The following is a 46309-nucleotide window of genomic DNA, read 5'->3' on the forward strand; positions in this document are numbered from 1 at the left end:
TCAATAAAAGTTTGTATCTTGACTCGCATCTCTCTTCATAACACTCGTTTAGTTTTCAAGGATCAATCTTTTTGCTCTTTCGCGTCGACCGCTCTCTCGCGGCGACAAGAGCTATCTTATCATGCATCCGAAGCAGATACAACCTGTCTTTCCTTCATTTGACCTGCTATTGGAACAAACTTCACGGTTAGCGATGATCAGATCGCTGTGCGTACGTTTTTTGTTCTCTGTCGCTTCGATTCTCGATCATACAAAAAGGTCGGGACGATGTCCCGACCTCATGCTGCTAAATCATCTCTAGCTCGATCGCATCTGCGAACGGAGCGAGCGGCAACTCGCTCGTTGGCTCTTCCTTCTCGGTGAAGGTCAAGCGCTCCACAAAAGACCCTTGGGAAAGCTCAGGACCAGCTGCTTCAAGGCGAATCGTGCACAGCTCGCCGAACAGTTCATCGCCGCCGTCAAACTGAACTTTGATGTAGTTGTCCGTATAGCCGACCAGTTGGCCCGTTTCATCGCGCTCTTCTGGGATCACTTCGAGCAACTGCCCGATAAACTTGGCCGAGTATTGCACCTGCAGCGAATTGGCCAGTTGAATCAAGCGGTTTACCCGCGCCTCTTTCTCGCGCTCCGGCACCTGATCTTTGTACTTCGCCGCCGGCGTAAAGTTGCGCTGCGAATAGGGGAAGACGTGAAGATCGGCAAAATGCTGATCTTTGATGAAATGGTAGGTGTCTTCAAAATCCTCTACGCTCTCACCGGGGAAGCCGACGATCACATCGGAGGTGACCGCAAGATCGGGAAGTGCGCGGCGCACCGCTTGCAGGCGCTCCGCAAACTCTTCTACCGTATATTTGCGATTCATCCGATCAAGCACCCGATTGGAGCCCGATTGAAGTGGGATATGCAGGTGTCGCACCACCTTTTTCGAACGCGTCAACACGTCGATCATCTTGTCATCCAATTCGGAAGCTTCGATCGAAGAGATGCGAATCCGACGCACTTCTGGCACTTCTCGCTCCAGATCGACCAACAGGTCAGCCAAGTTGTAATCATCGAGATCATCCCCGTAGCCACCGGTGTGAATGCCGGTCAGAACGATCTCATAATAGCCCGCTTCGACCAGCTTTTTCGCCTGTTTGATCACGTTTTCCGGCTGGCGAGAGCGAATGAACCCCCGCGAATACGGGATGATGCAGAAGGTGCAGAAATTGTTGCAACCCTCCTGAATCTTCAACGAAGCGCGGGTGCGGTCATGGAAAGACGGAACGTCAAGCTCTTCAAAATGGCGTTGTTTCCGGACGGAGGCAACCACTTTAAACGGGTTTTTCTCCGCCTGTGCCCGCTCCACATAATCGATGATCTGCTCGCGCCCCTGCGTCCCGATCACGAGGTCGACGCCGGGGATCTCCAAGATCTCATCTGGTGCCACCTGTGCATAACAGCCGGTGACCACGACGGTCGCCTCCGTGTTTTTCCGGATCGCTCGGCGGATCATCTGGCGTGACTTCTTGTCACCCGTGTGGGTGACCGTACAGGTATTGATCACATAGACATCGGCGATATCATCAAAATCTACTTGCGTATATCCTTTTTCCCGAAACAGATGCCAGATCGCTTCTGTATCATAGGAGTTTACTTTGCATCCAAGCGTATGAAAAGCAACTGTGCTCATCGCTCATCCTCCCATCTCGCCAAATTGATAGCAGATACAGGCGGCTGCCACTAGGCCTGCCGTCTCGGTTCGCAAGATGCGAGACCCGAGCGTGACTGGGATCGCGCCCATCGCCAGAGCAGTTGCAATCTCTTTTTCGGTGATGCCACCCTCAGGGCCGATCACCATGCAGATCTGCTCGACGTCAGGCCGCTCGCTCAACACCTCGCGCAACCCTCGCGCCTTTTCTCCCTCATAGGGGACGATCACCAGGTCAAAACCGTCTAGGCTGTTCATCAGCCGCTCGAATGTCATCCCGACTGCAACGGAGGGGACAAGCGTGCGATGCGCCTGTTCTGCCGCCTCTTTGGCGATCTTCTGCCAGCGTTCGCGACGCTTTTGCTCTTTCTTTTGATCGTACTGCACGATGCAGCGCGCCATCTCAAGCGGAATGAAGCGGGATATCCCGACCTCCGTTCCTTTTTGGACGATCATGTCCATTTTATCACCTTTGGGCAACCCTTGGGCCAAGGTAATTTTTACAGCCGTTTCCACCTGATCGGTCAGCTGTTCGACGATCTGTCCGAGCACCCGATCTTGACCGAGGTCGGTCAGCTCGACGCAAAATGCGTGGCCGATCCCATCGCAGACGATCACCCGCTCGCCCGCTTCCATGCGCAAGACGCGAACGATATGCTTCACATCATCGCCTGTGATCGTCACCGTCTGCCCTTGAATCGCTTCCGGTTCGACAAAATAGCGCTGCAAACTGCGTCAGCTCCTCTCAAGTTTGGCCACGAGCGCCACCCAATCCTCTTCGATGAGCGTATCGACGATCTGAAACCCGTGTTCCAGCAGGGCGGTGCGCACCAGCGTTTCCTTCTCTTTGATGATGCCCGAGGTGATCAGCGTCGCATGCTCCTTCATCACCCCGGCAGCGCTCGGAATCATCAACAGGATGATCTCCGCCAAGATGTTGGCGACCACCACGTCGAATCGCTCGGTCACACCGTTTAGCAAATCGTTCGCCCGAACGCTCACCTTTTCGCTCTCACCGTTCAGCTCGATGTTTTCAGTTGCCACTTGCACCGCTACCGGGTCGAGGTCGAGCGCCAACACAGACTCCGCACCAAGCTTGGCGCAGGCGATCGAGAGGATACCCGTTCCACAGCCCACGTCGACAACGCGATCTCCCCGCTTGACCACTCGCTCAAGCGTCCGCATGCACAGCGCGGTCGTCGGGTGCGTGCCCGTGCCGAACGCCATGCCCGGATCGAGCTCGATCACCACTTCGTCAGGGCGCTCCGGCATATAGTCTTCCCAGGTCGGCTTGATCGTCAAGCGATCGGTCACGCGCACCGGGTGGTAATATTTTTTCCACTCATCCGCCCACTCTTCCTCATCTGCGATGCGGACGCTGACAGCAGCGGGAGCAGGGTCGAGCCCTAGCGCTTTCAATCCATCAACTTCAGCCTTGATCGATTCGCACATCTCGTCCTTCCACGTTTCCAGCGAGACATACGCCTTCACGCGCACGCCCGATTCAGGGAAATCGGCAGGGTTCAGACCGTAGATCTCGCCATAGCGATCTTCCCACGTGCGGGTCAAGTCGTTGCTATCCTCGATCACGACACCTGTGGCTCCGTACCGCTCAAGGATCGCCGAAACGGCTTCCGTCGACTCTGATGTGGTCAAGACTTGCACTTCTGCCCACTGCATACTAGTTCCTCCTCATGTAGCTCTTGACATACAAAATAAAAAATACCACAGAACGAAAACAAAATCCACAGGTGATAGGATGCCCCAAACGGGAGCATTCCTGCACCTGTGGATCGACGATCAATCGCCTAAAAAGGCAGATTTCAAACGTTCAAACATCGAGCGTTCCTGCTCGTGCGTCTCTTCGCCCATCGAGGAGGCAAGCTCGCGCAACAGATCTTTTTGCTTCTCGGTCAGATTGGTCGGCGTGACCACGACGACGTGGATATGCTGATCCCCGCGCATGCTGCTGCGGTTCAGGTGTGGAATCCCATGTCCGCGCAGGCGGAACACTTTGCCCGACTGCGTGCCCGCAGGAATGCGCAGCTTCACCTTGCCATCGAGCGTCGGCACTTCGATCTCATCGCCGAGCGCCGCCTGCACGAACGTCAGCGGCACTTGGCAGTGCACATCCTCATGCTCGCGCTCGAAGAAATCATGCTCCTTGACGACAAACACGATGAAGAGATCGCCCTGTGGGCCGCCTTTGGTGCCCATCTCGCCCGCGCCGGAGACGCGAATGCGATTGCCTGTGTCGACACCGGCCGGGATGTTGACTTTGATCGTGCGGCGCTTGCGAACTTTCCCTTCGCCGTGGCAGCCGCCACAGCGCTGCTCGATCCGTTTTCCCGAGCCGTTACAAGTGCGGCAGGTCGTCCGGTTGACCATCCTGCCAAGCGGCGTGGAGACCACTTGTTCCTGTTGACCAGTCCCTTTACAGGTGGCACAGGTCGAGACGTCTGTGCCCGGCTTCGCACCGCTGCCATGACAGGTGTCGCACTCTTCCCAACGGGGAATCTCGACTTCCTTCTCGGCACCAAACACAGCTTCTTTAAACTCGATCTGCATCTGGTACTGCAAGTCTGCTCCCCGCTGCGGGCCGCCGCGCTGACGTCCACCACCGCCGAAGAACATGTCGAAAATATCGCCAAATCCGCCGAAACCTTCCGCACCGCCGGCGCCACCGAACTGGTTCGGGTCCTGATGCCCGAACCGGTCGTAGCGCGCGCGCTTTTCGCTGTCTGAAAGCACTTCATACGCTTCGGTGACTTCCTTGAACTTATCTGCCGCGCCGGGGTCTTCCTTGTTCACATCAGGATGGTACTGGCGCGCCAGCTTGCGGTATGCTTTTTTGATCGACTCGGGCGCAGCATCCTTCTCGATGCCGAGCACCTCATAAAAATCTCGTTTGCTCACGAGCACTCACTCATTTCTTATCTTCGTCAACGACAGTGTACTCTGCGTCTACCACGTTGTCGTCCTGTTTCTCGCCGCCTTGCTCACCCGCTTGCGCCGCCTGCTGAGCTTGTGCCGCTTGCTCGTACAGCTTGACAGACAGCTGTTGCACCACTTGGCTCAGCTCTTCAGAAGCAGCTTTGATCGCTTCGGTGTCGGTGCCTTCCAGCGCAGATTTGACCTTTTCTTTCGCCGCGTTCGCGTTGTCGATGTCCGCTTGATCCACTTTGCCTTCCAGATCTTTGAGCGTCTTTTCCGTCTGGTAGACGAGGGAGTCTGCGTTGTTGCGGATGTCCACCTCTTCACGACGCTTCTTGTCTTCATCAGCGTTCGCTTCCGCCTCTTTCACCATGCGGTCGATCTCATCGTCAGACAGGCCGGTGTTCGAAGTGATCGTGATCTTTTGGCTCTTGCCGGTGCCGAGATCTTTCGCGGAGACGTTGACGATGCCGTTTGCGTCGATGTCGAAGGAGACTTCGATCTGCGGAATGCCGCGCGGTGCTGGCGGGATGTCGCCTAAGATGAAGCGGCCGAGCGTCTTGTTGTCGCGAGCGAAATCGCGCTCCCCTTGCAGAACGTGAATCTCAACAGAAGTCTGGCTGTCTGCCGCCGTGGAGAACACTTGCGATTTGGAAGTCGGGATCGTCGTGTTGCGCTCGATCATGCGCGTGCAGATGCCACCTTGTGTCTCGATGCCGAGCGACAGCGGGGTGACGTCGAGCAGCACGACATCTTTCACTTCACCGGTCAGGACGCCGCCTTGGATCGCTGCGCCGATCGCGACCACTTCGTCCGGGTTGACGCCTTTGGACGGATCTTTGCCGATAAATTTCTTCACCGCTTCGACAACGGCCGGGATGCGGGTCGAACCGCCGACGAGCACCACCTTGTCGATCTGTGCGCCAGACAGGCCGGAATCTTTCAGCGCTTGACGGGTCGGAACCATCGTCGCTTCCACCAGGTCGGCAGTCAGCTCATCAAACTTCGCACGAGTCAGGTTGACCTCCAAGTGTTTCGGGCCGGTCGCATCTGCGGTGAGGAACGGCAGGGAGATCGTGGTCTGCATGACGCCAGACAGCTCTTTCTTCGCCTTTTCAGCCGCATCTTTCAGTCGTTGCAATGCCATCTTGTCTTTCGAGAGATCGATGCCGTTTTCCTTTTTGAAACCATCCACGAGGAAGTCGATGATCTTCTGGTCGAAATCATCGCCGCCCAGCTTGTTGTTGCCAGAGGTCGCTTTTACTTCGAAAACGCCATCGCCAAGTTCGAGGATCGAAACGTCAAACGTACCGCCGCCGAGGTCGTAGATCAGGATCGTCTGATCTTCTTCCTTATCCAAACCGTAAGCGAGCGCTGCTGCGGTCGGCTCGTTGACGATCCGCAGCACATCGAGACCGGCGATGCGGCCAGCATCTTTGGTCGCTTGGCGCTGTGCGTCGTTGAAGTAAGCCGGAACGGTGATGACCGCTTGGGAAACCTTTTCGCCGAGATACGCTTCTGCGTCAGCCTTCAGCTTTTGCAAGATCATCGCCGAGATCTCTTGCGGCGTGTACTCTGTTCCTTCTACCGTCTCCTTGTGACCAGTGCCCATGTAGCGCTTGATCGACATGACGGTGTCCGGATTGGTCACCGCTTGGCGTTTTGCCACGTCGCCGACCATGCGCTCCCCATTTTTCATCGCCAAAACGGACGGGGTGGTGCGGTTGCCTTCTGCGTTCGGGATGACGACAGGCTCGCCGCCCTCCATCACGGAAACGCAAGAGTTGGTGGTTCCAAGGTCGATACCGATTACTTTGCTCATTGTTTGAAGACCTCCTGTGTTGGTTCGGTTTAGTTTATGAAAATTTGAATTGGTTCGCTTGTTGTTGGAATCAAAAAATTACTGGCTGACCTGCACCATCGACGGGCGCACCACTTTATCCTTCACCCTGTATCCCTTGCGCAGTTCCATGACCACCGTGTTGGATGGATGCTCATCCGACTGCACCTGCATGACGCCTTCATGGAAGTTCGGGTCGAACGGTTGACCGACCGCCTCGATCGGTGCCAGACCGTTTTTCTCAAGCGCGGTGGTCAGTTGGCGAAACACCATCTCCACCCCGGACAGCAGCGTTTTGATATCGCTCTCTTCGCTCGTTTTCAATGCCATCTCAAACGTGTCGAGGACGGGAAGCAGCTCCTCGATCAGCGAGACGTTCGCGTATGCCGCAAACTCTTCTTTTTCCTGGCGGCTTCTGCGTCTGAAGTTATCAAAATCAGCCTGGGCGCGCAGATAGCGAGTCTTATGATCTTCCGCCTCCGCTGCCAGGCGCTCAATTTCGGCGAGCAGTTCCTCGCGGCTGCGCGGATCGGTCGTCTCTTCAGCTTGCACCTCTTGCCCTTCGGTTGCTGTTTCTGTCACATCGTCTTGCAGGTTTTGATTTTCTTGCTCCATGTTCATCCTCCTTCACGTGGTAAACGCGGTGCTCATGCTTCGTCAGGCGACAGCTCTTTCATGCGGATGATCGTGTGGATGCGCATGATCGCAACTGTCACTTCGCCCGCCGCTTGCAAGGCGTGAAGTTTGACAGACGTCGGATCGAAGATGCAGCGCTCCATCATGTCCACAACCTGTCCGTCGTCACAGTCGACCGCCAGCGCATCAGACCCTCGTTCGATCTGCGCGACGTTAACCTCCTCCACCTTTTCCAGCGGATTGAAGCCGGCGTTTTGCACGATCTGCGTCATCGGGCGGCGCAGCGCTCTCGCCACCGCCTCCACGCCAAATCCGGTCATGCCGCGCACCGTCTCACGCATCTTTTCCACCTCGCGCGATGCCCAGAGCTCGATCGCACCACCGCCAGGGACGATGCCGCCGCGCACCGCCGCCTGCACAGAGGAAGCCGCATCTTTGGCGATGCGCAAGCGCTCGCCGACCACCTCTTCGGTCGAGGCGCCGACCAGGATGGTCGCCATCGGCTTCCCTTGCCCTCCTACGATGCGGATGTTCTCCATCCGCTCATCTTCATAGATAACTTCTGCCAAGCCTAAAAACTTATGTAATTCCTCTGCCCCTTTGGTCAGTCCGGTGCGCTTGATCGGCCGCGCGCCCGTGTGCTCCGCAATCTTGCGCAAATCTTTGGAAGTGACGCGCTGAACGATCAGCACGCCCGCTTCCCCCAGCACTTCCTCGGCGACCGGGGAGACGCCTCGATCGGTGAACACCGCCGCGACGCCCGAGCTGAGCAACCGCTCCAGATTGGCGCGGAACTGCTCTTTATATTGTCGGTAGAGCAGGAAGCCCGCCTCGGTGCCGAGCGCTTCGCTGTCCAGCTCTTCCGCCTCCAGCTCATCATCGACGATCAAGACCCGAGCGTCGGTGACCCGCATCGGCATCTGCGGCGACATCCGCTGCTTGTCGATCACCAAGCCTTGAAACACTTCCGACTCCGCTCCGACCGCCGCCATCACGCAATCGGCGAGGCGAAACTCGCGGCTTCTCAGCTTCTCATCTCCGGTCAGGTGTGCAGCCTCGGTGACCAGCTCTGCGATGTCACGGTGCTCTCGCCCTGCGACCATCGCCACCTGATACAGCACCTCGCGATCGAGTCCGTCCAGCGCACGGGCTCTGCTCTTGATCCGCTCCAGCGCATATTTCACACCCTGCTGAACGCCTTCGATCACCCGGGTCACCGGCACGCCGCGCTCCACTTGCCCCACACCTTCTTGCAAAAGTGCGGCCGCAAGCAGCGTCGCCGTCGTCGTCCCATCCCCGATCTCCTCCTGCTGTGCGGAGGCCACGTTGATCAGCATCTTCGCGGCGGGGTGCACCACTTCCATCCGATGCAAGATGGTCACACCATCGTTTGTGATGATCACGTTGCCCGCCGCATCGACAAGCATCGTATCGAGACCTTTGGGACCGATCGTGCCCTCGACTGCAGAGGCGATCGCTCGCACCGCAGTCGTGTTCGAGTAGAGCGCGGACAATCGCTCGTCATGCTCGCTTGCTTTCGAACCGATTGGGGTCTGGCTCATCCGAACATCTCCTTCTCGCTATGTAAAGGAAGGAAAGCGATCCGCCTTCCCTATTGAATTGCAACTGCTAGCATCAGACTGCTCGTTTCAAGTATGGACGCGCGGCACCTATTTATTCAGGTGTGTGAGCAGGGAGGAGAGATTGTTCGCCAACCCTCGAATCACTGCGATCGTGCGCCCATAATCCATTCGCGTCGGCCCCAAGACTCCGATCGTGCCCACCGGCTTACCATCGATCGAGTAGGAAGCGGTGATCAGCGAGCAGTTGTGGATGGTCTCATGCTCATTTTCCTGCCCGATCCGTATCTGGATCCCCGGCTTCAAGCCGAACGGATCGACCAAGCGGACAAGATCTTCCGTATGTTCGAACAGATCGAGCAACGGCTTCAGCTTTTCCACATTGCGAAACTCCGGTTGGTTCAAGATCTTCGTCGTGCCGCCCAGATAGACTTTGGACAGGTCGCTTTCCTGACCTTCGACCATCTGATCAAACAGCGTCATCGCCGACTCGAACTGCTCCGAATAGCGCTTGAGCTCTGTGGCGATCTCGCGGTGCAGACGCATTTTCAGCTCGGGCATCGACACGCCGACCAGCTTGCGGTTTAAAAGCTCGATGTAGTGCTGAACCGACTCGACCGCGATGCCTTCTGGAATGGTGACCATGCGATTTTCCACATGGCCGTTATCCATGACGATGATCGCCACCGCTTTGCGATCTTGCAGCGGCACCAGTTGAATCTGCCGCAGCTTGGCGGTCGACACCTTCGGCCCCAGCACGATCGATGTATAGTTGGTCAGAGATGACAAGATGGTCGCCGCCTGTTGCACGACCTGTTCCATCTGGTCGATTCTCTGCAGAAATTCAACCCGAAGGCCGTGCGGATCATCATCGGGCGCCGAAGCCAAATTCAGCAGATGATCCACATAAAACCGGTAGCCCTTTTGCGAGGGAACGCGACCGGCAGACGTGTGCGGTTGTTCCAAATATCCAAGCTCCTCCAGATCTGACATCTCATTGCGGATCGTCGCAGGCGAGATCGACATGTCGGGGCGCTTGGAAATCGCACGGGAGCCGACCGGTTCAGCCGTGAGAATGTAATCATCGATGAGAACTTGTAAAATGATCTTTTGGCGATCTGTCAACATGATGTCCCATTCCCTTCCGTTGTTAGCACTCAGGGTGACTGAGTGCTAATTGCTATTATGAATGTAGCAAAAACGCCCTTCCGTTGTCAACGGAGAGCGCCTATTTTTTTGCAAAATCAGGATAAAGATTTGAAAATTCCTTCAAGAAATCGGTCGAACTGACCTTAATTTCGACTTGTCCCCTCTCCGCTAGCGATGCTGAACCGTGCAGATCGCTCGGAAGTTGCAGAAGCGGCAGCTGCGCGCATCGAGCGCTGGGCGAAACTCCTCCTCTGGGCGCGGTCTGTTCGCCTCTGGATCGAGCAACATCAGATCCATCTCCGCCGCACTGTCCAGGATCTTCTGCTCGATCGCCTCCAGCCCCTGAAAGCTGATCTCTTCCTTGTGACAGCTCCCTTTTAGCAGATATTCGGTGCGTATCTCGATCTTTTCGAGCGGAGCGCCCAGCGCGTTGTGCAGATAGTACGCGTACAGCTGCATCTGCTCCTCATTTCGGTCATCTTCCAACCCGCTCTTCCAATCGATGATCACATACTTGCCAGCCTCATGCCGATACAGCGCATCCAACTTGACATACACTTTGATCCCCTGCAGGTAAAACGAGTTCAGCTTTTCCACTTCGACCAAGCGATACTCCGGATTGCGGATCACCTCGTGCAAGCTCTCACTCTGGATCAGATGATCCACACAGGCTCCCATCCGGCTCTTGATCTCTGCGACCGCCCGATCGGCTAGGCGCTTCTCTTGAGAATAGTAAAGCTCAGCCAGCATCTTCCGCCGCTTGGGCGCCTGCCACCACGCGTCCGCATCGAGCGATTCGCGATACGCCTGATTGAGCAGGTTGCGAACGCGCTGGAACAGCTCATCCCGCAGAAAGCCGACCCCTTTTTGCTCCCAGCGGTTGATGTACATCTCTGCCGCATCGTGCAGGGTCTCGCCCAAGTACAGGTACAGGTTGAGCAATTGCTTGAGCCGGTACAGCGCTTGTGCCCGCTCTGGCGCATCTGCCCGCCAGCCGTTGTGCGAGCCATAATACTGATAGTAATATTTGCGCGGACACTCTTGAAAGAACTGATCGCGCGAATGAGACCATGACTTTTCTGGGTGAGGATGGAACGACACCCGCTTCCCCTCCTGAAAAAAGAGCACCCGCCCGATCGGCCAAGTGCTCTTCTCTTTATTCTAAAAACGCAGCGTACACTTCGTTTGCCAAGAAAATGCCTTGTGCGGTCAGCCGCACCCCGACATCGTCCACCGCGAGCAAGCCCAGCGCTTCAAAGCGAGCGACGATCTCGCCAAACACGTCGAGCATGTCCACGCCGTGGCGTTCCCGAAAGCGCTGAAACGACACACCTTCGATCAGCCGCAGCCCCAAGATCATCGTGTCCTCCTGCTGCATTCGAACCTCGATCTGCTCCTGCTCGACCACCGGGCGCGTTCCCTGCAGGGTCGTTTCGATATAGTCGGGGACGTTTTTCTGATTGATGTAACGCACCCCATCGACATAGCCGTGCGCACCGGAGCCGACCGCCAGATACGGCTCATTGCGCCAGTACACCTGATTGTGGCGAGAACGATGCCCGCGCTTGGCCCAGTTGGAAATCTCGTACATCTCGTAGCCCGCCGCTCTCAGTCGGTCGATCACCATCTGGTACATCTGGATCTCGTCCTCCTCAGGCGGCAAGATCAGCTGTCCCCGGTTGTGCCACGTATAAAACGGGGTGCCCTCCTCCACCTTGAGCGAGTAGGCGGACACATGCTCCGGCCCCAAATCGATCAGCGCCTGCAGCGTGTGCTGCAACGCCGCTAGCGACTGTCCAGGCAATCCGAACATCAGATCGAGGTTGATCGAATCAAACCCAGCCAGACGTGCCAACTCCCATGACTGGTAGACGGCGTCGCGGTCATGCAACCGTCCGAGCTTCTGCAGCAGGTCGTTCTCAAAGCTCTGAACCCCAAAGCTCAACCGGGTCGCCCCACCGTCCTTCAAGACGCGCAGCTTCTCCAGATCGACCGTCCCCGGATTGGCTTCGACAGAGATCTCCACACCGTCCGCCATGCGAAAGTGGCGATGCAGCATCTCCATCATCCGCTCCGTCTGGCGGCTGTCAAACATCGTCGGCGTGCCGCCGCCAAAGAACACCGTCTTCAACAGATCGTGATCATAGTCGGCCGCCACCCGCTCCAGCTCAAGATCCAAGCCGTTCAGATAGCGCTCCATCACATCTGACGTCGACACGTAGGAGTTAAAATCGCAATAATAGCATTTTGACGCACAAAACGGAATGTGGACATACAAGGAAGAAACACTCATCCTGCCGTCCTCTACACGAACATGCGCAGCGATTGCACTGGCGACTCGATCTGGAAGCCTAAGCGCGGCTGGTTGATGTTGTCACCGACCTTCAGCAGATGCGCCCGTTCCTGATAGTATTCGATCACGCGGTCGACCTCTTCTCGGCTCACCGCTTCCAAGCGGCCGAGGATCAACTGCGCGATCTCCTCTGGCGTCTCGGTCATCGCCGGACGGTGCTGTCGCTCTCCAGTTTCGGTTACCTGGACCGTCTCTTCCCACGGCATGCGGTTCGCCTGATCGAGATAGCCGACCATCTCCGGGCACAGGGCTGCCTGTTGGGTGAAGCCGAGGGCAAAGGAGAACAGCGTGATGTTCGGGTTGTGGGCGATCCGGTTGGCAAAATTGTCGACCTCATTGCTCCACGTGGTGACGATCAGCCCTTTTAAATCAGATTCGATCGCTTGCGGGCTGGCGAGCGGTACGTCGATCATCTTCGACAGCGCAAAAGCGAGCGGAGCCGCCTTGATGCTGGTTGGGATGATGTAGTCGAACTTGGTAAATCCGGGCACCTCTTCGACCATGCGGCGGAACGTCTCCAGGACGATCGCCAGGTTCAAAAACCCGTAGTTGATGAACACATAGCGTCCGTTCAGCTCCGACTCCTTCTCCAGATCTTCTGTAGAGGTGCGAAGCAGCGGCGTGCCGTACTGAACAAAATGCCAGTCGCGCAGGTTGTTGTCGCGCGGCGGGAACGCTTCATAGCGCTCGATCATCGCCTTGAGGATGTTCAGCGTCACCGGCTCCTGCTCGCTCTTTTCATACTCTTGCGCGATAAACGGAACGACCGACTTCGCCGTCTCCAAGTCTTTGAGCATCAGGCTGATATAGCCCACGTAAAACGCGGTGTTCGGCGACGGTGCCATCTCGTGCGCATGTTTAAAATGGTCGAGCGACTCTTCGAGATGAAACTCTTTCATCATGCAGTATCCGAGCTCAAACACCGCGTTGGACGCCATCGGCACCAGCTCGATCACCCGGAACAGCGGGTTGATCGCCGGGCCGAACAGCTTCTCGCCCATCAGCGTATGTGCGACGCGATAAAACGCTTCCGGGTCGCCCGGGTTCATCACACAGCTCTCGAACACTTCAGCACCCTTGTCCAGTTCGAGCATCCGCAAAATAAATGCGTAGCGCTGATAGATGCGAATATCAAAAAATCGCGAACGAAGTGCGGTGTTCAGCAGATCTTGCGCTTTGTCATACTCCTCGTTCGCCATCAAATCTTCTATGTGTTGCAACATCTCATCAACCTGTTGCAGTTCTCTCAAACGCTCTTCCTGTTCGGACATCGTAGAATCCCCTTTCCCTGACCGATCCGGTCAAACGCTATTGTACCATGAAAAAAAGACGCCCCGCAAAAGGACGTCTTTATTTTTCTGTTAAAAGATCGCAGTTCCCTGCAGAAGGAACGACTTCAGCTATTCGATCTTGAGCACAGCCATGAACGCTTCTTGCGGCACTTCGACAGAGCCGACTTGCTTCATGCGCTTCTTCCCTTCTTTCTGCTTCTCCAGCAGCTTCCGCTTCCGCGAGATGTCACCGCCGTAACATTTGGCCAAGACGTTTTTGCGAATCGCCTTGATCGTCTCCCGGGAGATCACCTTCTGGCCGATCGCCGCTTGGATCGGCACTTCGAACATCTGGCGGGGGATCAGCTCTTTCAGCTTCTCGCACAGCGAGCGCCCGCGTCCGTACGCTTTGTCCTTGTGCACGATGATCGACAGCGCATCGATCGCTTCGCCGTTTAGCAAGACATCCATCTTGACCAGTTGCGAAGCGCGGTAGCCGATCAGCTCATAGTCGAACGACGCGTATCCTTTCGTGCTCGACTTCAAGCGATCGAAGAAATCGTAGACGATCTCCGTCAAAGGAATCTCGTAGGTCAGGGTGACCCGGGTCTGATCGAGGTAGGTCATGTCGCTAAACACGCCGCGCTTTTCTTGGCAAAGCTCCATCACCGTGCCCACAAAGTCTTTTGGCACGATGATCGACGCTTTGACATACGGCTCTTCGATCCGTTCGATCTTCGTCTGCTCAGGCATTTTCGACGGGTTGTCGATCTCCACGCGCTCGCCGCTCGTCGTGTACACATGATAGACGACAGAGGGCGCGGTCGTGATCAGCGTCAGATCGAACTCCCGCTCCAAGCGCTCCTGAATGACCTCCATGTGCAAAAGCCCCAAGAAGCCACAGCGGAATCCGAAGCCGAGCGCAGACGATGTCTCCGGCTCATACTTGAGGGCAGCATCGTTGAGCTCCATCTTCTCCAGCGCATCGCGCAGGTCGTTATAATCGGCCGTATCGACAGGATACAGACCGCAGAACACCATCGGGTTGATGCCGCGATAGCCTGGCAGCGGTTCGGCTGCAGGCGCATCGGCCAGCGTCACCGTATCCCCGACGCGAGTGTCGCGAACGTTTTTGATCGACGCGTGAAAATAGCCGACATCGCCGACCATCAGCGAATCGACAGGCGTGGCTTTGGGCGAGAGCATCCCGCACTCCACGATCTCATACTCGGCGCCAGTTGCCATCATGCGAACTTTCATGCCCGCCTTCAGCGTGCCGTTCATGATTCTGATCTGCACGATAACGCCTTTGTATGGGTCAAAGTGCGAGTCGAAGATCAGCGCTTGCAACGGTTGATCCGGGTCACCGGTCGGAGCTGGCACTTTTTGCACGATCTGCTCCAAGATCTCCCCGATGCCGATGCCCGACTTGGCGGAGGCGAGCACCGCGTCCGATGCGTCCAGCCCGATCACATCTTCGATCTCCTGCTTCACGCGCTCCGGCTCAGCAGAGGGCAGATCGATCTTGTTGACGACAGGCACGATCTCCAGATCGTTGTCCAGCGCCAGATAGACGTTCGCCAGCGTCTGCGCCTCGATGCCCTGCGCCGCATCGACGACGAGCAGCGCGCCTTCGCAAGCGGCGAGCGAGCGGGATACTTCATAGGTGAAGTCGACATGCCCTGGCGTGTCGATCAGGTGCAGGATGTACTCCTCACCATCGTTCGCCTTGTAGTTTAAGCGAACCGACTGCAGTTTGATCGTGATCCCGCGCTCCCGCTCGATGTCCATGTTGTCGAGCAGTTGGTCTTGCTTCTCACGCGAGGTGATCGCGCCCGTATATTCCAAAATCCGGTCAGCCAATGTGGACTTCCCGTGGTCAATATGTGCGATAATCGAGAAATTGCGGATCTTCTCCTGACGTTTTCTAGCGTCCATCGAGTGCACTCCTTCGTTCGTAAAGCATCGCCCATCATTATACCATCAACTGGATTCGGACAGCAACGAAAGAAAAAGCCTCGCACTGAGCGCGAGACTTCTCGCCATCTATTGAGGAAACACCCACTCTTGCAACTTGCCGAGCACGCTCTTCGCCCCCGTCTGCATCCAAGAGCCGATCGTGAGCGAGACCTGATCGAGCGTGTCTGCCACCACGCTCTCCCCGCCTTCTAACGCATCGCTCAGCTGATCGCCCCAGGGCACTTTGGTGCCGGTGACCTGCTTGCCCAAGATCTTCAGATCCACCTCGCCGTTCGTCGTGCTCTGGATCGCCAACGCTTGCGGGTCATCCGCACCGACCAGCGAGTTCACGCCTTTTTCTGCCGTCACGATGCCGAACAGGATCATCGTGGCGAGCAGCACCAAGAGCACACCGTACAGCGCCGCTCCTTCGATCGCACGTCTCATCTCAGCCGTCCCCCCATCCTCCTGTGATCAGTATCGCCGCACCGAACACCTCGCTAAACCTGATTCGACCGATCTGCGCTTTGGCCGTCCGGCCGCTTTACCGATCACTTCGCTTCCGCTTTCAAATACGCTTCGACCACTTTGGCGATCGCCTTGGAGGTGCGCTCCACCTCCGCCAGCGTGTTGTACGGCCCGCCGATCTCGATCAGCACCATGTTCGGGCTGAGATCCTGGTTGTAGCGCGTGTCGAAGTTCGCATTGTACGGGCGCAACCACACGCCGCGCGAGAGGCCTGGATACAGGCTGTTCATCTGCTCGTTCAGCTTCGTCGCCAGCGCTCCATTTTTTTCTTGGTCCTTGTTGCCGCCGCCCACAATCCAGTAGACAGCCGCATACTCTTCACCATGTACCGTCCTTGTCGTCACATTTCGTGCGCCCGAATCGCGGTGGATGTCGAAGATCAGCTTCAGCTCTTTTTGTTCAGCCAACACTTTCTCCACCGTCTTCCGCGAATGGTCATAGGCGTCATCAAAGGGAAACTGCCAATAGTCTTCTGTCGTCTGCATCCCGGCGATTCCCGACTGCTTCAGATCGCCTAAGATCCACTTGCCCGACTGCTCAATATTTTGAGTGGCGTCATAAGCGCGGTTGGGATCGGTTTGCCCGATCTCCGACAAAAAAGATTCCCGATTGTGCGAATGGTAAATGTACACCTGCGGTTTGTCGCTCTTGACCGGCTCGACCTTTTCCCGCGGCTTCGGGTTCAGGTTGGGCGGCAACTCGCCAAAATCGTGATCGGTCGGCGGCGTGTTGTACTGCGGGTCAGGAGTCAACAGTTTAAAGTCGGCGACCGCCATGCCCGGAATTTGATAGCCGAGCAAGGTCAGCGGGTTGCTCGTGTCGATGTCGGTAAACACATAGAGAAGCATGCTGGCGATCCCTTTCGGATAGCCGCCCACCTCTGCCGTCTTGCCTGCCGGAGCGAGCGCCGCATACATCGGGATCTCCTGTGCGAGCATCGTTCCGAGCGACTGTCCAGACAGGCTGTGCAAGATGCGTCCGGCCAGCCCCTTTTGACCTTCGCCTGCGATCAGCTGCACAGACACGATGCCCAAGATGATCGCAAGCGCTGCCAGCGCAAGCGTCATCGTCACGATCGTCATCCGCGCTTTTTGGCCTGTGAAGTTTAGCGTATAATAGCGAAACCGTTTTTTCCGCTCCTCATCCCGTTTCACTGCGAACGACCTCCTCCATCCGTCTCTCTTGTCCCTACTCTATGAACTGCTGTTGCTAGATATGACAACAAAAAAGAGAGCTCCAATGCATCGAACGATTTGCCTTGAGGCTGATCGACCACAGCCTGCTGCAAGTTCGAAACATGGAACTCCCTTTCAAACGATAGGATCTTACAAACGATAGGATCTCAAATCATCTGCCACACCGATCGGTCGACCGGCTCAGCAATTCACAGTCGAATTACACCTGTACCACAATGCTGTCATACAGCGTCTGCGCCTGTTCCCCCACAAAGATGTCTAAGCGCCAGATTCCTTTTTCCGGCAGTTTGACCAGTGAGGGCGCATGTGCGACCGCACCGTTCAACTCGCCGCCGAGCGGCCCCTCGAACACGTTCAACTGCTCATGCGTCTCCTTTTTCAGCGCCACCACTTTAAACTTGCCGTGCAACTCTTTTGCGTCGCCCCAAAAATGCCACATCAACTTCTGGCCTTCTGAGGTAAGCGTCGCGTCTTGGAACGCGACCTTGCCCTCGACGCCTCGCATTCTATGATCTCCTACCATAAAGGTAGGGCTCTCCTTCCACATATCGCTGTCACTGACCGACTCCTGTGGCGGCTGAATGCCTAACTCTTCGTCATAGCACCCACTCAAGACAACCGCTAATGCTACCGCCACCACCATTTTTCTCATCGCTTTCCACCTCCTGCCTTATCTGACGCACAGCAGAAAGCGACGGTTACAACTTTTTTCAAACGATCGCTCCTAGTGGGTGAACAGGCTCGCATCCTCCATCTTGATCGCGTCGTGCAGCGCCACGTTCAATCCGTTTGCCAACACGACCGCCAGATCCTCCACAAACGTGTCCACCTCTTTGGGCGTGACCATCAAATTCTGTCCGAGCGGCTGTAACAGCTCAAAGATCAGCTGCTTCTTCTCCCCTTCATCAAAGCTGGAAAACAGCTTCGTCATCCCGTTGCCGGGCACATCCTGCTCCAAGCGCTGGACGATCAGATCCATTGCGTCTGACGAGATCGTGACCGCATCGACCACCGTCGGCACCCCGATCGCCACCACCGGCACCCCGAGCGTCTTTTTGTTCAGCCCTTTGCGCTTGTTGCCTACGCCTGCGCCTGGTGAAATGCCGACATCTGCCACCTGAATGGTGGTGTTCACCCGCTCCAGCGACCGTGCGGCCAGCGCATCGACGGCGATGACAAGGTCTGGCTTGATCTTTTTGACGATCCCGTGCACGATTTCGCTCGTCTCGACGCCTGTGATGCCGAGCACGCCGGGCGCGACCGCGGCGACCGGACGATATCCGCCCTGCTCCACCAGCTCGGGCATGTGATCGAACAGATGGCGCGTCACAAACAGGTTGTCACAGACCAACGGCCCCAGCGAATCGGGCGTCACCTTGCGATTCCCAAGCCCGATCACCAGCACGGTCGCCTGCTCGGGCAAGCTGACAAACCGCTTCAGCTCCTCGGCCAACTTTTCGGCTACCCGCTTTTGCAGATCAGGATCTTTATATCGCAAACCGGGCACCTCAAACGTCAAATAGTTGCCCTCCATCTTGCCCATGATCTTCGACCCGACCGCATCTTCGATCACCAGTCGGGTGACGGTGATCCCGTCCAGCTCCTCGCTGGACGTTTTGACCCCCGGAATCGCTCCGCCATGTTCAGGAGAAAAGATCTGATGCGCTTCGAGCGCCAGATCGGTGCTCACACTGTACGAATTCCAATCGATCTGCTCCGCCTGCGCTGCTGGTTGTTGGCGACCGCTCCACCGAAGCTCTCTGCCCACTCTGATCCACCTCGCTTATCCTCATTTCATCGAAACGCCACTCTTTGTCAGTAGCGTTACAAATTGGTCGAGAAAGTATGCAAAAAAGGCGATCCCTTGCTTTTTCACAAGCTCCATGATAGAATATCCATTGTCCTTTTTGTGTGGATATTGCACTCGATATGGAGGTGAAATAGATGCCGAACATTAAGTCCGCGATCAAACGCGTAAAGACTACGAACACCCGCACCCTGCGCAACGCTGCTGCTAAGTCTGCTCTCCGCACTTCCATCAAGAAGTTCGAAGTGGCACTGGCTTCCAACGATGCGAACACGGCTGCTTTCTTGAAGCAAGCTCTTCGTTCTCTCGACAAGGCTGTTACCAAAGGCCTGGTTCATAAGAACACTGCAGCTCGCAAAAAGTCCCGCCTGACCAAGAAGTTCAACAAAACGAACATCGCGTAAGGCAATAGATAGTAGGCTTTAACGCTTTGGCGCCAAAGCAGTGAGGCTTCTACTTAACAAAAACGACCCTTTCCATCGCGGAAGGGTCGTTTTTATCGTTCAGTGCGGTTCTGTTCCTGCTGATTCATCATCTGCATCTGGGCGAGCGCGATCATCTTCTTGACCATCTGCCCGCCGATCGGGCCGCCCACCTTGCCTGCTTCGCGCGCGGTCAGCTCCCCGTTGTCACCCGCTTGGTTCAGCCGTATCCCCTGACGCTGTGCGGAGCGGGCGACCGCCTCATCCCCCGTCATCGTGTTCATCACATCCGCTTTCATCCGGTCGAGCGCTTCGCGAGCTTCTGGCACCAACAACCGTCTGCGCTTTCGACGAGCCATCAGGATCACCTCCCTGCGTAGTGTCCCCCAGGATGCCCCTCTTCACTCACCTTTTGCGGCAGCGAAAGCAAAAACATCTCCAGCGCAGTCCGATCTTGGATCTGTCCGGTCTTGATCTTGTAATCGATCTCCGCCAGATCGGCCAACAGCCGCTCCAGCGCCTTCACCGAAAAGCGATTGCCCTGCTCTTTGGCCACTTTTGTCGCATAGGGATGCACGCCGATCTGCGAGGCGATCTGCTGCAGCGAATAGCCCCGTCCGCTCTGCACTTTTACCTGATGCATGATCCGCACCTGCCGCGTGATCATGAACAGCAACTTGATCGGCTCTTCCTTGTTCTTCAACAGATCGTACATCATGCGCATCGCCTTCTCGATGCGCACGCGCACCACTTCATCGATAAACACGAAGATGTTCTGTTCCATCGTCCGCGTCGCCAGCGCATCGACCATCGCTTCCTCGATCGTCGCTTCCTCGCCTGCGTAGAGGATCAACTTTTCGATCTCGCTGCGCAACAGGCGCAAGTTCGTCCCCACCGACAGCAGCAGCCTTGCCGTAGCATCCGGTGTGATCTGCCCGTTTTGCCGGCCAACTTCTGCATAGATCCACTCGCGGCACTCGTTCTCCTTGAGCGCTTGAAACTGCACCACGCAGGCGTTCTTCTGCGCCGCCTTGGTCAACTTCTTGCGCTCATCCAGCTTCTCCGCTTGAACCGTCAAGATCAGCGTGGTATAGGGAGCTGGATTTTCCAAGTAAGCTTGCAAAGCGTCAGGGTTGTGATCGACGCGCGGTGATTTGCTCGCTGTGAACGCGAGGCAGTTCTGCACATACACCACTTTGCGATCTGCCAGAAACGGAATCGTCTCCGCTTCCTGCACCGCGAGCTGAATCGGCGTCTCATCATAGTGAATCTTTGTAAAAGAAAAATCATCGACTCCCTGAGGAAACGCCTGCTGCTGAATCGCATACACAACATCTTCCATCAAAAGCGCTTCTGTTCCGTAGAGCAGATAGACCCCGTGCAGGACACCCCGCTTGAGTTCTCCCATCACATCGCGAAAACTGAGTGCGGCCAATCTGTCTCCTCCTCTCCCAAACACCGATAGAAGCATTGTAAGAGAAGTGGACGAGGTACGTCAAACCGACTGGCCTACAGCGACAGCCCGAGCGATTCGAGCATCGCTCGCTTGAGCCCCGCGAGCTCCGCCTCATCTTTCGCTTCTAAATAGATGCGCAGCATCGGCTCCGTTCCCGATGCGCGCACCAGTGCCCATGCCCCCGAAGTGAAGCACAGCTTCACACCGTCGATCAGCTTTTTTTCGGCGACCTCCCACGTCCCGACCCGCTTTGCTGTCCAATCTTGCATCACCTGCAAGACCAACCCCTTCTGCTCCTCAGACACCCGCAGGTCGACGCGCTGATTGGCAACGCCTCCATGCTCCGCCGCGAGCTCCGTCAACAGCTGGCGGAGTGATGTTCCACTCGTCGCGATCAGCTCCAACACCAGTAGCCCGACCAGCAACCCGTCCTTCTCCGGCAGGTGTTCCGCCACCGAGAGCCCTCCGCTCTCCTCACCGCCGATTCCCGCGCCGGCTAAGATTTCCTGGCCGATATATTTGAAACCGACCGGCGTCTCCACCACTGGCACACCATGCGCAGCTGCAATTCGGTCGATCCGGTGCGTCGTCGCCACCGTCCGCGCCACTTTTTTCAGCCCCTGCTTCCGCTTGAGCAACGAATCGGTCAACAGGGCGAACACTTCGTTCGGCGTCACGTAGGCACCGCTTGCGTCGATGATGCCGAACCGATCCGCATCTCCGTCAAGCGCCAACCCTGCGTGTGCACCTCGCGCGTGGGTGAGCTGCGCCAAATCTGCCAGCCGCTCGGCGGAAGGCTCTGGCAAGCCGCCACCGAACAGCGGATCGGGTCGATCGTGTAGACTGGCGATCACCTCGACGCCGATCTCCTCCAAGATCGGCTTTAAATATCCGATACCCGCCCCATGCATCAGATCGAGCACCACTTTCAGACCGGCGCTGCGGATCGAATCGATGTCGACAACCTGCTTGAGCATCTCGCCATAGCGCTCTCTGGGCGAAATCGGTTCGACCGCCTTGGCACGCACCGCCCGCGCGTAGGGGGTGACCAAAATCTTCTGCTCGCCCGCCTCGATCTCGCGGACAGATCGAGTGATCGCATCGGTGATCGGAGGTGTCGCAGGCCCGGCGTAGTCGGGGATAAATTTGATCCCGTTATACTCAGGCGGGTTGTGACTGGCTGTCACCATCACCGCCCCTGCCAGCCGATGCGCCCTGATCATCGCCGCCACCGCAGGAGTCGGCGCAGGAGAGTCGCACAACAGCACGTGAATGCCGTTTCCCACCAGCACCTCCGCTGCCCGTTCGGCAAACAGATGACCGATAAAGCGCTGGTCAAAACCGACGATCACCTGCCGATCATGCAGCCCTTGCGACTTGATATAGCAAGCGATCGCCTGTGTCACGATCGCCGTGTTGGCAAACGTAAAGTCCTTGGCGATCACACCGCGCCAGCCGTCGGTGCCAAACTTGATCTCAGACATCCTATCGCCCCCTTCTCTCAGGTTCCACACCTTCAGTCCCATATATAGTGGTGAGCGTCCACCAGCATGCGTAAAACATTGCAGAACCATTTGCCGATCGGTCAGCAGCAGCGGTCGCCACTTCGCATGAAAAAAGCGCAACCATCAAGTCCGATGATTGCGCGCTTTCGATATTTTTTGCGTTCTTATTGCGAGTATGCTCGGTTAGATCGTGATGATCTGGCAGGTGTTCCCGCTCGTCGGGCAGGACTGGCAGTGGTTGTTCATCTCGACCACCGTGTGGAAACAGGTTGAGCAGGAGTTAGTCTCCAACTGCACCGTCAGATGATGGATGCCAAAGCGCTCTAACATCAGCTGCTGCGCCACTCGAATCACCCGTTCGCCCTCGCCGATCGTCTTCACCGAAACTGCCAGATGAACGCTCATAAAATGCTGTGTCGGCGTCAAGCTCCAGATGTGCAGATCGGTCACCGCCGTCACATCCTCGATCGACAACAGCGTCGTTTCCACATCCTCCGGCTCCAGATGTCCAGGTGCAAATTCGAGCAGAATGTGCGCGCCTTCCCAAGCCATCTTGGCTGCGCCTGCGATGATCACAACGCCAACCAAGCCGCCCAGCACCGCATCCACCCAATACCAGTTCGTAAAGTAGATGATCGCCGCTCCCGCTAAGATCGCGACCGATGCGAGCGCATCGCCTAAAAAGTGCAGCCATGCCGACTTCGCGTTCAGGTTGTCCTTCTCCTTGCTGAGCATCCAGGTGAGCGCCGTGTAGATCAGCAGGCCGACAAAGGTCAGCCAGAACACCCAAGCGCCTGCGACGACAGCCGGTTGAAAGAACGCATGAACCGCCTCATAGACGATGTAGATGCCGACCCCGACCAAGATCAGGTTGGCCATAAAGGAAGTGACGATCTCCGCACGATACATGCCAAACGACTGTTTCCGAGTTGCAGGTTTCGCCGATTGCTTCAGCCCCCACCAAGACAGTCCCAATGTCACCAGATCCCCCGCCAGATGCCAACCGTCCGAAATCAAGGCGAGCGAGCCGGTCATATATCCTCCGACGATCTTGATCATAAAGACGACAAAGGTCAAGACCATTCCATAGCGAATCAGTTTCTCCGATCTTGCAGACAGATTTTGTTGCCCGTGATGATGCCCATGAGTATGTGTATGCATGATGAGTACAACCTCCTTGCTCCGACTTCTTCTGCATTCAGCATAGCACGAAAATAGATGAAAATCCACAAAAACAGAAGAAAAATGGCGTATTTTAATCGAGAATGATTGTCATCGTCGTTTTTGGCTTCTAAATGAATTTGATAATCTTTATCACTTAGAAAAAGTCAGGAGTCCTCGCAGATGGAGGACTCCTGTCGGAGAAGGGATAGGATTAGTCGCAACGAACAGTGGTCGTTTGTACCGGATAGCAGATCGGCACGAGCAGGAAGAACAGTACGAAGATGATCAAGAATACGACCGCCCACCGGGTGTAACCACCAAACACGCCGTACATTGCACAACAGCTCCTTTTCCAAGTTTTTGACGATGTCCACAGTTACATGAAATGCACCTATGGCCAAAAATGGAAAGGCTCTTGTCCCGCAAGCGAAAAAATAGGCGATACCCTGCAAGTCGATTGACAGCGCGGATCAGATGTGATTATATGGAATTAGACATTTAGATACTTCTTTAATTATCGAAGGGAAGGGGTACTGTTGACCTTAAACCAAGCATTCAAAGCGCTATCCGACCCGACCCGCCGCAAAATTCTCGATCTATTAAAGGAGCGGGATCTGACGGCAGGCGAAATTGCCGACCACTTCCAGATGACCAAGCCGAGCATCTCCCACCATCTCAACCTGCTCAAGCAGGCGCAGTTGGTCTGGGATGACCGACAGGGACAACACATTATCTACTCGCTGAACACCACCGTTTTTCAAGACCTGCTGAAATGGGTCTTGCATTTCTCATCAGGAAAGGAATGATACGCATGAAGAAACACTTCCTTCCGCTGTTGATCATTTTGGCCACATTTGGAATTGGTCTTTGGGCCTATCCGCAGTTGCCAGACATCGTGCCCTCTCACTGGGGGCCGGATGGAGAGATCGACGGCTATTCGAACAAGAACACCATTCTCTGGATCATGCCAGGCATCATGCTGCTCATCTATCTGCTGCTCCTCTTCCTCCCGAAGATCGATCCGAATCGAGCCAGCCAGCCGCGCAATCAAAAGGTGCTCGTGCTGATCAATACGCTGGTGATGGTGATTCTGCTCGGCATTCACTGCCTGATCATCTCCGAGTGGCTCGGGTTCGGATTTGATATGTCAAAGCTGGCCCCGGTGATCGTCGGCGCGATTTTCTTGGTGATCGGGAACTTTATGCCGCGGGTTCAACACAACTATTTTGTCGGCATCAGAACCCCGTGGACGCTGGCGAATGAAGAGGTGTGGCGGAAAACGCACCTGTTCTCCGGCCGTGTGTTTGTCGTCACAGGTCTGCTGCTCTTGTTGTCTCTGCTGCTCCCTTCTTCGTGGCAGCTGTACTCGCTGCTCACCCTGATCATCGGCAGCACGCTGGTGATCTTGGGAAGCTCGTATTATTTCTATAAGCAGTTGGATTCGGTGCGGTGAGGGTGTTGTGTGGGTCTCTTGGGTTTGAAAGATAGAGTATGAAGGTGAACAGATGTTTGACCAGACGTCCGTGTGGATACGGGCGTCTGTTTGTTTTTTCGGTGTTTGGTGGCTGCTGTGAAGGGAGAGAGGGAGGGGATTTGCTGAGGAGCGGTGAGTATCGCTAAAGCGTTATTCAGGTGATAAAATTCAAGCATTTTCATGTGCGTATAGGCATATTAGAGGAATATTATACTGATACGGGTTAAGTTCTTTTGGACCGCCGACATGGCAGACGACTTGCTCCACCATCGCAGGAAAGGCGGCGGGCTTGTTCTCGAATGGGATGACCGCAAGCTTCTCGTTCCAGCAGTTGATCACAACGGCTGTATGCGTCCGCTTGTGCAAATCGACCCCGACATATATAAATCGCTCTTTTCTGTGCTTCATCAAGCATCCCTCCTTGGTTTCATTAGGCTGACCGGGCTTGCGAGAAAAACGTCGGCATCGTCTGTTTAGTGCCCGATTCCGATTATTGCTGAGACTTGGATATAAACCGCTGGAAGTGAACCCACTTATAATGATCCAATAAAGCCGAATATCCGTTCATCGTATCGACCAATCCATCCAGTGAGATCAGAAACTTCCCTGCCGACGTGATTAACTCGCCCATTTCATATCCGACCTCAGCGTTGCGAAAGAGTCGCCATATTTCAGTAACGAGGATGGCGTCAAATCTCTCGCGGCGCATGTCTGCAAGGAGCATACTCAAACCTGGACGATCACGATATGAAGATGTGACTGCACAGGTGTCGACGTATACACCAGCAATGATACCCCGGCATTTTGCTTCTGTCCGCAGCATCTGAAGCTGCGTCAAGAGCGAATCGACTTGTTCTTCACCGTGCCTGTCCTCTTGCACATACAGCGCCATCCTATACGATGGCAGGTGGTTCATGATCATGCAAACATCACCTTCCGCGAGTAATGATCGGTACGATCCGCTTGTGACCGACAATTAAACATAAACCCCACTCACAGCATGGATGCCGCCACATCCCGTCAAATAAAAAGCTCCAGCCCACTACTGGCTCAAGCTTACCAGCCGCAATTCATTTTTGGCATCCCTGCGCCATTCTGCGAAAAGATCATCGCGCATCGAACGTAGACTCTGAATTTCTTCGCGGATTTGCTGCCGCCGCTGCACACTTGCATTCGCTTTTCCATGCTCAAGGACAAGTTTGCAATGTTCTCTTGCAATGGACAAGAGCATCTGCTCTTGCGTATCGTCCAATTCAAGCCCGGCTAACGGACGAGCGCTTGCGACAGCGGAACCGCTTGTAGACAACGATTTTTTCTCAAGTACAGCAGGCATCAACAACCCCCCCCCCCCCAGCAAAAGTTTTGTTGATGTTACCTTGGCTTGGCGAGGGTTGCAAGTCGTTCGGTACAATAGCAATGGATATATTTTCATAAGCAACTGAGAGGGACGTTTGATCGAGCTTTCACCGCAACTCATCGGATGAAACAATCAGACCTCAAGGGGGCTATCCTTGAGGTCTGACTTCATTATGAAAATTGTTTTAGAAAAGCGGTCATCCAGTCAATTTTTGAACTATACTCTCTTTGATTATACTCCCAGTACTCGATAAATCTTTGTTCGCATGTCACATACTGGGGGTACAAACTCCGAACTAACTCTATCAGTTCTGTACTGCCGCCCAAAACGGCATGTCCTTCGTGAGAAATCATTACTCCCCAACTGCCGCACGTTGAATAAATTGCGTTTTCTAATACAACAGGGATGTCTGTATAATCCTCGAAGGTAGAAGAACTCGTACCCTCCCAGTGACCATGTTCGTATGATCCACCCGTTGAGGATTCGGAAAAACAGTCACCTTCAATTTCTGATAAATAGAAGTCTTCTTCCCCAAACTGGCTGATTGCTTGGCAAAGAACATTAAAGTGCTCATGTTGCAGATAATACCCATCAGTAGGAAATAAAAGTAACTTCGCTTGAATATTATCAGTAAAGCAGTTGTCAAAAGGATCTTTGTTCTTGAATACCTTTAGAAAATTATCTTCAAGGGTTTTTACGACTACATCTCCAGAAACTTTTTTCATATCAGCCCTCCAAAAACTTAATTTTCCGAACTCCACTAATTCCGTTTACATCGATTGTCGGAGGACCTGATTTGGAAGACGCTCGATAGGTAAACGTAACCCCATTAGCATCTTTTCCGACAAAAACCCCTGGTGAAACTTCTGAGTAGCTGCTGACTTGCGCCTTAAAGAAACCCAAAGCATCATTTGCATTCCCTTTTATTGCCTTAATATCCTTTTGGTCAGCTTGTGCCAGCTTCTTTAGATCACCTGCACTCATCTTACCCCAACATGGATTTGTATTATGAACCCAAATCCCAAGGTCACTAACGAAATAGGTATGGAACTCATCAACCGTCATGTTGTAGACCGTGACGTGCTTTTGTTCCAGTTCGATGCTCTCAATCTTGAGTGTATTCCCATCGCTCTGAACAAGCAAGTCTCCAACCTTGAGGTTTTTAACGAACGTCCATCCTTTATCCTTAACAAAGAATGGATGATTGAAGGTCGACTCAATCGTCTGACCGCCCACGTGGATGCTGTATATTTCATCCGTTTCATGGTTATATGTCGCCGTAACCTCTTTATACGCTACCTCGCCAGTCACTTCATCCTTCGAGAGAACCTTATCTCCGACCTCAATGTCTTCAATATCCTTCTCCCCTTCGTCTGTTAAAACGCTCGTTCCTCCTACAAAGCAATTACATCTCCATGCCTTTTGAACTAACTTCGTTACTCTCCCTGACTTATCAATCTTACTTCCAATTTTAGCAACTTTCCCTATCGCTCCATACGGTACAAACGATATCGCTAATCCCATGATTGAATCTGCAATTACTTTGGGGTCTCTGGAATACAGGAGATTAAATACACTTTCTGCTCCTGTCGTTTTATAAACAGCGATATCCCAAATATTCTTTATAAAATACTCTGCATCACTTCCATATCTATGGAATCCGGTTTGTTCATAAATGTAAACATCCATCAAACTATGTCCACTCGGATCCACAAAACTGAGCGGGTTATTCTGCACATACGTATAGAGATTAAGACTGAGCGGGTTGTTCGTCTGCCCCTCATACGTATCCTCATTCAAAAATCGACCTTGACTCGGGTCATACCAACGAGCACGAAGATAGATCAGAGATGTGGTCGGATCTTGCAGTTCACCAGCGTAACGGAAGGAATTATGCACCTGCTCCTGTGTGGTAAGCACGTTACCCCAAATATCATAGGAATATTTGTTGAGCAGTGCTCCGTTTTCATCACGAATTTCTGTGACATCTCCATGCCCGTTATGAAGATAGTAGCCTTTCTGCCCATCCGCCGTTTCCAGCGATACAAGCCCATTGCCACGAAGATAACGAACTTTCAATGTTGCAACGCCATTCGTCACTTCAGCTTCTGCGATGATCTCCTCACCATCATAATAGTAGCGAGTGGTAACACCATCTGCTGTTCTTTCGTATAAGAGACCGTCACCGTTATATCGATAGCCTACCTCATTACCTTCAGGAGTTGTAACGTGAATTAGACGATTCCACTCGTCATATTCAAAGTCCCCAACGATGGCCGGATCTCGAGGACTGGAACTGCCCACGGACTTGCGATTCCCTCTCAGATCATAGTCATACGTTTCTAGGAACTGGCTTGAGGTCTTGATACGACGCTGTTTGTCATAGGTGAAGTTAAAAAATGCTCCGTTTTCCACCTTCTGCGTTTGGTTGCCGGCCGCATCATATTCGAAAGCAAACGTGTTTATGTCAGAACCAGCTGGGTCTTTCTGAGTAAGAGTCAGGAGTCGCTTATTCGCATCGTACGTTTTGTTCAATGCGACACCGTTGAGGAGCAATTCTGTTTTTACCTGTGCGACAGCATTGTACGTATATTCCGCCTCCGGTATTGCTTTATCTCTTCCAAGCGAAACGGTTTGAATCTGATTGTTCCTATCACTATAGTAGAATATCTCACGGCCAAATGGATCTGTTATCATCCCTCGATTGCCAGCTAAATCATATTCATATGCGATCGACCTACCATCTGGATACTGAACAGACTCCAAATATCCAAGCTCGTTGTACGCATAGACAGATTCACCGAGCGCATCGATCATCTTGGTACGCTTCCCTGCGAGATCATACTCATAGGTGACCGAATCATTTGGTGTGGATTTGCTCTTCAAAAAGCCCCGACTGCTGTAGGTATTGATAATCGTTTGGCCTTTTCGGTCAATCGTTTTGACCAAGTTACCAACGGCATCATAGTAAAACTTTTCAACTTGTCCTAATGGATCGACTTTTTGGATGGTTCGTCCTAACACGTCATACGTTTTTGTTGAAGACTTGCCATCGGGATACAAAACTTTCGTCTGATTGCCCAACAGATCGAACGTGTACGACGTGACCAAACCGTCTTGGTCGGTGACGCTGGTCAATTCTTGAGCCGCGTTATACGTATAGCCGATGCGGTTCCCCATTCCATCCTCTTCATAGATTGTATTGCCAACAAGGTCGTAACCCAACTTTTGTTGCATTTGATTTCCGTTTACCGGATCGATTGTCTCATTTTGAACAATACGTCCCAGCTTATCATAGGTCTCTCGTTTCGTAGCGCCATCTGCATCGGTGGTCTCGATTGTACGTTGGATGTCGTTGTAATACACAGTTGCTTTGGTCAGATCTGCCTTTGTGATTTCGATCGCTCGTGACCACTTGTCGTACTTCGTTGCCGTACGGTTTCCCCGCGCATCTTCTTCCCAAATCGGTTGGCCTGAGTTGTCATACCCATATTGGAACTTCGTCTGATAAACGCCGCCGAGCGTCACTCCGGTGTGAGTCTGCCAGCCTAATTGGTTGAATTTCGTGTGTCTCTTCAATCCAAGCTCATCGATGACTTCGATCTCATTTTGAGAATCGAGATAGTGAACCGATCGGTACGATGAATCAGGGTTGTTCTGATGGATCATCCGCCCTAACTTGTCGTATTGGTAGGCGGTGCTGTTTCCATTACCATCCGTTCGCTTGGTCATCTGTCCAAGGGAGAGATCGTACTCAAACAATTGGGTGCTTGTTTGAAGATTTCCGTCAATATCGTTTGATTGAACTGTCAGTTTTGTCGGAAAAGCGTTTTTGTACTGCGCACCATATTCAAATTGTTGAAGTAGATCACCGTTGTTGCCCTTTTCCCGAGAAGAGATCACATTCCCATAACTGTCGTATTCGTAGTTCGTTTGTCTGAGCAGCTGATCGTTTTCTTTCATTTGAACCTGTGCCGGGCTTCGCTGCGCGTTGTATGTGAACTCTGTCTTTTTCGTCTTGGTTGACGTGAACGGCTCTGAGACGCTTTTCAAAAGATGTGTTACTGAATCGTACACGAACGTGTTGGTGATGCCGTTCGGATCGGTTGCCGTGAGCACATTTCCATACTCATCGAACGTTTGGGAAGTGGTCGTAGTTTCCGACGCTGTACCAGCTTTTACATAGTGCGTGCTGACTTGATTTGGTACTGGCAGTCTTCGCGTCTCGTCATACGTTTTCGTGACCACACGTTGTTCATCGTTTACACTCTGTGTGGTTTTGATGTTGTAGTAAAAAGAACCCAGAGTCGAATCGACATAGTCTTTCTTGTGATCGTATTTGGTCAAAACCCCATCTTTTTCGATCGATACGGAAAAATTCATATCGGTCGAATAGGAGCTGCCCATATCTCCGATGTAGGTGATCGTTTTTTGGTTTTTATCTTCAACCGTTCCATTGCTGTATACCAATTGATCAGACATCGAAGCGAGTCGATACGTTTCATTGACCGCAGATGAACCGAGGTATCGTTTTGTTACGTTCGGTTCATATTGGTAAACCGTCTTCGCTCCGGTCGGGTGGGTCACAGCAGAGACGAGCGCATAAGGATTGCTCGTGTTCGGTGTACTCCCCACTAAATTGAATTTTGCAGCTTTGATCGAGTAGTCATACGTAGTGCGCCGCCCCGCCGCATCTGTGACCGAAGTCAGCAGTTCTTTGTTGCTAGCAGCGGAAGAGACCTGTTTGTTGTACACTACGGTTCGATCGCCTTGCGTCAGACGAACTTCTTGCGGTGAATAGGTGATCGTGATTGCATTCCCCACCGAATTTTCAATTCGGGACAACACTTTTCCATAGGTTGCATGAGTAGTGTAGAGAAACTGCACATAGTTCCCGTATGTGTCTGTTATTTTGATCAATCGACCCGTCGAGTCAAAAAATAGCTTCTTGCCCGACTCTTCAGACTTAAGAACAGAGGCGGAGGTCACACCGTTGACAACAGTGGATGTATCAGTAGCAAAGGAAAGATTTTTCCACGGATATCCTTTGAGTGAGGATCCTGATACTTCATAAGTGCCGCCCTCTCCCAGATGAACGTACTTCTTCCCACCTTTCAATTCGACAGACGGGATCTTCCACGACCAGCCTGTACCGATCGGGTACAACGTTTCATTGTAAGACTTAACCGTCTCGTTGTAATAGCGCGTAGACGATCCGCTCGGTGTTTGAATGATGTCTGGGGAGGAGTCGCTATAGTAAAGCACATCTCGAACGCTCACATAGGTTGAGTCGCTGTACCAGGAAGTGGAGTCAATGACACTTCCGTTTTTGCTGATGATGCTCGATTTATAAGAATTCGCCTCGCTCAGCGTTGAAAATGCTGAAGAAACCACCGTGTTATAGCTTGCACTTCCAACCGCCTTTGTCGAAGATGCTGGTGTGCTGGAAACCCAATACGGGCTTACTTCATAAACATAGCGCCAGTAGGGAAGGCCGCCGCTCGTATTCCAGGGTCCGTAAGATACTTTGCTCTTCTGCGCTGTCATGGCGGCGTTCAATTCGGAATTGGTGTAATAGACAGCAGAGCCAGTTTTGTTGCTGGAGGAGATCACAATTCCCCCTTTTAAATCTGGGACATAATCCCCATTTTTATCTTCTTGGTAGTCAACCGTTTCCACCCAGGTGACGTTGTACCCTTGAGCCTGTTTTTGATATTTAACATCAAATGCTACTTGGTAATCATAATAAGTCGTAGTCGTGGAGTAGGTCGACATATCGAACAATTGAGCCGACTGGCTGGAATAAGTTCGATCTAAGGAAAAATCGAGGCCATTTCGTCCAACTAACAGCATGTCTGACGCATTTAGTGACAGAGCTCCGGAAAGGGTCGAAATGTTGTCATCGCCCATAGCAACCTTGTAAGGTGCTTCACTGATTGACGCACCCAAGTTTGGTGGCGGCGTCGTGTCAGGCTCACTCGCCAACGCGGTCGGTACCGCCACTTTCGAATCAGATAACTGGAGGCCTTGTTCAACAACGATTTTGCTTTTTGCTTCTTTCGATTTATTTGCCTGCTGTGGTTTGATGTCTTTCAGAATTTCTTTGTAAGATTTTTTGGTCCACTTCGAAAGTTTCAAAGCGTGGCCGATGTCCTCTGTAGAATAACCGCTCTTCAGCTCATCTTGAACAAACTTTTCCGACACCCGAAACTCTTTGGCAAGATTGGAGATTTTGCTTTCTGTTTTCTCGCGCTTTTCACTCTTTACTGAATATACTGGCGCTGATACAGTGAAGGCTAGCGATAGAATGAGCGTTACGATCGACAGCTTTTTAAATCTGCCCTTCATCATATGTTGTACACTCCTACATTCAAAGTTGACTGCAAGTCCAAAGATTATTGTTGATTAGATGTTACGCTTACCAAATTCCCATTCGCATCGTAGGTTAAGGTTCGCAATACTGTACCGTTTTTGAGAACCTGAGTAAGACGATTGTTTTCATCGTATACATATTGGTAATCTTTCGAGGTTTCGGTCGGCGTCTCGGCCGGTGCCTCGTTCAACGGTTCGTCGGTGATGGGATTCTCATTCGTAGCTTCTTGCTCATCAATCGTCTCCGTCGATGGGAGCTCGCCACCTTGATCCTGTCTTTCTGTGTTAATATCTAAGGGAAGTTCCGCATAAACAATCACAGACGTCGTGAAGACGATCGACATGATGGCTGTTGCGATCGACACCTTTTTTACTCTTCCATTGCTCATGAGTTGTACGCTCCTAAAAATTTGAATTGGCTTCCCATCCAGCTCTAAAGCTGTTGGGATAATCGTACACTTTTAGAATCTGAGTCGGACGATTGTTTTCTGTTGAGCCTATTTGTTGCCTATGTGGTTTCTATGAAGTTTCTTTCGATGTGTAGCAGCTAGGGTTCATTCGTTGGTTTTCAACCTTGAATTGCATACTATTACTCGAGATGTTTCTTCTCCATCACCTCTTCTTGTATGTTTTTAATATTTTCCAAAAAACCAATTTGATCAAATGATTTTCAATGTTATAAGTCACAACCATTAAATCATTAATCTTGTATGCAAAATAACTCCTCCCAAGATTTCTAGAACCCACATATAATCAGGATTGTACATTAAATATGAATGATGGTAAATACATATGTAAATAGTGTTGCAACTCTGCATCGAATTGTGTTTTCATTAAAAAAATTTTAACGATAGTTTCGTTGGTCGTCATATAGACAGCACCGAGCAGAGTGTCCTTTTATAATTTGCCACGTACAATAGGGCGCCGTTTGCACTCGTAGACGTTGGGTGCGTTTTCCTGCAGCTCCTCCGGAACTAGCTTTTCATCTCTTTCACTGCCATATCATTCAACACCTCTACGTCCTGTTTCCGCGGGAGCACTTGCGCAGAGCGAGAACTACCGAGGCAAATAGTCATCCCCTTCGAGAACATGGGCGAGGTCATACATGTATCCCCACCGTGTAAGAGTTCGGCGCAATGCACGTATTGGGGGTTGAAGAGTCAATACGCACTTTCTACCTCCTCGTGGCAGCTGTATTCGCTGCTCACCCCGATCATCGGCAGCACACTAGTGATCTTGGGAAGCTCGTATTATTTCTAAAAGCAGTTGGATTCGGTGCGGTGAGGGTGTTGTGTGGGTCACTTGGGTTTGAAAGATAGAGTATGAAGGTTAACAAATGTTTGAACAGACGTCCGTGTGGGTACGGGCGTCTGTTTGTTTTTTCCGTGTTTGGTGGCTACTTTGAAGGGAGAAAGGGAGGGGATTTGCTGAGGAGCGGCGAGTATCGCTAAAGCGTTATTCAGGTGATAAAATTCAAGCACTTCATGTGCGTATAGGCATATTAGAGGAATATTATACTGATACGGGTTAAGTTCTTTTGGACGAAGCCGCCCAATTCATTCGGCACTGGGGAGGGTAAAAAAAGACCTTGAGGATTGCCCTCAAGGTCTGCATGTACCGCTATAACTCTCTTTCAATCCTTTCAATTCTGCTTAACTCGCTTGTTTCATAGATGTAGGCTTGCTGATAATTTCTTTCCTCAATACTCCAATCTTGAGATTGACCCTGTCAAAATTCCATTAAGCCCAATGAAGAATTTCTAGCCATTATTAACAATTCATCTTCCTCAAACCTTAGCTTTAAACCGATATCAACCTCCAATTCATGGAAATCACCATCAATAGAAAGAGCCACCTTATCCCGAACAATTTTAATAGATACTACTTTGGTTGAACTCCATGCGTAAGCAAGTGCATCTTGAATACCTTCTTTGTCCTTCAAATACCCATCATTATTCGGATATTGGTCTCCACTTGATACAACTAGTTCAGGGAAACTAATCCCTTTCCCCGAATCTGTAAGGTTACTATAAATAGCATAGTTCTCTTCGTCCAAACTGACCCAAAGTAGGAATCCCATATTATGTGCAGATTCATGTTGTTTATCAGGTAAACCTGCGGTAGTAATTGAAATTCCTCTAACCACCTTACCTTTCAATTTCCTAAGCCAATTTTTGGAGCTTTCAGAGAGACTCACTTTAGTTATCTGAACCACATTCACCACACCTAATCAATAAAATGTATTTTTTGTTCTTTTATTGCTCCCTTACCATGAACCTCGACAACCGGAGTACCATCGGATGATGAAGTACTTCTATAAACTATTCTTTGACCATCCGGCATATGAGCTATTGTTGCATTTCCTTTTTGCTCAATTTTAGTAGCTCTCACATTTTTTCATTAAAGAAACTCTTAGCAGTTGTATTTCCACCAGTAAGGTTTCTAGTGTGACTTCCTCCTTGACCAGCAGTCCCATAGTAACCTTTATCATTTGGTGTAAACTTACAGCTAATATGCGTCCAAATTCCAAGATTGGAAACAAAGTACGTATGGAAGTTCTACTGTGGCATGTTGGCGGAAATCCCGATGATCGCAATCTCTTCATGAGTTGCACGAGATCGTTCCTCTTCCAACATTTTGATGATTTCGACTGATACTTTTTGTCACGCTAGATAGGGACTAGAAAAAGGCCTTATAGGACTTCCGGTCTCAACCACAGATTAACCTTAGTAATATTTTATATACGACAAGAATAGCCTTCTCAATAATTCTAAAGCTGCTTGGTCAGAAATAAACTTGAACTTCATATAGTGATCTTCATGACTTCCACCAATTTGTCCATAGACAAGTACCCGTCCAAAGCTATTTACTTCAATCTGAAGATGTGCATCAGAATCATAGTCTTCGATTGCACAACTCCCCATTAGTTTTTTATGCATATCCGATAATGAACGACTTATTAATATCGCATTTTCTTTTGAAATACAAAAGTTTGAGCTCCCTGCAAAATCACCTGATCTGACTTGGATATTCAAAGTGAGATAGTCCTCAATTGTGTATAAATGATTTACAGTCAGCTCTTGGTTTGAGGTACAAATTACAGAGTTGTCATGATCCATTGTTCGATTTCCCCTTTCATCTTGAACTGGAAAGTCAGCGGCCATCAAGTCTTTTACATATCCCCCTTACCATTCACCAAAACGGACGATTATAGGTTGATTCAATGACTTGGTAGTCAACGTTGTTCTAATAGATCTCATCCGTTCCCTGGATGATGAGGAATTCGCTGGCTAAAACGATACCGATGGGTAATTCCACACCGTCGAGAGATTGAGTAAGGCTTTGGAGGAAGTCGGGTACACAAGGCAGTCTAAGAAAATATCTCATCGATTCTGTCACGATCATAATCCAATATCCAATGATTATACTGAGCATACACCGTCTTTAATACCTCTGTATTTTCAGCTACAATATCCAAACCGCGATCGTCATAAAGACGGAATATTGTTTTATTCGTTTCATTGATCAAAAAGATGTCGCCAACAAAGCCACAGTACAATTCCTCATTGATCTCAACCACGACATCGCTAGGGCCTAATACCGTGAATCCAACTTTAATTGCCTCTATAGGGTGTTCTTAGAAGGAAATCGGGATATTCTCCTCAAGAAAGGGTATGATCAAAGTAACTGCTAGTAAGAAGGAATTGTTATCCTGAAGGCGAATGTGATTAACGAAAAGGAGTGAGTTGAACGATGTATAAAGTCGGTCAGATTATGTTATACGTAAGTAACCAAGAAGAAGCTGTGAATTTTTGGACTGAAAAGGTAGGATTTGTTTTAATTTCTGAAGAAGATAACGGTCATGGTATGAAGTGGTTCGAAATCGCTCCCACCAAAGACGCAGAAACGAGCATTGTTCTCCACAACAAGGAGATCATCTCCAAAATGCAACCTGAATTAAACCTCGGCACGCCTTCTCTGCTGTTTTTCTCGGAAAATATCGAGGAACTGCACAGTAAGTTATCGAAACAGAACATTACGGTCGGCGAGATCATAACGATGGGCCCTCGAAAGGTGTTTAACTTTGCTGATAGCGAAGGAAATTACTTCGCAGTCGCGGAGAAATAATTTCCGAACCCACTTAACTGAAAAGATCACTGGGCACGTACCATGCACTTGGTCGTTTAGGGAAAGCAAATTTTCTCCTCTCGTTCTGCATCTTTTGAACGGAGGATTTTTTATTTTGCAATGAATTTGCTTATCGAATAGGAGCGCATGGCTACAATTTCTCCATCAACTCATTTGTCAAATCAGACGTCAAAAATATTCTGAAACGATCGACGCCCTCGCTCCGCTCTCGAACTCACAAAGCACTTCTCTTCATACTCGTCAACAAACGTATCAATCGGCATTGATATACTTCGAAAAGCCCTATTACACATTCGGTATGCCAATCCCTTCTATTTAACCAAACAATCGGATCTGAGCTACAAAGTTCAAGTCATGAATGGCCGCTCTTCAATCTAACAACCCTATTCCTCAAAATATAAAAAGGGCATATGCCTACGCATATGCCCTAAACGATTCATACTGCCTTGCTTCAACAGTTTGATCGCTTCTTTCCTCTACCAACCTAACACTTGCTAAACCCGCAAGCTTCACACTCGTTGCAGCCGCCTTGACGCACCAGGGTATGCTGGTGGCACTGCGGGCAGTAGTCTTTGCCTACGTTAAACTCACGCAGCGATTTGCGAGTGCCGTTGTTACCATGACCCTCGTGGCCGCAAGCGACCTCATGTCCTGCCACCAAGGTGTCGAGATGGCGGAGCGGGAACGCTTCCGAGTGCTCGATCAGCGATTTGGCGATCGCATCGGGAACCGATGTGATGCGGCGCTCACCGAAGCCAACCGAGCTGGAGCCGCCGATACCGGAGAACGTTTTGACCAGCTCTGCCTCTTTGTTCGGGTTTTGCGAATCGGCCAGATACAGCGTGATCGCGCGACCCAACGCCACATTGGACGCATAGACATCGGAGCCCGCTTTGCCGATGTTGACAAACACTTCACGCGCCAACCCGTTGTCCGGATCATCGTTGATCGTGATGTAGGCAGAGCCGAGCGGAGTGTCCTTTTTATAGGTCGCTCCGTACAGCACATCGGGGCGCGGTTTGCGCTTGTAGACTTGGGATGCTCTTGCCAGCAGCTCCTCCGGAATCAGCTCTTCCTTCGCTTCCGCTGCCGCATCATTCGACTCCTCTGCATCCTCTTTCAGCGAGAGCACCTGCTCCGAGCGAGAACCGTCACGGTAGATGGTCACGCCTTTGCAGCCGAGTTCATAGGCGAGGTCGTACAGCTTTTTCGTGTCCTCCACCGTGTAGGAGTTCGGCGCATTGCACGTCTTGGAGATCGACGAGTCGATCCACTTTTGCAGTGCGGCCTGCACGCGAACATGATCCTCTGGGCTCAGATCCATCGCCGTGACAAAATAGGATGGCAGCTCTTCGCGGCCCTCGTGCGCGCTGTAATAATCATCGACGATCTTCGCATTCTCTTCGAACATGCCGAGGCGGGAGTTTCGATAGTAAGACCACGCATAATAAGGCTCACATCCGGTTGCACAACCGACCATCGTGCCGGTCGTCCCGGTCGGTGCGATCGTCATCGTCGTCACGTTGCGCACGCCATGCTTGCGGATCGCATCTGTCACGTGCGGCTTCTCTTTCGCCAACTGCTGCATATAGCCGGACGCGAGGTACAGATCCGCATCGAACATCGGGAACGGACCGTTTTCTTTCGCCAGCTCCACCGATTCCAAGTAGCACCATTCGGCGACCATGCCGAGCAGCACGTCGATAAACTTGGTCGACTCTTCCGATCCGTAGGTGATGCCGCTGAAGATCATCAGGTCGTGCAGGCCCATGATGCCAAGCCCGACGCGGCGCTCTCCCAGCTGGTTGTTGCGGTTTTCTTCAAACGGGTAGTAGGTCGCGTCGATCACCGCATCTTGGAAGCGCAGTCCGGTGCGGATCGCGATCTCCAGCTCTTCCCATTTGATGTGATGGAGCAAGAACTCGGTCTGCTCCTGCGCGAAGTGCTTGTTCAGCTCATCGCGAATCTGCGCTTCCAGCATCGGATTTTGAAACTCGACTTTCTCCTCCGCATCATCAAATCCGACAGCGAAGCGCGAGAGCACGACCGCGCCGAGGTTGCAGATCCCGTACGCTGGCAGACCTTGCTCGCCGCAAGGATTGGTTGCGATGATCGGGTTGAAATAGTTCGAGTTGGACATCTGGTTGTAGCGGCCGAGGAACACAACGCCCGGCTCTGCAGATTTCCACGCCGATTCCATCATCTGATCCCACAGCTCTTCTGCGCGCATCTCCTCGCCGACGTTGATCTCATGTCCTTTTGCTTCCCACGCGTGGAAATCGCCATCGAAATCGAGCATCCGATCAAGATGCGGGTAGCCCACTCGCCAGGTCTCGCCGTTCGCTTTCGCCGCCATAAATTCTTCGGAGACGCCGACCGAAAGGTTGGCGCCGGTGATCACGCCGTCCACCTGCTTGCAGGTGATAAATTTGCGGATGTCCGCATGGCGGTCGTTGAGGATCAGCATCAGCGCACCGCGTCTGGAACCACCTTGCAAAGTCAGTTGGCAACCGACGCTCATGATCTCGCCCACGCCGACCGGGCCAAACCCCTGTGCGAACACGTAGTTCCCTTTGTCGAACAGGTTCCCCCAAGAGTAAGCGCCAGAGGATCGTCCGTTCACGCCGCGCACATAGCTGTAGCGCGGGCGCAAGGAGGAGAGGATGACCGATACGCGCTTGCCGCGCCCCATCGCTTCCCACATGTCAGCGAGCGTCCCAGCGATCGTACCGCGGCGATCTCCGGGCACCAAGGTCATCCCGATCACATCTTGTACGACGATGACCGATTTTTCCAGAATTTTCTCATAAAGTGTTCCAGCTTTGATCGTCTCACCTTCAACGATCTTATGTCCTCGCTCGCGCCATTCGTCCAGGTTGCCATTCCAGCTCTCATCATATCCTTCTACGCTCGTGTCGGGGAAGGAGAAGGTCCAGTCCGCATCCTCTTCCACCGCGCGCAAAAACTCGCGGGATACGCGAACCACTTTTGAGGAGTTCGGATATGGCTCTTCCAAGAAGTCGAGCAGGTCAGCATGCCATACATCGAGCACCAGTTGCAGATCCGATTTCCGCACATCGCGCACAGGCGTGAGCGCTCCTTGTGGCGGAATCTGCGACAGGTTCATGCCGACGCCGCCAGAACGCGCTTGAATCTCCAGGGTTTGGCCAAACGAGTTGGCGTAATCGCGCGGGGTCGGACCGACGTTCGGGATGACAAAGCAGTTGTAGGAGGTCGTCTGCACCCCCGTACCCAGCGAAGCGTTGATCCGCCCGCCCGGCACATACTTCCAACCGGATTGCAGGCTGTAGAAGCGCTGCTCCCAGAGGGTAGGATCGTTGGTCACCTCTGCAGCTCCACGCGCGATGCGCTGCCACATCTGACGCGGGGTGGTCTCTTGCAGGACATCCACCTGGTCGATCGGAAGCTCTACTTGGAAGCCGTCGCGCAGTTCCACTTTGACCTGCTTGTTCGCCTCCTGCACTTCGATCACGCGCGCAAGCTCGTGATAAGCGCGCTTCTTGTCCACCACCGCTACGACCAGTGAGCCAATGGCAAGGGTTTCTTTCTTGGTGTCTTTGAGCAAGTAGCGATCCGATACGATGCGCTCGCCTGTCGGTGCCAAATAATCCTCTTCGTTAAACGGAAGTATGCTACCTTTGATCTCTGCCGTCATTGCCGTTCCCCCTTATCCTGATTCAAAAGACCGAGCACTTCTTGTGCAAACGTTTCCACATCTTTGAACTGACGATAGACGCTGGCAAATCGCACATATGCGACTCCATCGAGCGTGCGGAGCTTGTCCATCGACTTCTCGCCGATGATATCGGCCGGAACCTCTTTTTCATAATCCCGGCGAACCTCCCGCTCGACCGCATCGACGAGCGTTTCAATCTCTTCCACTGTGATCGGTCGTTTTTCACACGCGCGAATGATGCCGCGCAGAAGTTTCTCCCGCGAGAACTCTTCCCGCTTCCCGTCCTTCTTCACCACCAAGAGCGGTGCCATCTCCACTTTTTCATAGGTCGTAAATCGGCGCTGACAATCCGAACTGTCACATTCGCGGCGCCGTCGTACCACCTCTTCTGTCGAGCGTGATTCGATCACCCTCGTGCTATCATGGAAGCAATAGGGACATCTCATGGTGAAGCCAACTCCCTTCGAACCGATCAAGACACCATATATAGTGTCTTCAATGTGCACAATGGTCATTATATCCACTATATTTTGCGTTGGTCAAGACAGGCAAACGATGCGAAATAATGACTGTGCGCGTGGTAATTTGGAGATATTGTCATCAGAACCGCCTAGACAGGCGTTTCTCGTGCCAAACGGTTCGTACAGTCGTTTGACGGAGAGGAGCCCGCATCAATCCTCACTTTCCCGAAATAAGAAAGATGCGCTTTGTACGAAATCAGGAAAAAAGACCTAAGCCGAAATAAAAAAACCGCTTCTGGAAAAGAAGCGGTTTTTACAAATAAGCTACTCGACCAACCGGATCAGGTCGCTGAGCGAATCCACGATGATCGTCGGTTTTCCATCCGTCTCTGCCACATGATCTCGCTTAGAGAAACCGGAGAGGACGAGCGCGGTTCGAACGCCCGCGTTGACCCCTGCGAGGATGTCCGTCTCCAGGTTGTCGCCGACGACGATCGCCCGCTCTTTGGGCACGCCGAGCATCTCCAGCGCATGGTCGATCATTCGCGCTTCTGGCTTGCCCATGACGATCGGCTGACAACCTGACGCGGTCGCCACAGCGGCCAATAGCGAGCCCGCCCCTGGCATCAGCCCCTTCTCGGTCGGCAGCGCTTTGTCCACGTTGGTCGCCAGGTAGATCGCTCCGCTTTGGATGCGGAGCGACGCTGTCATCAATTTTTCATAAGTGAACTGGCGGTCGATCCCTTGGACGACATAATCGGGCTGCTCATCGGTGATCTCGCAGCCCGCTTCGATCAATGCGCTCCGCAGACCTTCCTCGCCGATGACATATACCCTGTTTCCCGCGCCTTGCTCTTTGATGTATTGTGCTGCCACCATGCTGGGCGTCAACACGTGTTCCGCCTCAGCGGGAATGCCAAATCTGCGCAGATGTTCGGCCACCTGCTCGGGACGGCGTGAGGAGTTGTTGGTGACAAACAGATATTTTCGATCTGTTTCGATGAGCCAGCGCAGAAAGTCTGGAGCATCTGGGATCACCTCAGTTCCCCTGTACAGCGTGCCATCCAAATCGAGTAAAAAAGCTTCCGTCCGCTTCAGCCAGCTCGTGTCGGTCAAGAAAAATCGACCTCCGGTTCCTGAACGCCTGCGCGATGGTTGATCGCGCGACCTGCGATGAACAGATAGTCGGACAGCCTGTTCAGGTAGCGCTGGATCTCCGGGTTGACCTGCTCTTCCTTCGCCAGCGACACTGCGATCCGCTCCGCACGACGGGTGATCGTGCGCGCCGATTGCAGCGCAGCAGCCGCTGTATGACCGCCTGGCAGGATGAATTTCGTCAGTGGCGGGACTTGCCCATCATAGGAGTCGATAAACGCTTCGAGGCGCGTAACCTGGTCTGCGTTGACATGGTAGCCTTTCTCCTGCACCTTCTCGACGGGCGTCGCCAAATCGCGGCCCAGGTCGAACAGCTCGCGTTGAATGATCAGCAGTTGCTCGATCAGATCTTCGGTCGCAAATTTTTCTGCGCGCAGATAGGACAAGCCAAGCCCGATCATCGAATTGGCCTCGTCGATCGTGCCATACGTCTCCACCCGAATCGAATCTTTCGGGATGCGGTGTCCGTAGATGAGGCTGGTCTCCCCTTTATCGCCAGAACGTGTATAGATTTTCATCGTTGCCACTCTCCTTCCATCTTCCTTTATCATATACGAAAAGCGCGCCGTTTCGATATAATGGGATGAAAAAGGGGGGCTGCTTTTATGAAAGTGACCGAACATGTCCATCGCTTGCCAGTGACGACACCTACCCTCTACCCAGCGACCACGACCAACGTCTACGTGGTTCGGGATGGGAACTCTGCCGTTTTGATCGATGCGGGCTACGAGCATGAGGTGGCGCATCAAGCGGTGGTCGACTATATAGAGCAGATCGGTTCGCCCAAAATCGAGGCGATTTTAATCACGCATTATCATCGCGACCATTCGCCTGGGAGTAAGTTTTTCCGCACCCATTTCGACTGCCCCGTGTATGCGCATCCTGCCGAAATCTCCTTTCTTGAGCAGGAGATTGCGCCGCTCAAGGTCGATCACACGCTGCTCGACGGCAATGTGGTCTCTGTCGGCAGTTTGGAGCTGCATGTCCTTCATGCGCCGGGGCACACGCACGGCTGCTTAAACTTCTGGCTCCCAGCAGATGGGGTGCTGTTTACCGCAGACAATATCGTCGGCGAAGGGACGACTTGGATCGGTCCCCCAGATGGAGACTTGCGCGCCTACTTGCATACGCTGCGCCGGCTCAAAACATATTCGGCAAGCATGATCGCCCCCGGACATGGCGAGATGATCGCCAATGTACAAGAAAAGATCGACTTTTTCATCGGCAGGCGACTGGAGCGCGAGGAGCAGATCTACAAGTTGGTGCAGCATCAGCGGATGACGGTCGACGAGCTGGTTGTCGCCGTTTATCAAAACACGGTGCATCCAAGCGTGATCTGGGTCGCTGAGCGGACGATTCAGGGTCACCTGCTCAAACTGGTCGGCGACGGGCGCGTCAAACAGCTGGACGGCGACCGCTACCTAGCCATCTGATCAAAAAGGAACCGTGCATCTGCACGGTTCCTTTTTGACATCGATTCGATTCCCTATTCTAACTCCTGTGCGGTCGGCGTGCCGACTCCATCGCTCGATTTCCACAGGCTGTCTGGATTTTGATAACGGCTGAGCGTCTCCAAAGCTTTCACCGTAGGCGGCACCATCTGGTATTCCCCGTTGCTCCATGTGGCGAGCGCCGCAGTTGCATCTTCCCATCCGGCTGCTGCGATCTCTCCCGCGTGCGGGATCGGCTCTAGTCCCTCTGGTAAGACCAGCAGGAAGAAGCGCGTCTCAAACCGCCGCTTCGAAAGACGGCGCGGGGTGAGACGGTGACCGAAGTAGCGCAGGAGGTCGGTCGCCAACTGGAGATCTTCCTGCTCTAAGATATCGTAAAAAGACACCTCTTTGTTCAGCAATCGGCTCCGCTGTTCTTGACATTGCTCCGTGGTGAGCAAACGTCCGCTGCTGTCGCGGGCGAGCAGTATCCCCACCTCTTCAAATGTCTCACGGAGCGCGGTGATAAAATAATCAAGGGAGAGCCCTGTCGGATTTTGTTCCAGTGGAATCGGAGCACAACGTGCTGCAAAGCGCGCATCCTGATCGCTTTTATCCATCGTGCCACCTGGAAACACATAAAAACCCGGCAAAAAACGCATCGTGTCCGGTCTCTTGGTCAAATACGTTTCCAAGCCACCTTGCGCTTTTCCACGGACCAAAATTGTCGTCGCTGCCTGTACGATCACTTCTTGCTCTTGCACGGATTTTCACACTCCTTCTCACTCTTCCCATTCTACACCGTCTACTCTATTAAAAGCAAAAATCCCTAGGGTCGATTGACAGATTCAATGCCAACATGCCGCTAGGGATTTTATCTTAGTGACCAATCGTAAGCTTGAAGATCGCGATCAGACCGATGCCGACGCCGACGACGAACAGCGGAGCGAGAAGAACGTCCATCAGCCCGCGTTGCTTAGCGTTGTTGTCCGTAACCGGGTTCGGGTTCCCGAAGTTTGCCATGTGAAGCCACCCCCTTATACCTATAGACGATTTTATCGGATGGTCAGGAAAAGAACAATAGCGTATCCTACCATTTTTCGATCAACTACTGCTTTCGCTCATCGAGCGGCAATCGAATGTGCACAGACCCGCCGACTGGCGCTCCGATGACCTGAAAACCTTTGTTCAACCAATAGCGGTACGCCTTTTCGTTTTTGATCTGCACGTGGCCTTCGATCAGACGCACACCTTGCCGCTTCGCGTTCGCAACAAAGTGCTCGAAAACCTGTTTGCCGATCCCTACGTTCTGCTTGGCTGGCACGATGATCAACGAGCCCCAGTAGATCCGATCCGAATCTAGTTTCTCATAACAATAGTAGCCGATCGGTTTGCCGCCCTGCTCGATGATGATCACATGGTCGCACTTGTTGACCAGCTGCATGACGACCTCTTCATTCAACGGAGAATGGGTCGACTCCTCAAACACGCGCTTCATCGTGAGCAGTGTGACACGGCAAATAAAAGCGTTATCACGCTCTTCGCGCGGTCGGTAGCGAAGCGGTGGAGCGGCTTTCACCTTGACTTTCACGGTCGGCGTTGCGATCGTTTTCATCGTGGTTTTCGCTGACTGTTTCGCTCGCTCCCTGCTCTTTCTGCCTTTTTTCTGCATGTGCCCCGGCCTCCTTCTGCAAATGATCTTCTATCATATGATCGTCTGTCGCAAAAGGAAAAGCGATGTGCTGTCTGCCATAAACGGTGCCAAGCCCTTCTTCGACTTCATCTAAAGAATGGCTTGGGCGTCGCGCGATCGTAAGGATCAGGGCTTCCGACTCTGCTGTGAAAGGTTGAAGTCATGATCTCGACGATCCAGATGTTCAAGCTTAGACTTCAAGGAGATTTTTATAGTAGATCACCGTCGCCTGGAGATCGCCCGACGACGATTTCGCATAGCCAGGAATCCTCCCCGCTTGTTGGTAGCCGATCGACCGATAGAGATCATTCGAAGGATCGCTCTCTCTGGTGTCAAGAACGATCAGCGTTCGTCCCTCTTGCTTTGCCCTTGCTTCTGCTCGCTGCATAAGCGCACGTCCGACGCCCTTGCGTCGATAGGCAGGATCGGTCATCAATTTGGCGATCTCGGCTCGATGGTTGCCGTTTTGCTTGCTGCACAGCTGTAGCTGTATGCTCCCCGCGATCTGACCGTCTATTTTCGCGACAAATAGCATCACGTCGGACTGTACAGCATGACGCCAATAGCAGATCGCCTCCGCACGTTCCACCGGGGGTAAAAAGCCGATCGAAGCCCCCTCTTCCACCACTTGAATCAACAGGTCGGAAAGTTCCTCAAGGTGCTCGTCTGTCGATTTCAACTCTTCTATTTCCATGCCGATCATCAAGTTCCCACCTTGTCTTATCGTTTTGCTGTCTTATCGTACTCACTGCTTCATTTAGCATAGCACCGATTGTCGATTTGAGGCAAAAGTGCACCAATTTAAGCAACAACAAAAAAATGCGCTCTTCTTCGTTTTTCGAAAAAGAACGCATTTTGCGGAAGTCGATAGGACTTCAATATGGTGGAATCGAGAGGAATCGAACCTCCGACCCCCACCGTGTCAAGGTGGTGCTCTCCCTCTGAGCTACGATTCCATAGGGAATGTTCCCTGAAAACCGGATGCGAATGTGAGTCGAAGAAAAAGAACTTAGGATAAGCCCTCGACCGATT

At 52.6% G+C, this 46309-nt stretch carries 43 protein-coding genes and 1 tRNA gene; 5 read left to right on the forward strand and 39 right to left on the reverse strand.

Annotated features, from left to right (window positions below; translation table 11 throughout):
- Positions 1 to 286 precede the first annotated feature (286 nt).
- The 16 genes from mtaB to gpr all read right to left on the reverse strand — a co-directional run bounded on the left by mtaB (position 287) and on the right by gpr (position 18904).
- Entirely contained in the window at positions 287 to 1672 is a 1386-nt protein-coding gene (gene mtaB, locus ACFSOY_RS19400; protein WP_386049521.1) for a tRNA (N(6)-L-threonylcarbamoyladenosine(37)-C(2))-methylthiotransferase MtaB, read from the reverse strand.
- Positions 1673 to 1675: 3 nt separating this feature from the next.
- On the reverse strand, positions 1676 to 2419 hold the full coding sequence (locus ACFSOY_RS19405) for a 16S rRNA (uracil(1498)-N(3))-methyltransferase (protein ID WP_386049522.1): 744 nt from the start codon (positions 2417 to 2419) through the stop codon (positions 1676 to 1678).
- A gap of 6 nt (positions 2420 to 2425) precedes the next feature.
- Entirely contained in the window at positions 2426 to 3370 is a 945-nt protein-coding gene (gene prmA / locus ACFSOY_RS19410) for a 50S ribosomal protein L11 methyltransferase (RefSeq protein WP_386049523.1), read from the reverse strand.
- Positions 3371 to 3490: 120 nt separating this feature from the next.
- A complete protein-coding gene (gene dnaJ / locus ACFSOY_RS19415; protein ID WP_386049524.1) occupies positions 3491 to 4606 on the reverse strand; it encodes a molecular chaperone DnaJ in 1116 nt (371 codons plus the stop codon).
- Positions 4607 to 4616: 10 nt separating this feature from the next.
- Positions 4617 to 6446 (reverse strand): molecular chaperone DnaK, encoded by a 1830-nt coding sequence (gene dnaK, locus ACFSOY_RS19420; RefSeq protein WP_386049525.1) that lies wholly within the window; start codon positions 6444 to 6446, stop codon positions 4617 to 4619.
- A gap of 78 nt (positions 6447 to 6524) precedes the next feature.
- Positions 6525 to 7079 carry a nucleotide exchange factor GrpE gene (grpE, locus tag ACFSOY_RS19425; protein WP_386049526.1) on the reverse strand — a complete coding sequence of 185 codons (555 nt, stop codon included), beginning with the start codon at positions 7077 to 7079 and terminating at the stop codon, positions 6525 to 6527.
- Positions 7080 to 7111: 32 nt separating this feature from the next.
- A complete protein-coding gene (locus tag ACFSOY_RS19430; protein ID WP_386049527.1) occupies positions 7112 to 8662 on the reverse strand; it encodes a TCP-1/cpn60 chaperonin family protein in 1551 nt (516 codons plus the stop codon).
- Between the two features lie 108 nt (positions 8663 to 8770).
- The gene (hrcA, locus tag ACFSOY_RS19435) at positions 8771 to 9808 is read right to left on the reverse strand and encodes a heat-inducible transcriptional repressor HrcA (RefSeq protein ID WP_386049528.1); all 1038 of its coding nucleotides are present in this window, start codon (positions 9806 to 9808) and stop codon (positions 8771 to 8773) included.
- 189 nt (positions 9809 to 9997) lie between these two features.
- The gene (locus ACFSOY_RS19440) at positions 9998 to 10930 is read right to left on the reverse strand and encodes a PD-(D/E)XK nuclease family protein (RefSeq protein ID WP_386049529.1); all 933 of its coding nucleotides are present in this window, start codon (positions 10928 to 10930) and stop codon (positions 9998 to 10000) included.
- Between the two features lie 55 nt (positions 10931 to 10985).
- Positions 10986 to 12122, reverse strand: coding sequence for a radical SAM family heme chaperone HemW (gene hemW, locus ACFSOY_RS19445; RefSeq protein WP_386049530.1), 1137 nt, complete (start codon positions 12120 to 12122; stop codon positions 10986 to 10988).
- 11 nt (positions 12123 to 12133) lie between these two features.
- Positions 12134 to 13453 (reverse strand): tetratricopeptide repeat protein, encoded by a 1320-nt coding sequence (locus ACFSOY_RS19450; protein ID WP_386049531.1) that lies wholly within the window; start codon positions 13451 to 13453, stop codon positions 12134 to 12136.
- A 129-nt stretch (positions 13454 to 13582) separates the two neighbouring features.
- Entirely contained in the window at positions 13583 to 15391 is a 1809-nt protein-coding gene (lepA, locus tag ACFSOY_RS19455) for a translation elongation factor 4 (protein WP_386049532.1), read from the reverse strand.
- 108 nt (positions 15392 to 15499) lie between these two features.
- Complete coding sequence (locus tag ACFSOY_RS19460) at positions 15500 to 15859, reverse strand: DUF3679 domain-containing protein (protein WP_386049533.1); 360 nt, start codon at positions 15857 to 15859, stop codon at positions 15500 to 15502.
- Positions 15860 to 15963: 104 nt separating this feature from the next.
- Positions 15964 to 17094: a stage II sporulation protein P gene (gene spoIIP / locus ACFSOY_RS19465; RefSeq protein ID WP_386049534.1), complete on the reverse strand. Its 1131-nt coding sequence runs from the start codon at positions 17092 to 17094 to the stop codon at positions 15964 to 15966.
- 241 nt (positions 17095 to 17335) lie between these two features.
- Positions 17336 to 17788 carry a DUF4871 domain-containing protein gene (locus ACFSOY_RS19470; RefSeq protein WP_386049535.1) on the reverse strand — a complete coding sequence of 151 codons (453 nt, stop codon included), beginning with the start codon at positions 17786 to 17788 and terminating at the stop codon, positions 17336 to 17338.
- Positions 17789 to 17860: 72 nt separating this feature from the next.
- On the reverse strand, positions 17861 to 18904 hold the full coding sequence (gpr, locus tag ACFSOY_RS19475) for a GPR endopeptidase (RefSeq protein WP_386049536.1): 1044 nt from the start codon (positions 18902 to 18904) through the stop codon (positions 17861 to 17863).
- Positions 18905 to 19080: 176 nt separating this feature from the next.
- Between gpr and rpsT the strand changes: the two genes are divergently transcribed.
- Positions 19081 to 19347, forward strand: coding sequence for a 30S ribosomal protein S20 (rpsT, locus tag ACFSOY_RS19480; RefSeq protein ID WP_386049537.1), 267 nt, complete (start codon positions 19081 to 19083; stop codon positions 19345 to 19347).
- 92 nt (positions 19348 to 19439) lie between these two features.
- Here rpsT and ACFSOY_RS19485 read toward each other — a convergent pair whose 3' ends face one another.
- The 5 genes from ACFSOY_RS19485 to ACFSOY_RS19505 form a co-directional block, all read right to left on the reverse strand.
- On the reverse strand, positions 19440 to 19724 hold the full coding sequence (locus tag ACFSOY_RS19485; RefSeq protein ID WP_386049538.1) for a small, acid-soluble spore protein, alpha/beta type: 285 nt from the start codon (positions 19722 to 19724) through the stop codon (positions 19440 to 19442).
- Positions 19725 to 19729: 5 nt separating this feature from the next.
- Positions 19730 to 20800, reverse strand: coding sequence for a DNA polymerase III subunit delta (gene holA, locus ACFSOY_RS19490; RefSeq protein ID WP_386049539.1), 1071 nt, complete (start codon positions 20798 to 20800; stop codon positions 19730 to 19732).
- Positions 20801 to 20874: 74 nt separating this feature from the next.
- Positions 20875 to 22305, reverse strand: a complete 1431-nt coding sequence (locus tag ACFSOY_RS19495; protein ID WP_386049540.1) for a phosphohexomutase domain-containing protein — start codon at positions 22303 to 22305, stop codon at positions 20875 to 20877.
- 204 nt (positions 22306 to 22509) lie between these two features.
- Positions 22510 to 23487, reverse strand: a complete 978-nt coding sequence (locus tag ACFSOY_RS19500; protein WP_386049541.1) for a cation diffusion facilitator family transporter — start codon at positions 23485 to 23487, stop codon at positions 22510 to 22512.
- Positions 23488 to 23701: 214 nt separating this feature from the next.
- Positions 23702 to 23824 carry a hypothetical protein gene (locus ACFSOY_RS19505; protein ID WP_386049542.1) on the reverse strand — a complete coding sequence of 41 codons (123 nt, stop codon included), beginning with the start codon at positions 23822 to 23824 and terminating at the stop codon, positions 23702 to 23704.
- A 202-nt stretch (positions 23825 to 24026) separates the two neighbouring features.
- Here ACFSOY_RS19505 and ACFSOY_RS19510 point away from each other — a divergent pair, with 202 nt between their 5' ends.
- Both ACFSOY_RS19510 and ACFSOY_RS19515 read left to right on the forward strand, forming a co-directional pair.
- Positions 24027 to 24296, forward strand: a complete 270-nt coding sequence (locus ACFSOY_RS19510; protein ID WP_386049543.1) for an autorepressor SdpR family transcription factor — start codon at positions 24027 to 24029, stop codon at positions 24294 to 24296.
- A gap of 5 nt (positions 24297 to 24301) precedes the next feature.
- On the forward strand, positions 24302 to 24943 hold the full coding sequence (locus tag ACFSOY_RS19515) for an SdpI family protein (RefSeq protein WP_386049544.1): 642 nt from the start codon (positions 24302 to 24304) through the stop codon (positions 24941 to 24943).
- 189 nt (positions 24944 to 25132) lie between these two features.
- On the opposite strand, the gene ACFSOY_RS19520 is transcribed toward ACFSOY_RS19515, so the two are convergent.
- From ACFSOY_RS19520 to ACFSOY_RS19560, 9 genes are all read right to left on the reverse strand, one after another.
- Positions 25133 to 25372 (reverse strand): hypothetical protein, encoded by a 240-nt coding sequence (locus tag ACFSOY_RS19520; RefSeq protein WP_386049545.1) that lies wholly within the window; start codon positions 25370 to 25372, stop codon positions 25133 to 25135.
- A gap of 82 nt (positions 25373 to 25454) precedes the next feature.
- Positions 25455 to 25886 carry a recombinase family protein gene (locus ACFSOY_RS19525; RefSeq protein WP_386049546.1) on the reverse strand — a complete coding sequence of 144 codons (432 nt, stop codon included), beginning with the start codon at positions 25884 to 25886 and terminating at the stop codon, positions 25455 to 25457.
- A gap of 120 nt (positions 25887 to 26006) precedes the next feature.
- Positions 26007 to 26297 (reverse strand): hypothetical protein, encoded by a 291-nt coding sequence (locus tag ACFSOY_RS19530; protein ID WP_386049547.1) that lies wholly within the window; start codon positions 26295 to 26297, stop codon positions 26007 to 26009.
- 194 nt (positions 26298 to 26491) lie between these two features.
- The gene (locus ACFSOY_RS19535; RefSeq protein ID WP_386049548.1) at positions 26492 to 27046 is read right to left on the reverse strand and encodes a hypothetical protein; all 555 of its coding nucleotides are present in this window, start codon (positions 27044 to 27046) and stop codon (positions 26492 to 26494) included.
- A gap of 1 nt (position 27047) precedes the next feature.
- Positions 27048 to 32672, reverse strand: coding sequence for a polymorphic toxin-type HINT domain-containing protein (locus ACFSOY_RS19540; protein ID WP_386049549.1), 5625 nt, complete (start codon positions 32670 to 32672; stop codon positions 27048 to 27050).
- A gap of 44 nt (positions 32673 to 32716) precedes the next feature.
- On the reverse strand, positions 32717 to 33082 hold the full coding sequence (locus tag ACFSOY_RS19545; RefSeq protein WP_386049550.1) for an RHS repeat domain-containing protein: 366 nt from the start codon (positions 33080 to 33082) through the stop codon (positions 32717 to 32719).
- Positions 33083 to 34421: 1339 nt separating this feature from the next.
- Complete coding sequence (locus ACFSOY_RS19550; RefSeq protein WP_386049551.1) at positions 34422 to 34907, reverse strand: hypothetical protein; 486 nt, start codon at positions 34905 to 34907, stop codon at positions 34422 to 34424.
- Positions 34908 to 35418: 511 nt separating this feature from the next.
- On the reverse strand, positions 35419 to 35811 hold the full coding sequence (locus ACFSOY_RS19555) for a hypothetical protein (protein WP_386049552.1): 393 nt from the start codon (positions 35809 to 35811) through the stop codon (positions 35419 to 35421).
- Positions 35812 to 36062: 251 nt separating this feature from the next.
- Positions 36063 to 36272, reverse strand: a complete 210-nt coding sequence (locus ACFSOY_RS19560; protein WP_386049553.1) for a DUF3885 domain-containing protein — start codon at positions 36270 to 36272, stop codon at positions 36063 to 36065.
- Positions 36273 to 36445: 173 nt separating this feature from the next.
- Here ACFSOY_RS19560 and ACFSOY_RS19565 point away from each other — a divergent pair, with 173 nt between their 5' ends.
- On the forward strand, positions 36446 to 36820 hold the full coding sequence (locus ACFSOY_RS19565; protein WP_386049554.1) for a VOC family protein: 375 nt from the start codon (positions 36446 to 36448) through the stop codon (positions 36818 to 36820).
- A gap of 505 nt (positions 36821 to 37325) precedes the next feature.
- Here ACFSOY_RS19565 and ACFSOY_RS19570 read toward each other — a convergent pair.
- The 4 genes from ACFSOY_RS19570 to ACFSOY_RS19585 all read right to left on the reverse strand — a co-directional run bounded on the left by ACFSOY_RS19570 (position 37326) and on the right by ACFSOY_RS19585 (position 42672).
- A complete protein-coding gene (locus ACFSOY_RS19570) occupies positions 37326 to 40517 on the reverse strand; it encodes an adenosylcobalamin-dependent ribonucleoside-diphosphate reductase (protein WP_386049555.1) in 3192 nt (1063 codons plus the stop codon).
- Positions 40514 to 40984: a transcriptional regulator NrdR gene (gene nrdR, locus ACFSOY_RS19575; RefSeq protein WP_386049556.1), complete on the reverse strand. Its 471-nt coding sequence runs from the start codon at positions 40982 to 40984 to the stop codon at positions 40514 to 40516. The genes ACFSOY_RS19570 and nrdR overlap by 4 nt, the downstream gene beginning before the upstream one ends.
- 339 nt (positions 40985 to 41323) lie before the next feature.
- The gene (locus ACFSOY_RS19580) at positions 41324 to 42097 is read right to left on the reverse strand and encodes a TIGR01457 family HAD-type hydrolase (RefSeq protein WP_386049562.1); all 774 of its coding nucleotides are present in this window, start codon (positions 42095 to 42097) and stop codon (positions 41324 to 41326) included.
- 14 nt (positions 42098 to 42111) lie between these two features.
- Positions 42112 to 42672: a cob(I)yrinic acid a,c-diamide adenosyltransferase gene (locus ACFSOY_RS19585; protein ID WP_386049557.1), complete on the reverse strand. Its 561-nt coding sequence runs from the start codon at positions 42670 to 42672 to the stop codon at positions 42112 to 42114.
- 87 nt (positions 42673 to 42759) lie between these two features.
- Between ACFSOY_RS19585 and ACFSOY_RS19590 the strand changes: the two genes are divergently transcribed.
- Positions 42760 to 43587, forward strand: a complete 828-nt coding sequence (locus tag ACFSOY_RS19590) for an MBL fold metallo-hydrolase (RefSeq protein ID WP_386049558.1) — start codon at positions 42760 to 42762, stop codon at positions 43585 to 43587.
- Between the two features lie 53 nt (positions 43588 to 43640).
- On the opposite strand, the gene ACFSOY_RS19595 is transcribed toward ACFSOY_RS19590, so the two are convergent.
- The 5 genes from ACFSOY_RS19595 to ACFSOY_RS19615 all read right to left on the reverse strand — a co-directional run bounded on the left by ACFSOY_RS19595 (position 43641) and on the right by ACFSOY_RS19615 (position 46233).
- Positions 43641 to 44348, reverse strand: a complete 708-nt coding sequence (locus ACFSOY_RS19595) for an NUDIX hydrolase (RefSeq protein WP_386049559.1) — start codon at positions 44346 to 44348, stop codon at positions 43641 to 43643.
- Positions 44349 to 44463: 115 nt separating this feature from the next.
- Complete coding sequence (locus ACFSOY_RS19600; protein ID WP_386049560.1) at positions 44464 to 44607, reverse strand: hypothetical protein; 144 nt, start codon at positions 44605 to 44607, stop codon at positions 44464 to 44466.
- A gap of 85 nt (positions 44608 to 44692) precedes the next feature.
- Entirely contained in the window at positions 44693 to 45256 is a 564-nt protein-coding gene (locus tag ACFSOY_RS19605; RefSeq protein ID WP_386049561.1) for a GNAT family N-acetyltransferase, read from the reverse strand.
- A 211-nt stretch (positions 45257 to 45467) separates the two neighbouring features.
- Positions 45468 to 45971, reverse strand: coding sequence for a GNAT family N-acetyltransferase (locus tag ACFSOY_RS19610; protein ID WP_386049563.1), 504 nt, complete (start codon positions 45969 to 45971; stop codon positions 45468 to 45470).
- 187 nt (positions 45972 to 46158) lie between these two features.
- Positions 46159 to 46233 (reverse strand) — tRNA-Val (locus tag ACFSOY_RS19615).
- Positions 46234 to 46309 lie beyond the last annotated feature (76 nt).

Origin of the sequence: Tumebacillus lipolyticus, assembly GCF_042682745.1 — a bacterium.
GTDB lineage: Bacteria > Bacillota > Bacilli > Tumebacillales > Tumebacillaceae > Tumebacillus_A > Tumebacillus_A lipolyticus.

What these genes read in the sequence shown, in the direction of transcription:
- mtaB (WP_386049521.1), bottom strand. Translation starts at nt 1,672, where the DNA reads ATGAGCACAGTTGCTTTTCATACGCTTGGATGCAAAGTAAACTCCTAT.
- prmA (WP_386049523.1), bottom strand. Translation starts at nt 3,370, where the DNA reads ATGCAGTGGGCAGAAGTGCAAGTCTTGACCACATCAGAGTCGACGGAA.
- dnaK (WP_386049525.1), bottom strand. Translation starts at nt 6,446, where the DNA reads ATGAGCAAAGTAATCGGTATCGACCTTGGAACCACCAACTCTTGCGTT.
- grpE (WP_386049526.1), bottom strand. Translation starts at nt 7,079, where the DNA reads ATGGAGCAAGAAAATCAAAACCTGCAAGACGATGTGACAGAAACAGCA.
- ACFSOY_RS19430 (WP_386049527.1), bottom strand. Translation starts at nt 8,662, where the DNA reads ATGAGCCAGACCCCAATCGGTTCGAAAGCAAGCGAGCATGACGAGCGA.
- hrcA (WP_386049528.1), bottom strand. Translation starts at nt 9,808, where the DNA reads ATGTTGACAGATCGCCAAAAGATCATTTTACAAGTTCTCATCGATGAT.
- hemW (WP_386049530.1), bottom strand. Translation starts at nt 12,122, where the DNA reads ATGAGTGTTTCTTCCTTGTATGTCCACATTCCGTTTTGTGCGTCAAAA.
- ACFSOY_RS19450 (WP_386049531.1), bottom strand. Translation starts at nt 13,453, where the DNA reads ATGTCCGAACAGGAAGAGCGTTTGAGAGAACTGCAACAGGTTGATGAG.
- lepA (WP_386049532.1), bottom strand. Translation starts at nt 15,391, where the DNA reads ATGGACGCTAGAAAACGTCAGGAGAAGATCCGCAATTTCTCGATTATC.
- ACFSOY_RS19460 (WP_386049533.1), bottom strand. Translation starts at nt 15,859, where the DNA reads ATGAGACGTGCGATCGAAGGAGCGGCGCTGTACGGTGTGCTCTTGGTG.
- ACFSOY_RS19470 (WP_386049535.1), bottom strand. Translation starts at nt 17,788, where the DNA reads ATGAGAAAAATGGTGGTGGCGGTAGCATTAGCGGTTGTCTTGAGTGGG.
- rpsT (WP_386049537.1), top strand. Translation starts at nt 19,081, where the DNA reads ATGCCGAACATTAAGTCCGCGATCAAACGCGTAAAGACTACGAACACC.
- ACFSOY_RS19485 (WP_386049538.1), bottom strand. Translation starts at nt 19,724, where the DNA reads ATGGCTCGTCGAAAGCGCAGACGGTTGTTGGTGCCAGAAGCTCGCGAA.
- ACFSOY_RS19495 (WP_386049540.1), bottom strand. Translation starts at nt 22,305, where the DNA reads ATGTCTGAGATCAAGTTTGGCACCGACGGCTGGCGCGGTGTGATCGCC.
- ACFSOY_RS19500 (WP_386049541.1), bottom strand. Translation starts at nt 23,487, where the DNA reads ATGCATACACATACTCATGGGCATCATCACGGGCAACAAAATCTGTCT.
- ACFSOY_RS19505 (WP_386049542.1), bottom strand. Translation starts at nt 23,824, where the DNA reads ATGTACGGCGTGTTTGGTGGTTACACCCGGTGGGCGGTCGTATTCTTG.
- ACFSOY_RS19515 (WP_386049544.1), top strand. Translation starts at nt 24,302, where the DNA reads ATGAAGAAACACTTCCTTCCGCTGTTGATCATTTTGGCCACATTTGGA.
- ACFSOY_RS19520 (WP_386049545.1), bottom strand. Translation starts at nt 25,372, where the DNA reads ATGAAGCACAGAAAAGAGCGATTTATATATGTCGGGGTCGATTTGCAC.
- ACFSOY_RS19525 (WP_386049546.1), bottom strand. Translation starts at nt 25,886, where the DNA reads ATGATCATGAACCACCTGCCATCGTATAGGATGGCGCTGTATGTGCAA.
- ACFSOY_RS19530 (WP_386049547.1), bottom strand. Translation starts at nt 26,297, where the DNA reads ATGCCTGCTGTACTTGAGAAAAAATCGTTGTCTACAAGCGGTTCCGCT.
- ACFSOY_RS19535 (WP_386049548.1), bottom strand. Translation starts at nt 27,046, where the DNA reads ATGAAAAAAGTTTCTGGAGATGTAGTCGTAAAAACCCTTGAAGATAAT.
- ACFSOY_RS19540 (WP_386049549.1), bottom strand. Translation starts at nt 32,672, where the DNA reads ATGATGAAGGGCAGATTTAAAAAGCTGTCGATCGTAACGCTCATTCTA.
- ACFSOY_RS19545 (WP_386049550.1), bottom strand. Translation starts at nt 33,082, where the DNA reads ATGAGCAATGGAAGAGTAAAAAAGGTGTCGATCGCAACAGCCATCATG.
- ACFSOY_RS19555 (WP_386049552.1), bottom strand. Translation starts at nt 35,811, where the DNA reads ATGGATCATGACAACTCTGTAATTTGTACCTCAAACCAAGAGCTGACT.
- ACFSOY_RS19565 (WP_386049554.1), top strand. Translation starts at nt 36,446, where the DNA reads ATGTATAAAGTCGGTCAGATTATGTTATACGTAAGTAACCAAGAAGAA.
- ACFSOY_RS19570 (WP_386049555.1), bottom strand. Translation starts at nt 40,517, where the DNA reads ATGACGGCAGAGATCAAAGGTAGCATACTTCCGTTTAACGAAGAGGAT.
- nrdR (WP_386049556.1), bottom strand. Translation starts at nt 40,984, where the DNA reads ATGAGATGTCCCTATTGCTTCCATGATAGCACGAGGGTGATCGAATCA.
- ACFSOY_RS19585 (WP_386049557.1), bottom strand. Translation starts at nt 42,672, where the DNA reads ATGAAAATCTATACACGTTCTGGCGATAAAGGGGAGACCAGCCTCATC.
- ACFSOY_RS19590 (WP_386049558.1), top strand. Translation starts at nt 42,760, where the DNA reads ATGAAAGTGACCGAACATGTCCATCGCTTGCCAGTGACGACACCTACC.
- ACFSOY_RS19600 (WP_386049560.1), bottom strand. Translation starts at nt 44,607, where the DNA reads ATGGCAAACTTCGGGAACCCGAACCCGGTTACGGACAACAACGCTAAG.
- ACFSOY_RS19605 (WP_386049561.1), bottom strand. Translation starts at nt 45,256, where the DNA reads ATGCAGAAAAAAGGCAGAAAGAGCAGGGAGCGAGCGAAACAGTCAGCG.
- ACFSOY_RS19610 (WP_386049563.1), bottom strand. Translation starts at nt 45,971, where the DNA reads ATGGAAATAGAAGAGTTGAAATCGACAGACGAGCACCTTGAGGAACTT.